50 protein-coding genes and 3 tRNA genes (1 of these 53 running past the window's edge) are annotated in these 57,671 nt (G+C 32.3%); 23 read left to right on the forward strand and 30 right to left on the reverse strand.

Features of this window, described 5'->3' with window-relative positions:
• Position 1 precedes the first annotated feature (1 nt).
• Together tssD and GMC_RS0111560 are read right to left on the reverse strand one after the other, a co-directional pair.
• Entirely contained in the window at positions 2–253 is a 252-nt protein-coding gene (gene tssD, locus GMC_RS0111550; RefSeq protein WP_010522278.1) for a type VI secretion system tube protein TssD, read from the reverse strand.
• A gap of 861 nt (positions 254–1,114) precedes the next feature.
• A complete protein-coding gene (locus GMC_RS0111560; protein ID WP_010522279.1) occupies positions 1,115–2,233 on the reverse strand; it encodes a Fic family protein in 1,119 nt (372 codons plus the stop codon).
• Between the two features lie 151 nt (positions 2,234–2,384).
• Between GMC_RS0111560 and GMC_RS0111565 the strand changes: the two genes are divergently transcribed.
• A complete protein-coding gene (locus GMC_RS0111565; RefSeq protein WP_010522280.1) occupies positions 2,385–2,564 on the forward strand; it encodes a hypothetical protein in 180 nt (59 codons plus the stop codon).
• Between the two features lie 388 nt (positions 2,565–2,952).
• On the opposite strand, the gene GMC_RS0111575 is transcribed toward GMC_RS0111565, so the two are convergent.
• From GMC_RS0111575 to GMC_RS0111595, 5 genes are all read right to left on the reverse strand, one after another.
• Complete coding sequence (locus GMC_RS0111575) at positions 2,953–5,598, reverse strand: MGH1-like glycoside hydrolase domain-containing protein (RefSeq protein WP_010522282.1); 2,646 nt, start codon at positions 5,596–5,598, stop codon at positions 2,953–2,955.
• A gap of 9 nt (positions 5,599–5,607) precedes the next feature.
• Complete coding sequence (locus GMC_RS0111580) at positions 5,608–6,429, reverse strand: glucose 1-dehydrogenase (RefSeq protein WP_010522283.1); 822 nt, start codon at positions 6,427–6,429, stop codon at positions 5,608–5,610.
• A gap of 341 nt (positions 6,430–6,770) precedes the next feature.
• Positions 6,771–6,853, reverse strand: a tRNA-Leu gene (locus GMC_RS0111585).
• 79 nt (positions 6,854–6,932) lie between these two features.
• Positions 6,933–7,005: transfer RNA gene (locus tag GMC_RS0111590), tRNA-Lys, on the reverse strand.
• A 52-nt stretch (positions 7,006–7,057) separates the two neighbouring features.
• Positions 7,058–7,130: transfer RNA gene (locus GMC_RS0111595), tRNA-Lys, on the reverse strand.
• Between the two features lie 123 nt (positions 7,131–7,253).
• On the opposite strand from GMC_RS0111595, the gene GMC_RS0111600 reads away from it, so the two are divergent.
• Complete coding sequence (locus tag GMC_RS0111600) at positions 7,254–7,781, forward strand: shikimate kinase (RefSeq protein ID WP_010522284.1); 528 nt, start codon at positions 7,254–7,256, stop codon at positions 7,779–7,781.
• Here GMC_RS0111600 and GMC_RS0111605 read toward each other — a convergent pair.
• The 5 genes from GMC_RS0111605 to GMC_RS0111625 all read right to left on the reverse strand — a co-directional run bounded on the left by GMC_RS0111605 (position 7,778) and on the right by GMC_RS0111625 (position 14,420).
• Entirely contained in the window at positions 7,778–9,601 is a 1,824-nt protein-coding gene (locus GMC_RS0111605; protein ID WP_010522285.1) for an ABC transporter ATP-binding protein, read from the reverse strand. The two genes, GMC_RS0111600 and GMC_RS0111605, sit on opposite strands and share 4 nt — an antisense overlap.
• Before the next feature lie 161 nt (positions 9,602–9,762).
• Entirely contained in the window at positions 9,763–11,493 is a 1,731-nt protein-coding gene (locus GMC_RS0111610) for a phospho-sugar mutase (protein ID WP_010522286.1), read from the reverse strand.
• 112 nt (positions 11,494–11,605) lie between these two features.
• Positions 11,606–12,553 carry a glycosyltransferase family 2 protein gene (locus GMC_RS0111615; RefSeq protein WP_010522287.1) on the reverse strand — a complete coding sequence of 316 codons (948 nt, stop codon included), beginning with the start codon at positions 12,551–12,553 and terminating at the stop codon, positions 11,606–11,608.
• Positions 12,554–12,564: 11 nt separating this feature from the next.
• On the reverse strand, positions 12,565–13,068 hold the full coding sequence (locus GMC_RS0111620) for a DUF4199 domain-containing protein (RefSeq protein ID WP_010522288.1): 504 nt from the start codon (positions 13,066–13,068) through the stop codon (positions 12,565–12,567).
• Between the two features lie 332 nt (positions 13,069–13,400).
• Positions 13,401–14,420 (reverse strand): NAD-dependent epimerase, encoded by a 1,020-nt coding sequence (locus tag GMC_RS0111625; RefSeq protein ID WP_010522289.1) that lies wholly within the window; start codon positions 14,418–14,420, stop codon positions 13,401–13,403.
• A gap of 618 nt (positions 14,421–15,038) precedes the next feature.
• Between GMC_RS0111625 and GMC_RS0111630 the strand changes: the two genes are divergently transcribed.
• Both GMC_RS0111630 and GMC_RS21305 read left to right on the forward strand, forming a co-directional pair.
• The gene (locus GMC_RS0111630; RefSeq protein ID WP_010522290.1) at positions 15,039–16,391 is read left to right on the forward strand and encodes an FAD-dependent oxidoreductase; all 1,353 of its coding nucleotides are present in this window, start codon (positions 15,039–15,041) and stop codon (positions 16,389–16,391) included.
• A 75-nt stretch (positions 16,392–16,466) separates the two neighbouring features.
• Positions 16,467–16,838 carry a GNAT family N-acetyltransferase gene (locus tag GMC_RS21305; RefSeq protein WP_094766286.1) on the forward strand — a complete coding sequence of 124 codons (372 nt, stop codon included), beginning with the start codon at positions 16,467–16,469 and terminating at the stop codon, positions 16,836–16,838.
• A 209-nt stretch (positions 16,839–17,047) separates the two neighbouring features.
• Here GMC_RS21305 and GMC_RS0111640 read toward each other — a convergent pair whose 3' ends face one another.
• From GMC_RS0111640 to rho, 3 genes are all read right to left on the reverse strand, one after another.
• Entirely contained in the window at positions 17,048–17,287 is a 240-nt protein-coding gene (locus GMC_RS0111640) for a gamma-glutamylcyclotransferase (protein ID WP_010522292.1), read from the reverse strand.
• Positions 17,277–17,924 (reverse strand): peptide-methionine (S)-S-oxide reductase MsrA, encoded by a 648-nt coding sequence (msrA, locus tag GMC_RS0111645; protein ID WP_010522293.1) that lies wholly within the window; start codon positions 17,922–17,924, stop codon positions 17,277–17,279. Before msrA ends, GMC_RS0111640 begins: the two co-directional genes overlap by 11 nt.
• Positions 17,925–18,038: 114 nt before the next feature.
• On the reverse strand, positions 18,039–19,676 hold the full coding sequence (gene rho / locus GMC_RS0111650) for a transcription termination factor Rho (RefSeq protein WP_010522294.1): 1,638 nt from the start codon (positions 19,674–19,676) through the stop codon (positions 18,039–18,041).
• Positions 19,677–19,967: 291 nt separating this feature from the next.
• Between rho and GMC_RS0111655 the strand changes: the two genes are divergently transcribed.
• The 3 genes from GMC_RS0111655 to GMC_RS0111665 all read left to right on the forward strand — a co-directional run bounded on the left by GMC_RS0111655 (position 19,968) and on the right by GMC_RS0111665 (position 21,606).
• On the forward strand, positions 19,968–20,366 hold the full coding sequence (locus GMC_RS0111655; protein ID WP_010522295.1) for a DUF4293 domain-containing protein: 399 nt from the start codon (positions 19,968–19,970) through the stop codon (positions 20,364–20,366).
• 481 nt (positions 20,367–20,847) lie between these two features.
• Entirely contained in the window at positions 20,848–21,051 is a 204-nt protein-coding gene (locus tag GMC_RS21310; RefSeq protein WP_029489741.1) for a putative quorum-sensing-regulated virulence factor, read from the forward strand.
• Positions 21,052–21,126: 75 nt separating this feature from the next.
• Positions 21,127–21,606, forward strand: a complete 480-nt coding sequence (locus GMC_RS0111665) for a hypothetical protein (RefSeq protein ID WP_010522297.1) — start codon at positions 21,127–21,129, stop codon at positions 21,604–21,606.
• 783 nt (positions 21,607–22,389) lie between these two features.
• Here the strand turns inward: GMC_RS0111665 and GMC_RS0111670 are convergent.
• Complete coding sequence (locus tag GMC_RS0111670; RefSeq protein WP_010522298.1) at positions 22,390–22,617, reverse strand: CDGSH iron-sulfur domain-containing protein; 228 nt, start codon at positions 22,615–22,617, stop codon at positions 22,390–22,392.
• 231 nt (positions 22,618–22,848) lie between these two features.
• Between GMC_RS0111670 and gyrA the strand changes: the two genes are divergently transcribed.
• Both gyrA and GMC_RS0111680 read left to right on the forward strand, forming a co-directional pair.
• On the forward strand, positions 22,849–25,404 hold the full coding sequence (gene gyrA / locus GMC_RS0111675) for a DNA gyrase subunit A (RefSeq protein ID WP_010522299.1): 2,556 nt from the start codon (positions 22,849–22,851) through the stop codon (positions 25,402–25,404).
• Between the two features lie 384 nt (positions 25,405–25,788).
• A complete protein-coding gene (locus GMC_RS0111680) occupies positions 25,789–26,961 on the forward strand; it encodes a BamA/TamA family outer membrane protein (protein WP_010522300.1) in 1,173 nt (390 codons plus the stop codon).
• Positions 26,962–27,139: 178 nt separating this feature from the next.
• Here GMC_RS0111680 and GMC_RS0111685 read toward each other — a convergent pair whose 3' ends face one another.
• Positions 27,140–28,033, reverse strand: a complete 894-nt coding sequence (locus GMC_RS0111685; protein WP_029489742.1) for a hypothetical protein — start codon at positions 28,031–28,033, stop codon at positions 27,140–27,142.
• A 209-nt stretch (positions 28,034–28,242) separates the two neighbouring features.
• On the opposite strand from GMC_RS0111685, the gene GMC_RS0111690 reads away from it, so the two are divergent.
• From GMC_RS0111690 to GMC_RS0111715, 5 genes are all read left to right on the forward strand, one after another.
• On the forward strand, positions 28,243–29,418 hold the full coding sequence (locus GMC_RS0111690; protein ID WP_010522302.1) for a GlmU family protein: 1,176 nt from the start codon (positions 28,243–28,245) through the stop codon (positions 29,416–29,418).
• 320 nt (positions 29,419–29,738) lie between these two features.
• Entirely contained in the window at positions 29,739–30,317 is a 579-nt protein-coding gene (locus tag GMC_RS0111695; RefSeq protein ID WP_010522303.1) for an RNA polymerase sigma factor, read from the forward strand.
• 61 nt (positions 30,318–30,378) lie between these two features.
• The gene (locus GMC_RS0111700; protein WP_010522304.1) at positions 30,379–31,161 is read left to right on the forward strand and encodes a hypothetical protein; all 783 of its coding nucleotides are present in this window, start codon (positions 30,379–30,381) and stop codon (positions 31,159–31,161) included.
• Between the two features lie 135 nt (positions 31,162–31,296).
• On the forward strand, positions 31,297–32,361 hold the full coding sequence (locus tag GMC_RS0111705) for a hypothetical protein (protein ID WP_010522305.1): 1,065 nt from the start codon (positions 31,297–31,299) through the stop codon (positions 32,359–32,361).
• Positions 32,362–33,225: 864 nt separating this feature from the next.
• On the forward strand, positions 33,226–36,291 hold the full coding sequence (locus GMC_RS0111715) for a gliding motility-associated C-terminal domain-containing protein (protein ID WP_010522306.1): 3,066 nt from the start codon (positions 33,226–33,228) through the stop codon (positions 36,289–36,291).
• A 343-nt stretch (positions 36,292–36,634) separates the two neighbouring features.
• Here the strand turns inward: GMC_RS0111715 and GMC_RS0111720 are convergent, their stop codons facing one another.
• The 5 genes from GMC_RS0111720 to GMC_RS0111740 are packed head-to-tail and all read right to left on the reverse strand — an operon-like array spanning position 36,635 to position 42,323.
• The gene (locus GMC_RS0111720) at positions 36,635–37,912 is read right to left on the reverse strand and encodes an O-antigen translocase (RefSeq protein WP_010522307.1); all 1,278 of its coding nucleotides are present in this window, start codon (positions 37,910–37,912) and stop codon (positions 36,635–36,637) included.
• The gene (locus GMC_RS0111725; RefSeq protein ID WP_010522308.1) at positions 37,906–39,018 is read right to left on the reverse strand and encodes a DegT/DnrJ/EryC1/StrS family aminotransferase; all 1,113 of its coding nucleotides are present in this window, start codon (positions 39,016–39,018) and stop codon (positions 37,906–37,908) included. The genes GMC_RS0111720 and GMC_RS0111725 overlap by 7 nt, the downstream gene beginning before the upstream one ends.
• Before the next feature lies 1 nt (position 39,019).
• Positions 39,020–39,949 (reverse strand): GNAT family N-acetyltransferase, encoded by a 930-nt coding sequence (locus tag GMC_RS0111730; RefSeq protein WP_010522309.1) that lies wholly within the window; start codon positions 39,947–39,949, stop codon positions 39,020–39,022.
• 14 nt (positions 39,950–39,963) lie between these two features.
• Positions 39,964–40,911: a glycosyltransferase family 2 protein gene (locus GMC_RS0111735; RefSeq protein ID WP_010522310.1), complete on the reverse strand. Its 948-nt coding sequence runs from the start codon at positions 40,909–40,911 to the stop codon at positions 39,964–39,966.
• A 17-nt stretch (positions 40,912–40,928) separates the two neighbouring features.
• A complete protein-coding gene (locus tag GMC_RS0111740) occupies positions 40,929–42,323 on the reverse strand; it encodes a hypothetical protein (protein WP_010522311.1) in 1,395 nt (464 codons plus the stop codon).
• A 695-nt stretch (positions 42,324–43,018) separates the two neighbouring features.
• On the opposite strand from GMC_RS0111740, the gene GMC_RS21315 reads away from it, so the two are divergent.
• Positions 43,019–43,198, forward strand: coding sequence for a class I SAM-dependent methyltransferase (locus tag GMC_RS21315; protein WP_094766288.1), 180 nt, complete (start codon positions 43,019–43,021; stop codon positions 43,196–43,198).
• A 201-nt stretch (positions 43,199–43,399) separates the two neighbouring features.
• Positions 43,400–44,137, forward strand: a complete 738-nt coding sequence (locus GMC_RS0111750; protein WP_010522313.1) for a class I SAM-dependent methyltransferase — start codon at positions 43,400–43,402, stop codon at positions 44,135–44,137.
• 113 nt (positions 44,138–44,250) lie between these two features.
• On the opposite strand, the gene GMC_RS0111755 is transcribed toward GMC_RS0111750, so the two are convergent.
• Positions 44,251–44,841, reverse strand: coding sequence for a hypothetical protein (locus GMC_RS0111755; protein ID WP_010522314.1), 591 nt, complete (start codon positions 44,839–44,841; stop codon positions 44,251–44,253).
• Between the two features lie 95 nt (positions 44,842–44,936).
• Positions 44,937–46,739, reverse strand: coding sequence for a translational GTPase TypA (typA, locus tag GMC_RS0111760; protein ID WP_010522315.1), 1,803 nt, complete (start codon positions 46,737–46,739; stop codon positions 44,937–44,939).
• A gap of 283 nt (positions 46,740–47,022) precedes the next feature.
• Between typA and kdsA the strand changes: the two genes are divergently transcribed.
• Positions 47,023–47,841: a 3-deoxy-8-phosphooctulonate synthase gene (gene kdsA, locus GMC_RS0111765; protein WP_010522316.1), complete on the forward strand. Its 819-nt coding sequence runs from the start codon at positions 47,023–47,025 to the stop codon at positions 47,839–47,841.
• A 30-nt stretch (positions 47,842–47,871) separates the two neighbouring features.
• Here the strand turns inward: kdsA and GMC_RS0111770 are convergent, their stop codons facing one another.
• A complete protein-coding gene (locus GMC_RS0111770) occupies positions 47,872–49,017 on the reverse strand; it encodes a glycosyltransferase family protein (protein ID WP_010522317.1) in 1,146 nt (381 codons plus the stop codon).
• Complete coding sequence (locus GMC_RS0111775; protein ID WP_010522318.1) at positions 49,017–49,859, reverse strand: phytanoyl-CoA dioxygenase family protein; 843 nt, start codon at positions 49,857–49,859, stop codon at positions 49,017–49,019. Before GMC_RS0111775 ends, GMC_RS0111770 begins: the two co-directional genes overlap by 1 nt.
• A 92-nt stretch (positions 49,860–49,951) precedes the next feature.
• On the opposite strand from GMC_RS0111775, the gene GMC_RS0111780 reads away from it, so the two are divergent.
• On the forward strand, positions 49,952–51,058 hold the full coding sequence (locus tag GMC_RS0111780; RefSeq protein WP_010522319.1) for a glycosyltransferase: 1,107 nt from the start codon (positions 49,952–49,954) through the stop codon (positions 51,056–51,058).
• Positions 51,055–51,468, forward strand: a complete 414-nt coding sequence (locus GMC_RS0111785) for a sugar 3,4-ketoisomerase (protein ID WP_010522320.1) — start codon at positions 51,055–51,057, stop codon at positions 51,466–51,468. The genes GMC_RS0111780 and GMC_RS0111785 overlap by 4 nt, the downstream gene beginning before the upstream one ends.
• Positions 51,469–51,483: 15 nt before the next feature.
• On the opposite strand, the gene GMC_RS0111790 is transcribed toward GMC_RS0111785, so the two are convergent.
• From GMC_RS0111790 to GMC_RS23010, 3 genes are read right to left on the reverse strand one after another with little or no spacing between them, the layout of a single operon-like run.
• Positions 51,484–52,437, reverse strand: coding sequence for a glycosyltransferase family 2 protein (locus tag GMC_RS0111790; protein WP_010522321.1), 954 nt, complete (start codon positions 52,435–52,437; stop codon positions 51,484–51,486).
• Positions 52,434–53,225, reverse strand: coding sequence for a glycosyltransferase (locus GMC_RS0111795; protein WP_010522322.1), 792 nt, complete (start codon positions 53,223–53,225; stop codon positions 52,434–52,436). The genes GMC_RS0111790 and GMC_RS0111795 overlap by 4 nt, the downstream gene beginning before the upstream one ends.
• Positions 53,164–53,334 (reverse strand): glycosyltransferase, encoded by a 171-nt coding sequence (locus GMC_RS23010; RefSeq protein WP_138940617.1) that lies wholly within the window; start codon positions 53,332–53,334, stop codon positions 53,164–53,166. Before GMC_RS23010 ends, GMC_RS0111795 begins: the two co-directional genes overlap by 62 nt.
• A gap of 48 nt (positions 53,335–53,382) precedes the next feature.
• Here GMC_RS23010 and GMC_RS0111800 point away from each other — a divergent pair, with 48 nt between their 5' ends.
• From GMC_RS0111800 to GMC_RS0111810, 3 genes are read left to right on the forward strand one after another with little or no spacing between them, the layout of a single operon-like run.
• Entirely contained in the window at positions 53,383–54,198 is an 816-nt protein-coding gene (locus GMC_RS0111800) for a 2OG-Fe(II) oxygenase (RefSeq protein ID WP_010522323.1), read from the forward strand.
• Positions 54,195–54,620: a hypothetical protein gene (locus GMC_RS0111805; protein ID WP_010522324.1), complete on the forward strand. Its 426-nt coding sequence runs from the start codon at positions 54,195–54,197 to the stop codon at positions 54,618–54,620. The genes GMC_RS0111800 and GMC_RS0111805 overlap by 4 nt, the downstream gene beginning before the upstream one ends.
• 6 nt (positions 54,621–54,626) lie before the next feature.
• A complete protein-coding gene (locus GMC_RS0111810) occupies positions 54,627–55,526 on the forward strand; it encodes a hypothetical protein (RefSeq protein WP_010522325.1) in 900 nt (299 codons plus the stop codon).
• Here the strand turns inward: GMC_RS0111810 and GMC_RS0111815 are convergent, their stop codons facing one another.
• Complete coding sequence (locus GMC_RS0111815; RefSeq protein WP_010522326.1) at positions 55,527–56,210, reverse strand: cell division ATP-binding protein FtsE; 684 nt, start codon at positions 56,208–56,210, stop codon at positions 55,527–55,529.
• A 282-nt stretch (positions 56,211–56,492) separates the two neighbouring features.
• Here GMC_RS0111815 and GMC_RS0111820 point away from each other — a divergent pair, with 282 nt between their 5' ends.
• On the forward strand, positions 56,493–57,671 hold the 5' end (the start) of the coding sequence (locus GMC_RS0111820; RefSeq protein WP_010522327.1) for a tetratricopeptide repeat protein. It continues 1,830 nt past the right edge of the window; only the first 1,179 of its 3,009 coding nucleotides appear in the window; its start codon is at positions 56,493–56,495; its stop codon lies off the right edge, out of view.

The raw sequence follows: 57,671 nt of genomic DNA on the forward strand, positions 1-57,671 counted from the left end.
GTTAATAACGTGTTTTTTGTTGTCCTAATATGGCAGGGCGAAGTTCAATAGTAGCTTTATCAAACTTCATTTGGTTAGAAATAGCATATTGCCACCAAGCGTTATCTCTAGTGGCTTCTACCGATAGGATAAGCCCTAATAATCGTCCTTTGCCATAAGGTAAGCCATCATTATCCGCTGCTTTTTTTATATCGTACTCAAAGTGTAATAAATTTATAGCCCTATCATCTATATGTAAAATTGCTATTACCATTTGTGTTGTTTTGTAGTGTGATATAAATATAATTGTTAACTATTTAATTGAGAGGTAATTGTTGGTGTTTTAAGTTTGTTGAGTAATGTTTTGTAACGATTCTTGTATGGTGCGTTTGCTTCCTGAAGAGAGCACATGCATTACACAAATTGTGTGCGTACCTTGAATGGTAAATATAGTTCATTTAATGAATGTCCCAAAGGGTGTGAGTCCCAGATACGAGGAAGTAACGCTCCTAAGTAAAGCAAGTGGCAAGGTTGATAGGGGTGACCCAATGACTGAAGTAAGCCAGACTGCGTGGTTGGTGCTGAGGAATACTTTTTTATGAGGTTTTATGAAATAAAACCAAATGTCTAGTAGACATTTTGAATAAATAAAGCGGTGATGTGACTGGCAGATATGATATGAGGCTGTAAGGTTGGATAAGTAGGCACATAACAGCAACGTCCCAAACGTTTTTTTTTAAGCGATAACCGAAGCAGTAGATTCAGCAGCTATTGACCAAAGGGTATTTACCTTACCAAGAGGGCAGAGCGTTAAAAAATGATTTTATAAATCATTTTAGTGAATGAGCCAGCTGGCGTCAGGCTAAATCGATCCACGAGTTTGGATGTAAAGAGAAGTCAGCAGAAGCCATAGTACTTATGGGAAACGAGCATTGTGAAACGTGGAAAACAATGAGGACTCACAACTAAGGAAGGGCTGAACGTTAATGGGTCTTTGATGAACATAGGAATAGCGGTACGTTAAGGATAATTTTCTAGTACTATTATAGCCTATGATTAAAGGAGACCACTTAAGAGATTAGGCATCATTAACGAACCGCCAAGTACACGGCGAAATTCCCCTTTGCCTACTCGACTAAATAATGTTTTTTAGATTATTCCTTTCAGCCCATTCATAATTTGTACTTCTTCCTCCAGATTCTTCTTGTTTTAAAATACCTTTTGAAATTAAGTCTTTTATATCTCTTAGTGCAGTATCAGTAGAGCACTTTGTGATTTTAGCCCATTTTGAAGTTTTTAATTTTCCGTCAAAACCGTCTAATAGTTGATTTAGCATTTTTCTTTGTCTACTATTCAAATCTGTTTCATTGTGATATTCCCAAAAATTAGCTTTATGTAAAACTTTTTGAAGTGTTGATTCTGTTGATTGAAGTGAACGATGTAAACAATTTAAAAACCATTCCAACCATTCAGTAATATCTCCTGAACTATGCTGTACTTTTTGCAAAATTGTATAATAGGTTTTCTTTTCAGTTAAAATTTGATTAGATAGACTATAAAATCTAAAAGCGCTTCCTTCTGATTTTGCTAATAGTAAATCAGTTAAAGCTCTAGCTATTCGTCCATTTCCATCGTCAAATGGGTGAATAATTATAAACCAAAAATGTACAATTGCAGACTTGATGACAAGGTCTATTTCATTCTCATTATTTATCCATTCAAGTAATACATCCATCTCATTTTGTATTTCAGAATGATTTGGAGCTTCAAAACGAACTTTTTCTTTACCCATAAGACCTGAAACAACTTGCATTTTGTCTTTTCGATAACGACCTATATCAATTTTGCTCATTCCACTATAACCAGTAGGGAATAATGAGGCATGCCAACCAAATAACCTTTCATTGGTTAAATTTTTATCATAATTTCTTGTTGCATCTAACATCATTTCAACTACACCTTCTACATCTCTACCAACGTGCACTAATCCTGAAGATTCGATCCCTAATTTTTGAGCTATTGAAGAACGAACTTGGTTAAAATTTAAAAATTCACCTTCAATTTCTGATGATTTTAAGACGTCTAAAGTCAAAGTTGATAAATAAGTTTCTTCTTTTAGATTAAATCCAAGATTACTCATTTGCCCAAATATCTTTCCCTGGAAGTATCTTACTTTTCCTAAAATATTTCCAATTCGTTTTTCATCCCAAGTAAAGTCAGGCCATTGGTTGTATTTGTATATATATTTGGGCATTTGCGGTTATTAATTGATTTAATTACCGCAAATATAAGGAGAATATTGGGGTTTATTTGTCGAAAATTTGTTTTTATGCTCCACGCGTAGTAACTATTTTCATGGTATTATTTTACTAAATATTTGAATTTAAAATATATACCGCTAAAAAATGCAAATACTGTCCTGTAAAACCAAGTGTGCCAAAGTTAAATATGGAAAAGGCATACAACGAAGTGGGTACGAATATCTCATTGAGGAAAATAAACAGCGAATTGAAAACAATAAAGAGCTATACCGAAAAGGACGACAAATTGTAGGATACCCTTATAGCACTATAAAGCGACAATAGGTATTTTCATATATCTCAACAAAAATGTATTGATAGAGCTAGTGCAGAAGTTGGATTTATATTTACCTGATTATAATTTGAAAAGAATCTTTAATATTGTGGGCAAAAACTTGCTAAAATCTTACATCAAAAGTATGATTCATCATTCTGGACACTTCAAAATAAAACACCACTATAGCCAAGATTACGCTTATGTTTTCTCTGTTATCTAAAAAAAAATAATTTTTATTTAAGTAATTTAAAATTAGAATTGGTGCAAAATAAAGAAAGAGGCAGCCAAAATTGAATTTGAGTTGCCTTTTCCTTATTTAAAGGTGCAAAATTGAATTTGCACATCAAATGTTGTTGATTTACACCATTTAAAATTGTTTGCTTTTCATAAAATAGTTTACCAGCAGGATTGATCAATAAGTGTGGCAATACAGCCAGTCCAACCTGTTTGATGACTGGCACCTACGCCTCTACCATTGTCACCATGGAAGTATTCGTAAAACAATATTAAATCTTTAAAATGAGCATCTTTATATATTTCAGAATGTAATTGATGTACAGGCCTGTTTCCTTCCGCATCTTTTTTGAAAATATGTAATAGGTTGTTGTTAATTTTAGTGCTCAGTTCTTTTAAGGTATAGCGCTTGTCGGTTCCGTTGGGACAGTTAATTAAAAAATTGTCACCATAGTATTTGTAATATTCTAACAACGACTGTACAAATAAAAAGTTCATAGGCATCCAAATAGGACCTCGCCAGTTGGAGTTACCACCAAATAGGTAAGTTGATGATTCTGCAGGATCGTACTTTACAACAAACTCGGCACCATTAATACTTAATTTATACGGATTGCTATGAATTTTTGATAACGCTCGAATACCATAAGCACTCATAAATTCATCTTCATTAATTAAAGCTTCCAGCAGACGTTTCATTCGTTTTGATGGTACCATGGAAAGTAATAAGTCTTCACCATTATTATATTCTTCTATTACAAGGTATTGGTTGGTTTTTATTTTGTAATTCCGGAACCACTCCAGTCTGCGAACAAAATCTTTAAGCTTGTTTAGTTTTTCTTTTTCTAAAACCAATACGGCATTAAGTGTCATTAGTCCAACTAATGATCGTATTTTAATAGGAATAAAGTCATTGTTTGGCATGATTAACACATCGTAAAAAAAGCCTTGTTCTTCATCCCAACTTCCTTTAAAGTTTTCGCCTATTGTATTTAACGAAGCTGCAATATGTACAAAATGCTCAAAAAATTTGGTACACATGTCTTCAAACGAAGGATCGTGCAATGCAATTTCAACACTAATTTGCAGCATATTTAACGAAAACATTGCCATCCAGGCAGTTCCATCTGCTTGTTCCAAGTGGCCCCCGCCAGGTATTTCGTTACTACGGTCAAATATTCCAATATTATCTAACCCTAAAAATCCGCCTTCAAAAACATTATTTTGGTTAAAATCCTTTCGGTTGACCCACCAGGTAAAGTTAAGTGATAGTTTGGAAAATATTTTTTTTAAGAAATCAATATCTCCCTTACCCGTTTTTTTCTTATCAATTTCATATACCTGAAATGCAGCCCAGGCGTGCACGGGTGGATTTACATCTGAAAATGCCCACTCGTAAGCAGGAATTTGTCCGTTAGGAGCCATATACCACTCACGCAATACTAAAATGAGCTGGTTTTTTGCAAATTCAGCATCCAACATCGCTAAAGGGACACAATGAAAGGCCAAATCCCACACAGCGTACCAAGGATATTCCCATTTGTCAGGCATGGAAATAATATCTTCATTATTTAATGTTTGCCAATTGTTATTCCTGCCATTTAACCTTTCAGCGGGTGGGGGAGGTTGATTTTCATCGCCACGCAACCAAGTGTATACATCAATATTGTAATATTGCTTGGTCCAAAGCATTCCTGCAAAGGCTTGGCGTTGTATATTAGTAATGTCCTCGGCATCTCCTTTTTTAAATTGCGCATAAAATGCATCAGTTTCATTAATTCTATCGGCAAAAATGAAGTCAAACTCTTTGCTTAATGAGTTGGTATTCTGTTTCTTTTTTGAAAATCGAAGCTTAATGGTTATGGCTTCTCCAGCAGGGACAGAGCGTTGATATAAAGGTGCAAATTTAGTTCCTTTTGCAACGGCATCAGTAAGCTCAAAATTATTATTGATCACTGCATCGTGAAATAAATCTTTTACGTATGGTGACTTATTTTTAGTACCAAACAGTCGTTCATTATTGGTTTCATTTTCGGTGAATAGCCATTTGTCAGGTGTGTCAAAATGTAAATGATATTCGCCTAATTTAGGATGTTTTACAATAACAGCGCTTTGGGATTTCGTGTCTTTGTATTTTTTTATGGAATGCTCGCCACGCATTTTTCCAAAACTCCATAAATTACGCATTACCGTGGTAGGCATTATGGAAATATCAGCAGCATCGGCACCTCGGTTGTAAATGGTGATGCGTGTTAAAATATCCTCATCGTCAGCTTTGGCGTATTCGGTAAATACATCAAAATACTTGTTATCGTTAAAGACTCCGGTATCCAAAAGTTCATATTCCAGATCATTTTTGTTACGATACGCATTGGTTTCCACTAAATCTTTATAAGGAAATGCAGCTTGCGGATATTTGTACAAATGTTTCATGTACGAATGTGTTGGGGAAGCATCCAAATAGTAATAGAGTTCTTTGACATCTTCGGCATGATTACCTTCGGGTCCGGTAAGTCCAAAAAGGCGTTCCTTTAAAATAGGATCATTGCCGTTCCACAGTGCTACTGAAAAATTAATAGCACAATGTCTGTCGGAAAATCCGGCAATACCATCTTCGCCCCAACGATATACGCGGCTGCGTGCATGATCATGCGGAAAATAATCCCATGCCGTTCCATTAGGACTATAATCCTCCCTGACAGTTCCCCACTGACGTTCGCTAGGGTAGGGGCCCCATTCCAGCCATTTTTTCTTTTTTGAATAATTAGCGTCTAGGCGTGATTGTTCAATACAATTTTTATTTTTCATAGCTTGAAATTAACCATTTTCAGTAAAACCAGGGTAACATGTCATTCCACCATCAACAAAAATAGTGGTTCCATTGATGTATTCCGATTCGTCGGAAGCCAGCCAAGCAGCTACAGATCCAATGTCCGAAGGTACACCAATGCGTTTGTAAGGAATCAATTCATGCAGTTTGTCAAGCGCCTCTTGTGAACTCCATGCCAATTTGTTAATTTCAGTTTTTATAGCACCTGGCGCTATGCTGTTGGCTCTAATTTTATTTTGACCGTACCCTTGTGCTATGGATTCCATAAGCATTCGAATAGCTCCTTTGGAAGCAGCATAATTGGCATGCCCCGCCCAAGGAATAATTTCATGAACGGAACTCATGTGTATAATTTTTCCTAATGATTTAGAAACATCAAGGCGCATTCCTCTTTTCAAAAATTCCTGAATGGAAGCCTTGCAGCATAAAAACTGGCCAGTAAGGTTGACATCAATGACTTTTTGCCATTCGTTTAATGGCATTTCATGTAACTTATAATCACGTTGAATACCTGCGTTAGGAACGCAAATGTCTACCGTACCGAATTTTTCAATAGTTTGTTTGAACATAGCTTCCACCTGATCTTCTTTTGAAACGTCGGCCTTGATCGCAATGGCTTCACCACAAATATCATTAGTGCATAATTGATGTGCTAGTTCCTCGGCAGCCTCGGGATTTGAAATGTAATTGATTACTACATTAGCGCCGTCGCTCCCTAGGCCAATGGCTACAGCTTCGCCAATACCCGAGTTGGCACCTGTAACAATTGCGGTTTGATTAGCTAATCTTTTATTGGGTTTTTGTGCCATATGAAAATTTGATTTTAAGTTTAGTTACCAATACATCAAGTTAAAAAATATAATTGCTACAATAGCAAAGTCTTTTTATGAATTTTTATTTGTACAGCATGATTTTTCAATACCGTTTTTAATAATGGTATTGAATCAAAATTTATAACATAATATTAGAAATTATTGTGAGGAATCAGAACGGTAAAAGAGTAATGAGCAACATTTTTTAGTGTAAGAGGTCGCTTTTATAATTTTTGAAGAAAATTAGGAGCTAGTTTAAACGGAGTAAGAAATGTCAAATTCTTCCTCCAAAGATTAACTAATTGTACGCATAAATAGCTAAACCCTAAAATAAAAAGTGCCCAGAATGGGAGTCGAACCCACACGTCCTGCGGACACACGGCCCTCAACCGTGCCTGTCTACCAATTCCAGCATCTGGGCAATAATTTGCATTAATATAGCTTAGTTGCTGCTGCTATAAAAATAAAAAGCACTGAAATTAATTAATTTCAATGCTTTGTGACCGGGCTGGGGCTCGAACCCAGGACCCTCTCCTTAAAAGGGAGATGCTCTACCAACTGAGCTACCAGGTCATTAGAGTGCTTGTAATATAAGCAATAAATAACACTCAATTTTATTGCTTTGTGACCGGGCTGGGGCTCGAACCCAGGACCCTCTCCTTAAAAGGGAGATGCTCTACCAACTGAGCTACCAGGTCTAAACATTCAGTATCTGAATGCGGGTGCAAATATACTACCTTAATTCGATTTAGCAAGTGTAAAAACTAATATTTTTATTTTTTTTCAGAATAAAAAATGAACTTTGCATTAAAATAAATATCATGCATAAAAATATCATTTTACTAGGATATATGGGCTGTGGAAAATCGTCTGTAGGGAAACAATTGGCTATTATGAATCAAATGAATTATATGGATTTGGATGATTATATAGAGCAAAAGGAGGGAATGACTATTAATGAGATTTTTTCAACCAAGGGAGAAGTGTATTTCAGGAAAATTGAAGGCAACTATTTAAATGAATCTTTAGTAAATTTGAATAATGCCGTGCTGTCGCTCGGCGGAGGTACGCCGTGTTTTGGAACAAATATGGACACCATTATAGCTGCAGATCAGAATCCATCCGTATATTTACAAACTTCTATTGGAGAATTGTCAAAACGATTATTTACAGAAAAGGATAAACGACCGTTGATAGCACACACTAAAACTGTGGATGAACTTACTGAGTTTATAGCAAAGCACGTTTTTGAACGTTCACAGTATTACTTGAAATCAACCCATAAAGTAGTAACAGACTCTAAAACTATTGATGAAATTGTAAAAGAAATACTGGAATTGGTAAATTAAGCTAACGCCTGCATGTCAACCAATAACTTATAATTGCCATTTTTGGCAATGAGTTCATTGTGGGTTCCTTGTTCCACTATTTTACCTTCTTTCATCACAACAATTAAATCGGAGTTTTGAATGGTGGATAAACGGTGTGCAATGACTACACTTGTGCTATTTTTCATTAATTTTTCCAGGGCATCTTGTACTAATCGTTCGCTTTCAGTATCTAACGCCGAAGTTGCTTCATCCAAAATCATAATCGGAGCATTTTTTAATACTGCACGGGCAATGGATAAGCGTTGTTTTTGACCGCCAGACAACTTTCCTCCACCGTCACCAACATTGGTGTAAATACCATTTGGTAATTTTTCAACAAATTCCCATGCGTTGGCCACCTTTAGGGCTTCTACAACTTCATTGTCCGTTGCATCTTCTTTAGCAATGCATAAATTAGCTTTAATAGTATCGTTAAATAAAATAGAATCCTGAGTAACAAGACCCGTTAAATCACGTAATGATTTTTTAGTAAAATCTTTAATGTTTACCTCATCAATGCTTATGCTTCCTTTATTAACATCATAAAAACGAGTCAAAAGATTGGCCACAGTTGATTTACCACTACCTGATTGTCCAACTAGCGCTACTGACTTTCCTTTAGGAATGCTTAAACTAAAATCTTTTAATACGAAATGATCTTCGTATTTAAATGAAATATTATTAATATGTATTGCTGAGTCAAATGTAGTTTTATCCTGCGCCTTATCTGCGTCTTTTAATGGCGATTCAAGTTCCAGAATTTCCAGCACACGATCTGCGGCAGCATTACCACGTTTCACCCCGTAACTAGCTTTTGAAATGGCTTTGGCTGGAGTTAAAATTTGATAGGCTAACGCTATATAGGCAATAAAATCAGAGGCACCTAATGTTTGCTCAATAAGTACCATACGTCCACCATAAATAAGTAATACGGCAATAACTGTAATTCCTAAAAATTCACTAATTGGCGATGCTAAATTTTGGCGGTTACTTAACGTGTTAGTGTAATTATAGTAACGTTCCGTGGATGCTTTAAATCGATTTCCAAAAAAAACTTCAGCCGTATATCCTTTAATAATTCGGAGTCCGTGGAGTGTTTCATCAAGCACGGATAAAAAAACCCCCTGTTCCTTTTGTACTTTAGCTGAATGCTTTTTTAACCGTTTTCCTATTTTAGAAATTATAAACCCTGAAACTGGAATAAATATAAAGACAAAAAATGTAAGCTTTACGCTTATTGAAAGCATGGCAATTATTGCAAACAGAATAGTCATAGGCTCCCTAACCACCAGTTCTAAAACTGAAAGCAAAGAGTTTTGAATTTCATTTACATCCGAAGATATACGCGCAATGGTATCACCTTTTCTTTTTTCGCTAAAATATTGCACTGGTAGGTAAAGCGTTTTGTCGTAAAGTTCATTCCGCATGTCCTTTAAAACACCATTTCGGAGAAAAGTGACTGAATACATTGCCAGGTAACGAAACAAATTTTTTAATAAAAATAAACTGACAATAACTCCAACTATTAAGTACAGCGCATTCATTTGATCAGTATCCGCTTCTTTAGTAAGGTAAAAATTGAAGCTGTTCAACATAAAATCTTTAGCTTCGCCAATAGTTGTCCATTTTGGTTTAACACGTAAGGGTTCTTTAATTTTAAATAGCACATCCAACATAGGAAGTATGGAAAGCATTCCCAAGGTGCCAAACAAAGCGTAAAGAATATTGAAAATGATATTCAATATGGCATAGCCTTTATACGGAACAATGAATCTAAAAATTTTTTTAATGTATTCCATGGACTTGATAAAGTGCTTTATAGTAGCACATATTAATTCAAATTAAAGTTCGAAATAAAAAATAAAACAATTTAAGTAATTTAAACTGTTTTTATTTCGAACTTACGGATCAAAAAGGGTTCAATTAAGCTTAAAAAATAAGTTATTGCTGTGGTAATGGTTTATTTTAAACCTAATTCTTCAAGTGTTTGCTGAATTTTTGCATCCAAATTAGTTTCAATTTCTGATAATGAGTCATTATCGTTTACCGCGCTTTGAACACTTATGTAAAACTTAATTTTGGGTTCAGTACCACTTGGTCTTGCTGCTATTTTACTACCATCTTCAGTATAATAAATTAACACGTTAGCTTTTGGTAAATCAATTTTTAATGTGGAGTTGTCCTGTAGATTTATAGCTTCTCCGCTAAGGTAATCCTCAATAAATACTACTTGTGACCCGTTGATCTCTTTTAAAGGATTTTGACGTAAATCAATCATTTTTTGTTTAATTTCCTCTGCGCCACTAATGCCTTTTTTAACTAAAGAAACCAAATGCTCCTTGAAAAAGCCGTGTTTTTTATAAAGATCCTCCAATAAATTAAGAAATGAATTTCCGTTGGCTTTTGCGTAAGCAGCAATTTCACAAGCTAAAAGTGTGCTAGTCACCGCATCCTTATCGCGAACAAAATCGCCAACCATAAAGCCATAACTTTCCTCGCCGCCTCCAATAAAATTAAGTTCAGGGAAATCCTTAACTAGTTTAGCAATCCATTTAAAACCAGTAAGTACTTCTTTATACTCAACATTATATGCGTTGGCAATAGTGCGAAGCATCGGAGTGGATACAATGGTGGATGCTATAAATTCATTGCCTTTAAGTCCTTTTTCATTTTTATATTGATCTAGTAAAAATCCAATCATGACTACCATGGTTTGATTTCCATTCAATAATTTCATTTTATTATTGGAGTCTCGGACAGCAATGCCTAAACGGTCGCAATCAGGGTCAGTACCAATTAAAATGTCAGCACCAACTTTATTTGCAAGCTGAGTTGCCATTTCAAGAGCTTCTGTTTCTTCAGGATTAGGAGATTTTACAGTAGGAAAGTTTCCATTAGGTTCCGCTTGTTCTTCAACAATATGAACATTTTTAAAGCCGGCTTGTGCTAATGTTTGGGGTATCGATTTAATTGATGTGCCGTGCAATGAGGTAAAAACTATGGTTAAATCATCCTTAGCCGCTTGTGAGGCAATTATACTACCATTAGCAACACAGGCATCAATAAAAGGTTGATCTACTTCCTCATCAATAATTTCTATAAGGTTTTTATCGGCGTCAAATTTAATGTCATTATAACTTAAGGAATTAATAGTACTTACAATTTCAGCATCTTCGGGAGGTACTATTTGACCACCATCTTGCCAATATACTTTGTACCCATTATATTCTGGTGGGTTGTGGCTTGCTGTAAGCACAATTCCACAATGGCAGTTTAGGTATTTAACTGCAAAAGATAATTCAGGAGTAGTTCTTAAGCTGGAAAATAAATGTACTTTAATGCCATTTGCAGCAAAAACCTCTGCAACAGTTCTGGCAAGGGTGTCGCTATTGTTACGGCAATCGTAAGCAATAACGGTTTTAATTTCCTGACCAGCGAATTGTTTTTTTAAGTAATTACTTAAACCTTGGGTGCTTTTGCCAAGGGTGTATTTATTAATACGATTAGTACCAGCTCCCATAACTCCACGCATACCTCCTGTACCAAACTCCAAATCTTTGTAAAAACTATCTTCAATTTCGGCAGGATTCGTTTTTAAAAGTTCATTAATTTCATTTTGAGTGGCGGTATCAAACGTAGGGCTTAACCATTCGTTTACGCGTTCTTGAATAGTAGATGTAAGTGTATTCATTTATATAAATTATTTTGCAAAAATAGTAATTCCTTAATCAATAACTTTTTTGCATCCTTTTTATTAGTATATACTCTTTGTGCGATTAACGATTAGTTGAATGAATTAGTTGTTATATAGTTTCGGAAATTTTATACTGTTTGCTTTTTTTTGATTTATTTTTTAGAATGATTTCACCCAGGAAACCAGCTAAAAAAAACTGAGTTCCCAATATCATACACACTAAAGCTAAATAAAATTGAGGACGATCAGTAATTAATCTGCCAGTAGTATTAATGTATAATTTATCAATACCCAAATAAGCAGTTAAACACAATCCTATGATAAAGACAACTGTACCCACTAAACCAAAAAAATGCATAGGGCGTTTTCCAAATTTAGAAATAAACCAAATGGTAATCAGATCTAAAAACCCATTTGTAAAGCGTTCCATTCCAAATTTAGTTTCCCCATATTTACGGGCTTGATGTTGTACAATTTTTTCGCCGATTTTATTAAAGCCTTCGTTTTTTGCCAATACGGGGATGTAGCGGTGCATATCGCCAGTAACATTAATATTTTTTACCACTAATGCATTGTATGCTTTTAAGCCACAATTAAAGTCATTCAGCTTTACGCCAGAAGTTACTCTAGCTGCAGCATTGAATAGTTTTGAAGGCAAGTTTTTTGCAAAAACAGCATCATAACGTTTCTTTTTCCAGCCAGAAACCAAATCATACCCTTGCTGTGTAATCATTTGATATAATTCAGGAATTTCTTCGGGATTATCTTGTAAATCAGCATCCATGGTAATAACCACCTGACCAATACATGCACTAAAACCGGCATGTAATGCTTGCGACTTTCCATAATTTTTTAAAAAACGAATACCTTTAATATTAGAATCTTTTTCTTGAAGCTTTGTAATCGTTTTCCAAGAGTGATCCGTACTGCCATCATCAATAAAAATAAGCTCATAGCTGTAGCTATGTTGGTCCATAACCTTTTTAATCCACTCGTGGAGTTCGGTTAATGATTCTTGCTCATTTAATAATGGAATAACTATGGATATCTCTTTCATAAAGCAAAAACTTACTCCGTTTTTAAAATAGCAGCACTTACAATACCTCCTAATGCGCCTATGAATGCGTATTTTAAAATCCAAAAAGCTAATCCCGTAAATGAACTAGGTGCTTCTTTAGTCAAACTAGTAGTATCTGCTTGCGGGTTATTTTTTGACATTACACTAACTGCCTCATCTACTATTTTTTGTTGGTAATCAGGATCAATAAAATTTGCGTGAATTAAAAAAATATACACCGAAAATAAAGTCCCCATGATAAGAACGAGCCCCACGCCAATTTTTACACCTTCCGAAAATAATAGCTGGTTATTGTTTTGAAATGTTTTGTAATTTCTTATAGCTACAAACACCACGCTCAATTCAATAAATAAAGCAACAAAACTCCCGTAACTCTCTCCTTGATATCCCAATTCAAGCTGCTTAATTAATGTATCCATAAGTAAACGAATGACTAATAATCCAAGCGCATAAGGCAATAAGAAATGTAAGGTTGATTTTTTTGTGTGTTCCATTTGTATTTTATGTAAGATGCAAATATAATGATAACAGTTGAAGTGAGTTTTTGGTGCGGATTTTATTTTAAGAATAAATACAGCAGTCAATAAGTAAGAAACATCTTTTTGTAAGTCTATAACTGGTTTTTAACATTTGATACTTTTTTGCCTCTAAAAATTTGTAGATGATACGAGTTCTGAACTTAAATTACTGAAAAAAATCTGAAGTTTTGTATAGCAGGGAAAAGTAAAACACAGGTGTTTAACCAACTACAGTGTTGTTAATATTGAATTATCATGTAAAAAAGAACCCTATTTAATGAGTATTTAATGGTTAAAACGTTCTGGCATTAACTTTTATGATATCCTTTAAACCACTCAATAAATTTACCTACACCCTCTTTAAGTGTTGTGCTAGGTTTATAATTGATAAGATCACTCAAACTAGAAACATTGGCATAGGTTTGTTTTACATCGCCAGGTTGCATTGGCATAAAATTCTTTTTCGCAGTAGTATTCAATTCCTTTTCAATACAGCTTATAAAATCCATTAATCTAACAGGGGCGCTATTTCCAATATTATGTAAAGCGTAAGTAACGCCATTTTCGTTAGCTATTGGTGGTTTAGCGCTAAGTCTGGAAATGCCTTCAACAATGTCATCAACATACGTAAAATCACGCTCCATGTCTCCATTGTTGAATACATTGATAGGCTTATCATTTAATATAGCATCGGCAAATAATGAAGGAGCCATATCTGGTCTTCCCCATGGACCATAAACTGTAAAAAAACGCAGCCCAGTAACTGGAATTTTGTACAAATGGCTGTATGTGTGTGCCATTAATTCGTTACTTTTTTTAGTGGCAGCGTACAAGCTAACAGGGTGATCTACATTGTCATCAACAGAAAATGGAGTTTTTTTATTACTTCCGTAAACTGATGAACTAGATGCATATATAAGATGCTTTACAGGGTTGTGTCTACAGGCTTCTAATAAATTTAAAAATCCGTTTATATTACTTTGTATATATGCATCAGGATTAATCAAACTATACCTAACACCGGCTTGAGCAGCCAGATTAATTACTACATCAAATTTTTCATTTTTAAAAAGTTGATTTAAAGCTTTTTTATCTGTTAAATCTAATTTAATAAACTTGTACGATTGGTGTTTCTCAGAAGTTAAAAAGTTATTGTAGGATAGCCTTTCTGTAGCTATGCCTATTTCTTTTAATCGGTCAAGTTTTAAAGATACATCATAATAATCGTTTAAATTATCAAAACCTACAACTTGATGGTCTTCTTTTATAAGTTTTATAACCGTATGAAACCCAATAAAACCAGCAGCTCCTGAAACTAAAATTTTCATAAAAATAAAATATAATGCTTATTTTTTTTCTTAGTACGAAGGTACTAATTCTTTTCTTGCTTTAAATTAATTACACCAATCACCTTTTTTTAAAAAACGAGTCAAGAGAGGTGTTTAAGAAGTGGTTTGATATTTAAATTTAATTTTTTAGTACAACTTTTGTTTGAAATAGAAACAGAAGTTGTTCTTTTATAATTAATATTAGGTTCAAAATATGGTTTGTTTGTCTCCAAAACACAAATGAAATATACTGACTTTAGTATTCAAATAAGTGTTACAAATTTTTGTATGGAAATAATGCTAACAAATACATATACATAATCCAGTTATGGAATTTTTTTATTTTTAAGTTTAAGCAAAAAAGAACTAATTTGAACGGAGGATCTAAATTCAAAATAGAGTTTAACCTAATGCTATTTAATAACGCGATATTTTCAAAACTAGCAAAGTAAATTATTTTAAAATTACCTAATCATCTTTTGTAGTATTAATTTAAAGTCATATCAATAGTTATATGTTACGATAGTGTTAATGAAACTAATTTTTTATCATTAAATTGCGTACTTAATTGGCTTTCGCCAGAAGTAATAAAAATTTCTTTTCCAAGAATAAAAATACATGAAACAACAAAAAATTGCCATTGTAGGAAGCGGGTTAGTAGGTTCGTTATTAGCTATCTATTTGCGGAAGAGAAATTACGAAATCACTGTTTTTGATCGTCGGCCTGATATTCGAAAAATAAAATTTAGTGGGCGCTCAATTAATTTGGCAATGTCTGTAAGAGGTTGGAATGCGCTGGAAGCGGTAGGAATAAAAAAAGATGTAGAGTCATTAGGTACGCCAATGTATCATAGGCATATTCATGTAAATAATAAGGATGATTATACGCAAAAATATGGTAAGGATGGCGAGGCAATATATTCTATTTCTAGAGGGGTTTTAAATCGTAAAATGATTGACTTGGCTGAGGCAAAAGGTGTAGTTTTTAAATTTGAAGAAAAAGTTTGGGATGTAAACCTACCTGAGGCAAAATTGTATACAGGTGAAACTGAAAAGGGAGCTTGGGAAACGCATCAATTTGATTTAATTTTTGGTTGCGACGGAGCCTTTTCCAGAATTCGACATAAAATGCAACGACGTAGTCGATTCAATTATTCCCAAGATTTTTTAAATACAGGTTATAAAGAATTAACCATACCAGCAGCAGCTAATGGAAAGCATATAATTGATAAAAATGCATTACACATTTGGCCCAGAGGGAAGTTTATGCTTATTGCACTTCCTAATTTAGATGGTAGTTTTACCTGCACTTTGTTTATGCCACATGAAGGAGTAAATTCTTTCGAAAGCTTAAAAACGGAACAAGAAGTACAGTCCTTTTGGGAAGAATATTTTCCTGATACTTTATCTATAATGCCCACACTACTGGAGGATTATAAAAGGAATCCAACAAGTGCGCTAGTTACCATGAAGTGTTATCCTTGGACGTACTGGAATAAAGTTGCTTTGGTAGGGGATTCAGCTCATGCTGTTGTACCATTTTACGGACAGGGAATGAATGCAGGATTTGAAGATGTTTTTGAGCTAGATCAAATTATTGAACAATTGGGTGATGACAATTGGCAAGCTGTTTTTGAAAAATATCAGCAGCAACGCAAGCCTAATGCAGATGCTATTGCGGAATTGTCCTATCGTAATTTTATTGAAATGAGCGATAAAACAGCTGATCCAGATTTTATATTAAGAAAAAAAATTGAAAAAAAGTTTTCAAGTCAATATCCAGAGTTGTGGGAACCGTTGTATTCACGAGTAACATTTTCTAATAAGCCCTATGCTGAGGCGCTAAGTTATGGTGAAGTTCAAGCAAAAATAATGGATCAAGTAATGCAAATTAAAGATATTGATCAAAAATGGGATGCCCCAGCAGTTATGGATTTTATAAAGGAGAAATCTTTGGCTTCAGTTTCATAAAATGGTTATTATGAATTGCATCTATGTAAAAATTGATTCTGATTTTTATCAGCAAGCGTTTTTAATACGAAAGGAATTTTTTTTAAAGATTTAAAAAATGCCGATGCGTTACTAAATGATGATTTTGAAAAAGATAGTTACCATTTAATTATCGAAAGTAAAGGGAAAGTTCTTGGTACGGGAAGACTCACAATATCAAATAGTAATGTTGGAATCATTTCGCAAATGGCTGTTGCCTCAGAATTTCAAAGAAATGGTGTTGGAAAACTTATTGTAAAAACGCTATTAAAGAAGTGTCACGAGTTTGCAGTGGAAAAAGTCGAATTAAGTGCAAGTATAACAGCACTTAAATTTTACAAAAAATTAAATTTTGTTCCCTTTGGAGAGGTATTTGCATCTAAAAAAACTGGAGCTTTGCATCAAAAAATGTGTTTAGAATTAAAATAAGTTACAATCTTATTTTGATTATATTAAGTGAATCTGGACTACTTAAAATTGTCAATTTAAAAGTGCAAGCGCTAATTAATAATTACTTATGTCTTTCGCATATTCATAAACAAAAGCATTATAAATCCCTTTGTTTGTGTGGACTTCGCAAATTTTCCTAACAAAGAGACTGTTTGTTATATCCTTTGGCTTAAAACCTTCGTAGGAGTCTAGTTTATTGAATATTTGATTTGTATTAGTGTTATTTCAAGCAATTCTCCGTATGTTTTAAATCTTTTTTCAGGATCAATTTTAATTCTTGGAAAATTACCTAAATCGTATTTTTTAGCATAAATAAAGCCGTCAGTTAATTTAATGGCGTTCTTTATAAGTAAATCAGCATAAACATTGTCATTATGTTGTAATAATGTACCGTATACAAATAAGTAAACACCCTCATTATTCCCCATTTTTAACCAATTCAGGAAATTTAGCTTTAAATCGGTTCAATCTTGGTTTTGAAACTCTAACAATATAAGGGTAGTTGGGGTTCAATTTTTCATAATTTTGATGATACGCTTCAGCTTCATAAAATTTTTCAAAAGGTAGAATTTCAGTTCTCACTTTATCGGATAAACTTTCTTGAATTTTTTTTCTGTAATCAACAGCAATTTGCATTTCGGCATCATTTTGAAAAAAAATGATAGACCGATAAGCCGAACCAAAATCAGGTGCTTGTCCGTATGTGGTAGGATTCTGCGAGCCGTAATATACTTTTACCAGGGTTTCAAAATCAATAATAGCGGGGTCGTATTGTACTTCAACAGTTTCTGCATGTCCTGTGTTACCTGAGCCTACTTGTTTGTATGTTGGATTATCGGTAATTCCACCTGAATAACCAGAAACTACCTCTTTAACACCTTTGACGCTTTCAAAAATGGCTTCAACACACCAAAAACAGCCGCTAGCAAAATACGCATTTTTCAAGCCGTCGGTACGGGAAGTTTGAATGGGTTCGTTATTAATTTTGGCAATGGGACTTTTTGGATTATTAATGCACGCATTAATGCCCAACACAAAAAGTGTCAATACAATTAAAGATTTCATGGTTGTAGGTTTTAAATTATTAGTCTACATTGGGGCGCAGACCTTTCGGTTAAAAGTACAAAAAAGCCCTCTACTATAAAAATAATGAGGGCATTAGGTTGTCGAACAGTAGATTTATCCATTCATGGAAATCAAAAATTCTTCGTTATTTTTTGTTTGTTTTACACGCTGATTTATAGATTCCATAGCTTCTACAGGGTTCATGTCTGCTAAAAATTTACGAAGCACCCACATGCGTTGCATGGTGGTGTCATCAAGTAAAATATCATCTCTACGAGTGCTACTTGAAACTAAATCAATGGCAGGGAAAATACGTCGGTTGGAAATTTTACGATCCAATTGTAATTCCATATTGCCGGTACCTTTAAATTCTTCAAAGATTACTTCGTCCATTTTTGAACCAGTTTCGGTTAATGCTGTAGCAATAATGGTAAGTGATCCTCCGCCTTCAATATTACGTGCTGCTCCAAAAAAGCGCTTAGGTTTGTGTAATGCATTGGCATCCACACCACCACTCAAAATTTTTCCACTTGCTGGTTGCACCGTATTGTATGCACGTGCTAAACGAGTAATTGAGTCTAACAAAATCACTACGTCATGACCACATTCCACTAATCGTTTTGCTTTTTCTAAAACAATGTTAGCTACTTTTACGTGTTCATGAGCTTCCTTGTCAAAAGTAGAAGCAATAACTTCACCCTGTACATTACGTTGCATGTCAGTGACCTCTTCAGGGCGTTCATCAATTAATAAAATCATTTGATAAACCTCAGGATGGTTGGCAGCAATAGCATTAGCAACATCTTTCAGTAGCATGGTTTTACCTGTTTTAGGTTGGGCTACTATCATACCACGTTGTCCTTTTCCAATAGGCGAAAACAAATCCATAATTCGAGTGGAAATGGTACTTTGTCTTTCTGCAATATTAAACTTTTCTTGCGGGAAAAGTGGTGTCAAATGTTCAAAAGAAACGCGATCGCGCACCACTTGAGGGCTTAATCCATTAATTTTGTTTACTTTGATTAAAGGGAAATATTTTTCACCTTCTTTGGGTGGGCGTACTTGTCCAAGAACAGTATCTCCAGTTTTTAATCCGAATAACCTTATTTGTGATTGCGACACGTAAATATCATCAGGTGATGATAAGTAATTGTAATCGCTAGAACGTAAAAAACCATAGCCATCCTGCATGATGTCTAACACACCTTCACTTTCGATAATGGCATCAAATTCAAAATCAGGTTCTTTGTAGCGGTTTCTTTGGTCTCGGTTTCCCTTATTGTCCCTGGAATTCCCGTTTTTGTGATTTTTATTTTTGTGATTTCCGTTATTAGAATTGTTGTTACGGTCATTTTTTTCAAAGCGAGGTTTATTAGGCTCTCTCTTTTCAATTTTTGTAACTTCTTTCGCGGTAGGGGCTGCTTTTTCCTGAGTTTTGGCATCTGGTGTTGATTTTTCAACAACAGGAGTGGTATTCTTTTTAGTAGTTACTCGTTGTTTGCGTTCTCTCTTTGGCTTACTTGCAGGGGGAGCTGTAGTGGCATCTGTTTTGGTCTGAGCTTCCGGTTTTTCTTCCGTAGGTTCATCTTTAAGTACTGATGCTACTTTAGTTGGGTCGTCGGCTTGATGATCTAAAATTTGGTAAACTAAATCTAATTTTTTTAGTGAACGAAATTTAGGGACTTTTAAGGCTTTAGCAATTTCCTGTAATTCAGGTAATTTTTTTGATTTTAAATCAGAAATTTCTAACATGTAGTTTGTTAATTATCTTTTGTTTTATAGAAATAAATACTAGAAAGTATGTATTGAGTCTGAAGATTGATAAACGGTTTTGTTTCCGTTTGTTAATGCAAGTATACAACAATATTTTTTATTAAAAAAAAACTCTACAATAATTTAAGTTATTGTTTTGTGTTTAAGCTTGTAGTAATAATTCTGACTGTATTCATAATTAGCAATTTGTAAAAAACTGAATTCTTTTTTTGTTTATTTGTTGAATTTTCAAAAGAAACTTTTACTTTTGCTTTAAGAAGAAGAAAAAATATGATTCAACGTATTCAAAGCGTTTATTTGTTTTTAGCCGCATTAGTATCTGGAATTTTATCTTATTTTTTTCCTACCGGTTTCGATAAAGTTGGTACCATAGATGCTCCTTATTATTATGAGTCTTTTTTAGTTTCCGCTTTGCTATCGTTCATTATTATTTTCGTTTATAAAAATAGAAGGCTTCAGTTTGTATTGGGGCGATTAAATATACTATTGAATGTTATTTTACTAGGCGTTTTTGTGTATTTGACACTAAATGTATCTGGAGAGGCTTTTGCCTCAGAGAAGGGTATTGGGAGGTTTATACCTGTATTATCTATCGTTTTAATTGTGTTAGCTAATAAGGCTATCAAAAAGGATGAACAACTTGTAAAATCTGTGGACAGATTACGATAAACACTTAACTAGTATTTTGTGCGAAAAAAGCCAGCATCTGCCAATGCTGGCTTTTTTATTTGTGCCGTGTATGCATTTACTGATAGGGTTGGAAGTCGTAAGCGAGCCTAATTGACAGGAATCGTTAGCCGATCGCAAGAGTGACAATCGTGAGGTTGAATCTAAAAGAGTACAAAGCAAATTATTAATATGACGAAAAACAAGAAGCATTTAAAAAGTTTGAACTATAAATTATTTCATTATTAAAATCAACTTCCGATTCCTTATGTAAGAGCAAGCGTTTCGTTCGTGACCCTATTATTTTCTAATAATTAATATTCGGATTTTTCCTTTTTCGTGTTTTAATATGTGTGTATTACGATCTTTTTACTAGTTATTTATGAATAAACTGAAGCGCTTTCGAATTACGGTTTCGTACAACTTTTTATACCTGCATAGGCACTTATTGCAAATCAATACTATTGAGATTTGCGCTGAATAAATAAAACAATTTCCTTTAGACTTAGACAAGTCGAAAATGTCCTTTGGGAAATATAAAGATCATTTTTTAATTGATTTGCCTGAATATTGTGTAGTATGGTGTAAAATAAAGGTTTTCCTAAAAGGAAAATCAGGCTTGCTAATGGAAAGTGCTTACGAGTTAAAATTAAATAGATTGGAGTATATTATTCGTAAGCTGAGATAGTTTTTTATTTTTTAAATTTAATATAGGGTATTTAATCAATTAGGTGTCTTATAATAAATCATAAAAAAATATAAGATGAAAAAGCTAATAGTAAAATTAATGGTGTTTAGTACACTTTTTTGTGGAATTTCTTGTGATTCGGATGATAACACAGAGTTTAAACCTTTTACAGTAAGCTCATTAAAATCAACACGCCCGAAAATAACAGTAAAAAATGGAAAGTTTACTGCAAATGATAAAGAAGTAGACCCCTTTTTAGCTATTATAGAAATAGATTCTAATGATGAATTTGTACCTACACTTCCAATATTAAGAGTAGGTGATAAGTTTACCACGTTCCTTTTTTTACTTTTTGAAGGTGAGGCTGATTTTAAGTGGTTTATAGCAGATGATAGTGATGGAACAAATGCAAAACTTATTGAAGGAGCTGACAAGGAAACATACATTAGCTCAGCCACACTTTTAGGAAAGTATTTAGGGGTAGAATTTAAAGCAGAGGGTGTAGATAGAGTAATAAAGAGTCCATTTATTGGGCCTTTTTCCGAAAAGGAATAAAATAGAGTTAATAAAATGATCAGTAAAAGATTCTACGTATAGATTTATAGATCTATTTGTTCCGAAAAAAACCAATTTTGAGATTAGTATAATGCCTCCATGTCACTTTGTATTTAATAAAAGTGTATATGGAGGTATACAATTAAAATCATGTAAAACTGTTTAGGTATATTCAGCATACCTAAAACTATTGTAAATACTAGTTTTTTTGTGAATTAAGGTTAATAAAAACCCCGAAAACAGCTATCAGAAGCTAAAAACGAGGTTTTATTTATCGTTTATTATGAAATTATAAGAATTAGTGACTTTCAATATGAATTTTCGCTTTTATCTGCATAAAAAAATTTACCTTCCTTTTTTACCCGTTTTTTAGAAAGTGATCTGGGAAATATCTATATGTCTGTTTCTTGGAATTCTCTGTTTGAAAGTTTATAAATAAAAGAAAAACCTTCAAGGTTAAAAATGTTATTTAGTCCAAGGGAAAAATAGCTTTAATATTTTTAATGCATTATGTAGTACGATATTCTCTCAGCTTTGCAATCAATTCGTGATTCGTAGAAACTAGGCTAAATCTTCCGAAGGATTAAAAAATAGAATCCTTTTAAAATAACAGCGATGTTTTTGATTCAGTATATCAATTTAAATTTCAGATAAATACCAATACAATAATATCAAAGAGAATATTATCTAAATGCCCCCAACGGGTATTGTTCTTTAATTGACTAGTAAACTTAGTATTAAGGCTTATTAGTCTATAGGTAAAGAATGTAATATTAAGAATATTTATTTTCGATGCGAACCATCGCAGTAAGGAGGGTTGTTTGTGAGTTTACAAGTACATAATGATGCTTCTTTTGTTTCTTCAACTTCAAATGCAAGTGATGGTGTAGCATTATGTTTGCGGTGTGATCCGTCGCAAAAGGGTTGATTTTCACTATGGCTGCAGGTGCACCATGCATATTTTGTTTCAGCTTCCAGGGTTACTTTAATAGGGGTTTTGTTATTGCTCATAGTTCTATTTTTTATTTTAAATTAAATATACTTTAATATGAGTTAAGATTGAATTTAAATTACAGCAGCTTTAAGTGTGATTTAAAGGGATTTCTTTTTATTAACTATATGCTGGTTGTCTTTTGTTGATAAATTGTAAATAATAAGCTAAAAATTAATCAAAAAACTTGATAGAATTCGCTATTTTGCTTGTTAGTATTAGAATTAAATAAAGTATAAAATTTTGTATATATGGCTGACGGAGAAAAGCTGATTCCTATTAATATAGAAGAGGAAATGAAATCAGCATACATTGATTATTCAATGTCTGTAATTGTTTCCAGAGCACTACCTGATGTGCGCGATGGTTTAAAACCAGTGCATCGTAGGGTGTTGTTTGGAATGCATGAGCTTGGTGTTAGGGCTTCCAGTGCGCATAAGAAATCGGCAAGAATTGTTGGAGAGGTATTAGGTAAGTATCATCCACACGGTGATACTTCAGTATATGATGCCATGGTACGTATGGCTCAGGAATGGAGTATGCGCTATATGTTGGTTGATGGGCAGGGAAACTTTGGTTCCGTTGATGGTGATAGTCCTGCAGCAATGCGATATACTGAGGCAAGGATGCGGAAAATATCTGAGGATATGTTGGCTGATATTGATAAAGAAACTGTTGATCATACATTAAATTTTGATGATACTTTAAAGGAGCCTACCGTATTACCAACTCGAGTGCCTGGTTTGTTAATCAACGGAGCATCGGGTATTGCTGTTGGTATGGCTACAAATATGCCTCCGCATAATTTAGGTGAAGTAATTGATGGCACAGTTGCGTATATTGACAATAACGATATAGAAGTGGAGGAGCTGATGCAATTCATTAAAGCCCCTGACTTTCCAACTGGCGGAATTATTTATGGATACGATGGCGTGCGACAGGCATTTAAAACTGGTCGAGGCCGGATTGTAATGCGTGCAAAAGCTACTATTGAAGAAGTTAAAGGACGAGAATGTATTATCGTTAGTGAGATTCCTTATCAAGTGAATAAAGCCGAAATGATTAAAAAAACGGCCGAGCTCATTAATGATAAAAAAATAGACGGAATTTCATCAATCCGAGATGAATCGGACAGAAAGGGAATGCGTATTGTTTACGTATTAAAGCGTGATGCCATCCCAAATATTGTACTGAATATGCTTTACAAGCATACATTATTACAAACTTCATTTAGCGTTAACAATATTGCTTTAGTTAACGGTCGTCCACAGTTACTTAACGTTAAGGATATGATTCATTACTTTGTGGAACACCGCCACGAGGTAGTAGTGCGCAGAACTACGTATGAATTAAGAAAGGCAGAAGAACGTGCTCATATATTAGAAGGACTGATTATTGCGTCAGATAATATTGATGAGGTTATCGCTTTAATTAGAGCTTCTAATAATGCAGAAGAAGCAAGGGCTAAGCTGATTGAACGCTTTAAATTGACCGAAATACAGGCCAAGGCTATTGTTGAAATGCGATTGCGCCAGCTTACAGGACTGGAGCAAGATAAGCTACGTGCCGAGTATGAGGATATCATGAAGACGATTGAGGACTTGAAAGATATTTTGGCAAGGAAGGAACGCCGAATGAATATTATTAAGGACGAGTTGCTTGTTATTAAGGATAAGTATGATGATGGACGTCGTTCGCAAATAGAATATGCAGGAGGTGATTTTAGTATAGAAGATATGATTCCTAATGAAAAGGTAGTCATTACTATTTCCCATGCAGGATACATTAAGCGTACATCCTTAACTGAATATAAAACCCAGAACAGAGGAGGCGTTGGACAAAAAGGGAGCACTACGCGTAACGAGGACTTTTTAGAGCATCTATTTGTTGGAACCAACCACCAGTATATGTTGTTTTTTACTCAAAAAGGAAAATGTTTCTGGATGCGTGTATTTGAAATCCCCGAGGGTGCTAAAACATCAAAGGGTAGGGCTATACAGAATTTGATTAATATTGAGCAGGATGATAAGGTTAAAGCTTTTATATGTACGCAAGACTTAAAAGATGAAGAATATATTAATAACCATTATGTAATCATGGCCACAAAAAAGGGCCAGGTGAAAAAGACATCTTTAGAGCAATACTCGCGTCCACGTGTTAATGGGATTAATGCCATTACTATAAAAGATGGGGATGAGCTTTTAGAGGCTAAACTAACTAATGGCGAAAATCAAATCATGTTGGCATTAAAGTCAGGAAAGTCAATTCGTTTTGAAGAAGCTAAAACACGACCTATGGGAAGAGGAGCTTCTGGAGTTAGAGGAATTACTCTGGGACATGATAAAGATGAAGTGATAGGAATGGTAGCTGTTAATGATCCTGAAAGTAATATTTTAGTAGTGTCTGAAAACGGATATGGAAAACGCTCAAGTCTTGAAGATTATCGTATTACTAATCGTGGTGGAAAAGGAGTGAAAACGATATCGGTTACTGATAAAACAGGGGAACTGGTTGCTATAAAAAATGTTACTGATGCCGATGATTTAATGATTATTAACAAATCAGGTATCGCTATTCGTTTGTCTGTTGAAGAATTGAGAGTTATGGGGCGTGCTACTCAAGGGGTACGTTTAATAAACTTAAAAGGAAAAGATTCCATTGCTGCCGTTGCAAAAGTAATGCATGACGAAGAAGATTTAGAAAATGAAGAAACTGCGGAAGATGTTGATGCGAAAGCAACAGCAAAAGAAGATCAAACAAATGAAAATGATGTTGATACAACTCCAGCTTCGCCTGAAGAGGAATAGTAATTCATTTATTTAGTAAAATACGAAAGCTTTATTTGCATAACATTGCACTTAAGGCTTTTTGTTTTTAGTAATCTTGAGAATTAACTATTATAAGTCTTTTTTTAAGGAAAACTTGATGGTGATAAGAGCCAAATAGTGTTAAAATTAATTTATATGGGAAGAATTTAATGAAGTCGTAATCACTCATTCTGTCAAAAGATGAATTATATTGATTTTTGTCACGTTAATTTTTCGTATTCAGTTGTAATCATTATAAATTATTATTAATTTAAAATTGTTGACTTTAATCGAATTATAATGGATTTTAACGCTATTTAATGTGCGTGGTTACGTATGATCATCATATATTTGGCAATTATTAGATATTATTAGATAAGTCATATGATAAAATTGAAAACGCGACTACATATTAAAAAAGGTTTTTTTTTATTATTTTTTTTAGTTCAAACTTCTACTCAGGTTTTTAGTCAGGATTTTGAACGTATAAAAGAGTTCTTCACTTTTTATCCAAATAAAAAAAAGGCAGAACAAGATTCAACATTGTATAAATCAAAGTTTATTGTTGCGCCTATTGTAAGTTTTTCTCCTGAAACTAGTTTAGCCTTTGGCGCAGGAGCAAAATATTTATTTAAATTCCAGGGGAGTGGAAAAGAAACTAGGACTTCTAACATGCCAGTTTCGCTTAGATACACACTTAATAATCAATTTATTCTTTTCTCGGGATTTGAAATGTTTACCAATCAAGAAAAGTGGGTGATTGAAGGAAATGCGTTGGTAAAAAACTTTCCGCAACTGTTTTACGGAATTGGTAGAGATACGCCTGAATCAAATGAAGAACAATTTGATTTTGTACAAGCCTTAATTGAGCCAATTTTTTTAAAGCAAACAGTAAAATATTTATTTGTTGGTGCGGGGTTTAGGTATAATCATATTTTTGATGCTGGTTTTGAACGAGGTAAACTTTTAGATAGCACCCGACCTTCGGGATACAATGGGTCTACATCAGCAGGAGCTGAAGTTGCAGTTTTGTATGATAGCCGAAATAATATTCTAAATGCAGATAATGGTTGGTATTTAGAATTTACACATGGTTTTTATGGAAAGGCACTAGGCGGAACTCATGAGTTTGAATTGACTAGATTCGACATCCGACATTTTTTGTCGGTTTCGAAAAAAACACGTGATGTTTTAGCTTTTCAGGTATTGGGTCACTTTTCATCGGGTGATGTACCACTTTTGGAACTTGCGCAATTTGGTAGTGGCGAAATTTTAAGGGGGTATAGAGAAGGTAGGTATTTAGATCGCCATTTATTGGCAGGGCAAGTAGAATACAGGAAATCTTTCAAAAATTCGAGATGGGGTGCTGTTGCTTTTTTAGGAACAGGCGATGTCACCAACAGTATTGAGGGGTTTAAAATTGGCAATTTGAGACCAAACTTTGGTGTAGGACTACGTTTTTTACTGGATCGAGAGGAGAATTTAAATGTAAGGTTTGACTGGGGATTTGGTAAAGACACCAATAATGTTTATTTAAATTTATCTGAAGCCTTCTAGTGGCAACTTATTTTCACTTCATTAAATCATTTAATGAAGTGAAATTGGTTGTAAGTAAGAATTGTATTAATCTAAACAGAGACAATTGCATATAATTTTAAAAAAAGCTCAATAAAATCGATTGATTTTATTGAGCTTTTTTTAAGCTATATTCTTTATAAAATAGAAGCGATAAAGATTATCTAGTTACTTTACCTGATGGTAAATCAGTAATGCTTAATTCCATTGTGTTTACAGTTGGTGCAGTTTCAGTACCAGCAGTACCAACAAGCGGTTTTATAAAAAATGGGTTTTCAGAATCATAATCTACAAACGGTTCGATTGAAATTACCACTTTTTTGCCTCTAACATCAGCATCAGCAGGGAAGTTCAATCCTTTGGAATTACCTGTTAAAAAATCCTCTCCAGGAAAGTTTGGTGGAGCTACAACATCCTTGCTAAAAGGGGAGTCTTCATCTCTAGTGTCAACTTTGGTAAACACACCTGTAGTCACAGGCGCATCTTCAGCAAGTACAACCCATCCTTCATATTTCCAACCTTTACTTAAAGTAGGTAATTTTAATCCAGCTACTGGATTCCCTCCATTGGGATTTAAAAACCAAATGCCTTTTTCTTCGTTGTCTGGATCTTCATCAGTGGGAGTAGCAATAATAAATTCTCCGGAAGAATCACTAAAATCAGCAATAATTCCAGTATCAACATCAGCAACATCTCCATTAAATTTTCCTTGTAGTATTTTAGTATCTGATGGTATTGCATCATTATCACCAGGAGCTTCAATTGTAAGTATAAATTCAGTAGCTTTCTCTAAATCTTCTTCAACTACTGAAAATTCCTTTTGACCACCAACATCTAATTTATCAAATTTACCAGTAGAAATAGGTTCACCATCTACCATAATCCAACCTTCATACATAGCATTGTTTGTGAGCTCACCAAGGTCGAAAATTTTAAGCGTTAAATCAGCTCTTGGAGCTGCTGGTTGAGAGTCACCATCATCACTAGAACATGCTACAGCACCTAAAAGACTGAATGCTATGGCACAGGTTGGAAAAAATCTTTTCGTCATCATTATTAAGTTTTTTTAATTATAAACTAAGTAACTAATTAAATTAATTACACTCAAATTTATAAAATCATTTTTTTATAAACATAAATATAGCAGTAAAATTGTATACTGCCGCTGTAGTTAGTCGATTAGTAATTATTTCTTATTTGAATTAGTCTTTAGTTGTTTGTAGGTATATACATTAGTATTTTCGTAATTATAAAACAATCCACATGAATTATATTTTATTTGATGGTCCGCGCCGTAAAGCATTATTACCCTTTACTTTTACCCGACCTGTCGCAGATATTAGGGTAGGAATTATGACTATTCGTGAAAAATGGGAGCATTATTTGGGGAATACTACCTCTACAATAACTGAAGATTATATGACTGAAAAATGGCCTATGGTGGAAATGGAATCAAATACATTTGTTTGTGGGAGTATTTTACCCGATCAGGATTTGGTAACTCAAATTAAAGCATTAAAAGCACATCAGGTTTTACATTCCAAAACTGGTGAGTTGATTGCTTTTTGTGTGCCTGAATGGGAAGATCCTGATTTAAATGCATACCAAAAAGTAGCTTATAATATCGTTTATGCAGAAGTAAAGCATACTTGGGATATTTTTAGTTTAAACGAACAAGCTATTGAAGCTGATTTTGAAATGCTAACCGAAGGAAAAACAAGTCAGCCTTTATCAGAAACAAATACGGTTGTTGGTAACGGAAAATTATTTGTTGAATCAGGAGCATCGGTTGAATGTGCTATTTTTAATACAAGCAAGGGTTCGGTATATATAGGTAAACAGGCAACGGTAATGGAAGGTGCAATTGTACGAGGGCCTTTTGCACTTTGTGATCATGCTACGGTAAAAATGGGAGCTAAAATTTATGAAGGTACTACTATAGGACCGCATAGTAAAGTAGGCGGCGAAGTAGGAAATTCAGTACTCTTTGGGTATTCTAATAAAGGGCATGATGGTTATTTAGGGAATTCGGTGTTAGGAGAGTGGTGTAATTTAGGAGCGGATACCAACACTTCTAACCTAAAAAATAATTATGCTGAGGTGCGATTATGGAGTTATGAAACCAATGGTTTTGCCAAAACTGGATTGCAATTTTGTGGTTTAATGATGGGGGATCATTCAAAGAGCGGGATCAATACCATGTTTAATACAGGAACAGTGATAGGCGTTAGTGCTAATATTTTTGGGGGCGGTTTTCCTCGTAATTTTATTCCAAGTTTTAGCTGGGGCGGAAGCGCAGGTTTTGTAACTTATAAAACAAATAAGGCACTTGAAGTGGCCGAAAAGGTAATGCAACGTCGTAATATTGATTTTACAGATCAAGATCAATCTATTTTGGAACATGTTTATGAAGAAACCAAAACGTATCGAAAGGACTGATGTTACCAGCAGTTATTAAAAAGTTTCAAATAAGAACAGCAACAAATATCAAATTGAAATACTTTATTGGAGCGCAAATAATGCTAAAATCATATTATTAGAACAGTTGTCTTCATAAATAAATTGAAAATCACCTTGATTTAATTGACAAAGTCTATTGGCTATATTCCCTGAATTAAACGGTTTTTATTCTAAAAATTTGGAAACTAATTAGATATCTTTAAAGCTTTTACTATTACGGTAGAAGCTTTTTTTGTTTTTTTTAATATACCAGACAACCATTATTAAAAAATATGCGTCTTTATAAATAGAAAGGTAAAATGAAACCGTTTTTGAAAGTAATTCGACTCTATAAAAATGAAGCTACACTCATAAAAGGGGTGTTAAAAAATAATCGAGATGCACAACATCGATTATTTGAAATACATGCACCTAAAATGCTGAGTGTTTGCAGATACTATATTAAAGATTTACAACAGTCGGAAGAGGTAATGCTTACGGGGTTCTTAAAAGTTTTTAAAAAAATGGACACTTTTGAAGGCGCAGGTAGTTTGGAGGGGTGGATTCGTAAAATTATGGTTAGAGAAGCTATTTCATATTTGAGAAGCAAAAAGACCTTCGAATTTGCCGCTGAAGAGCTAGTATTGGAAAAAGAGTCCGAAAATAATATACAATCTAATATTGAGGTAGCTCAAATTCAAAGCCTAATTGATGCGCTTCCTGATGGGTATAAATTGGTATTTGTAATGTATGCAATTGAAGGGTATAAGCATGCCGAAATTGCTCAAACGCTAAATATCAATGAGGGGACATCAAAATCTCAATTGTATAAAGCACGAAAATTGCTTCAAAAAATGGTCAGTAAATTGAATGTAAATACACATTTAGGTTATTTATAATACATTAAGGTGTAAAATTAGCATTATATCAAATGATTAATGTTTCAAAATTTTAAAAAATATGCAACAAGATAATTTTGAAAAGGGGATACAAAAAAATTTGGAGGAACGTGAATTGCAACCATCTTCATCCGCATGGAAAACGTTAGCTGATCGTTTAGATAATGAGCAAAAAAATAAATATTCCTACAAATTTATTTGGGGTAGTATTGCAGCAAGTATAGTTGGTATTTTAATTATTTTTAATTATTTAAGTTCTTCAAATCATAGCAATACACTTATTTCTGAACCAGTGACAGTTGTAGCAAATGAAAAAAATCATGAAATAAAGGGTAAAGATTCATTATTTACAAACAATTATCCAAAAACAAAAGATTCAATAAATACCAGTAAATCATCAGTACACAAAAGAGGTGTTTTAGTAGCAACAGATTATCAGGAAGTAAAAAATGTGGTGATAAAAAAGGTTTCCAAGGATGAAGTGCCTAATACAATAACAACAGTGGTAACTGTTAGTCAAGTTGATGAAAAAAAGGAAGTTAAAAGAGAAGTAGAGAAAATAATACCCACCATTCAAAAACTTGATGATGTTATTGATGAGGTTATTGCCGATGCTCAAATAAGTAACTCAGATGTTGAAGTTGATAACTTATTAATGGAAGCGCAATTGGAATTAGCCTTAGAAAAGGCTTATGCGGCAAATGGATCACCAATTAATGCGGATCAATTATTAAATAGTGTTGAAAAAGACTTAGATATTTCTTTTAGGAATAAAGTTTTGGATGCGTTACGAAGCAATTTTGAAAAGCTAAAAACAGCTATGGTGATGCGGAAAAATGAATAGTGTACAATTTATTTTTATTACCTAAAATCTCACACTAGTATAGTATAAAAAGAAACCAATTAAACTCACTTAATTTATTTGAGCAGGTAAGTTATTGCCTAAAATGAAAAGTTTAAAATATAAAAATATAGTATTATGAAATTAACAATAAGACTTGTACAATTAGTGGTATGCTTTGGCTTTATGTCGCAATTAATGAATGCTCAGGACAGTATTCCTAAAACTAAAACGGAAATTAAATTAAAAAAACTGAACGCTTTAAAGGATGAAGTAAAAAAAATAGAACGTGAATTACTAAAAAAGGAAGTGAAGGCTATTGATAGCTCATTCAATAATAAACTAATTACCAAGGAGCAAGCCATTCAATTAAAAAAAGAAGCTGCAAAAAAACGAGCTTCAAACATTAATAACCGTATTGCAATTATAGATAATAAATTGTTACTGCTGCAAAGAAATGAGAATGAAGAAGATTTTGAAACAGCGTATTTAGAAGAGTCGATTGAAAAATTTTTAACACATATAGATGAAAATGATCAAAACGAAAATAGTAGTAAAAAAGACAAGCGTATCAGAAGCGGATTATTATTTGCTGTAGGGTTTAATAATGCATTAGTTGAAGGTGCTAGTTTTGAAGATTCGCCTTATAAATTTGGGGGATCTCGTTTTTTTGAAATTGGCTGGGAATGGAAATCCAGGGTGTTCAAGAATACTAATTTTATGCGTTTCAATCACGGAATAGCATTGCAAATGAATGGGCTTAAACCTGATAATAATCGGTTTTTTGTGAATAGAAATAATCAAATTGTATTAGAAGATTTCGAAAATGATTTGGATAAATCAAAACTAACGATTACCAATTTAGTGATACCCGTACATTTTGAATTTGGACCTTCTAATAAAGTTGTAGCAGATAATAAAATAAGTTATGACACCAAAAAGCAGTTTAAATTGGGGTTAGGTGGTTATCTGGGGGCTAATATTGGGGCGCGACAAAAATTGAAATATATAAAAGAGGGTCAAAAAGTAAAAGAAAAGCAAAAAAAAGATTTCAGTACATCTAATATTATTTATGGGCTAAGTGGTTATGTTGCTATAGGGGCTACAGCACTTTACGTTAAATATGATTTATCCCCAATATTTGAAAACCAAAATACTACTCAAAATAATGTATCCTTAGGAGTGCGTTTTAATGTAATGTAACATGATTGATGTTATTAGATTTTGCTTTTAAATGTGGATAATTTAAACTTCGAATTATAATATTACCATAGCTAGGACTGTTTTTTATGCTTTTCTTCTTGTTCAAACAAAAAAAATCTAATTTTTATTTGAGTAACTCTAAATTCAGAACCAGTATAGCTATTGAGTTACTATTTATTCTTTTAAATAATTTAAGGATATCAATTCATAATATTTTCCTTAAAGGTTGAATAGACATTAAGTTATGCAAAGGGTTTCCCATATAGGGAGCTCTTTTTTAGTTTTTATTGGATTATATTCATTAAAATAAGATTAAGTGTACGTTAAATAATCTTGTTTGATGCGAATTTCCTATTCAAAAAGAATAAAATTTGTAAAGATTTTATTTTTATGAATTTCATAATTTATTAAGTGAAATATTAAGAAATAGTATACTGGGGTATTTTTTTTAACAATTGAACCCTCATAAAGCGTATAATTTACTAGATAAAATCACTATTTATATCGATTAAAAGTTTTAATTTAGCGTTAAAATGCATACAAATTTAATTAATTTACTTAAAATGAGTAAATTGCATTAATGTTTATTATTTATTCTTTGAAAAATCAATTTTCAAAATGAACTTTAAATATTTAAATGAAAAGTATCAAGTGTATTTTTAAAACGTTTTTGCGCAAATAATTGAGCCCCAATATTATGATACAAAACTATTTTTCGTTTTTTTAAGTAAGAAAAAAGCTTCATGTTTTTTATTTTTTACGTTTCTTACATGTGTTCAGGTTTGTGCTCAATTTGATACTACTTATCACTTGCCTCCACTATGGGCTACTACTAACCCACATACAAATACACCGACTAAGTTAATGCTTAGCACGACGTATCCTGAGAGTGAGGTTACAATAACCACGGCTGATCCATCAGTTTATTATAAAACTATACAAGTTACTAAAGAGGAGCCTATACTTATTGACCTGTCAATTTCTTTAGGTAATACCACCTTATTTAATGTCATTGAAAAAAGTAAGGGATTATTGATTACTGCTACAAATCCTATTCAGGCTGTTCACATAAATGATTCTCCACATAATAAGACATATACTGTTTTGAAAGGATCAAGTGCCCTTGGAAAAAATTTTTACGCAGCTTCGCAAACTAAAGTGCTAAACGAACAGTATAAAAATGGTGAAACTCATTTTATTTCAGTCATGGCAACTGAAAATGAGACTGATATTACTATTGAAATGCCAGCAAATAAAGTGCTAGACGGCATCGGTAATTCAATAACAATTCGATTAAATGCTTATGAAACTTATTTGGTAAAAAATATTGACGGTACTAATAGTATTAATAATATCACAGGGACTCATATAACATCAAATAAAGATATTGCTGTAATTTCGGGAGCGCAGCATGTACGTCAAAATAAAGGTATTGGTGGGGCGGCTGAAGGTGGAGTTGATCAGTTAGTGCCAACAAAAATTTTAGGGACTGAATATATACTATCCAGAGGAGGAACCGCGTTGGATTACGCTATTGTTATTGCTTCAGAACCAAACACTAAAATTTATTTGGATGATTCAAGCGAAGTAAAATCCCTATCAAATGCAGGTGATTTTATTGAAGTAGACTATTCCAAAAATACTAGAAGAAAAGGACTTGATGCTTTGGGAACACCTCATTACATTCACTCCGATAAACCAATTTATGTGTTTCATGTGTCAGGTTTAATGTCGGATGAGGTTGGTATGGCGCTAATTCCAACGGTAGGCTGTACAGGAAGTAAAACAATTAACTTTTTAAAATTTAAATCTGGAATCAATATAGCCACTGTAATAATTGAGGATGAAGGAATTTCAAATTTCAACTTTAATGGAAAAAGTATTGATGATTTAGGGCTAGTCATAAAAAAAATACCAGGTAAAGATGGTTGGTCAGTGGTATCTATTCCTGATACTGAAATTAATGACTCCAATATAGCAGTAGCAGATTCTTTTTTTCATTTGGGTTTGTTAGTAGCATCTCCAGGTTCTGGTACATATGGAATGTTATCAGGGTTTGAAAAAAATATTAGAGCACTGGATCCTATAGAAAAATTACCAACCACTGAATTTATAATTGAAGCTTCATGTAATTTAAGAAACGAAAAAATAAGTATTCCTTTGGAGTTAGAAGTTTCCTGCGGCGAAGGATTTATTACAGCTGTTACTACCGATAAAGAAGGTAGTGCTGTTGAGCTTGTGCCATTAGGCGTAAACAAATTTCAATTAGATTATACGGCTGGTATATTATCTGATTTCAATACAGATACAATAACCGTTAGTTTCGAATCCAGAAATAATGATGTTTTTCAAGCTTCTGGTAGTGTAAATATAGCTATTGTTATCCCTTCTAACGCTAATAAAGATAGTGATAACTTGCCTGATTGCATTGATCCTGATGATGATAATGATGGGATTTTGGATGTTGATGAGTATCCCATTATTGATGCAAATCCCTTTGGTGATGAGGATGGTGATGCTATTCAAAATTTTCAGGATGTTACTGATAATGGAAATTCAGGAGATGATTCAATAACTGATTATTCAGATATCAATGCAGACGGAGTTCCTGACATTTATGATTTTGATAATGATGGCCAACCCAATCATATTGATTTGGATTCAGATAATGATGGAATTCCTGACAATGTAGAAGCGCAGCTAAGTGCTATCTATATGTTACCTAGTAATTCTGATGTTGATGATAATGGGATTGATGATAGCTATGGCGAAGGACTTTCTGTTGCAAATACTGTAGCTAGTACATTTCCTGATTTTGTCAATATAGACTCTGATAATGACGGATTTAATGATGTTTTTGAGGCTTTTTATATCAATGAAAATCAACAAAATTCAATATTCATTGGAGATACTGATAAAGATGGTTTGGATGATTTTTTTGATGCTGAAGTTGGAAGTTTTAAATTTCCCAACGGCGCTCAGGTTTTAATAAATCCAATTGATGATTTAAAAAATACCGATGCTTCTGATGAACCTGATTACAGAGATTTAGATGATGATAATGATGCAATAGCTACAATGTTGGAGCTAGAATATCAAACAGATCCTTATATTTTTGATACCGACCAAGATGGTTTAAGTGATGGAGAGGAAATTACAGGTGTTGATAACTTAGAAACGATGTTTGTAGCAAATGTAAAAAGTGATCCAAACAATATTTGTGATCCTTTAAAACAAGCACCTAGTTGCGATCAAGACGGCGACGGAAATAGTAACGGTTTGGATCCTAATCCAACTAAGCCGGTTGCTGAAGATGATTTTATTTTAATAAAAGAAGGACAAACGATTGATGGTTTTTTTATTTTAGAGAACGACGACTTTTTAATAGGTCCGAATACGCATATTGCGAATACTGGAAATGGAACTGCACAAGGAGAAATTTCATTAATTTCATCAGTGGGGAAGTTTAATTATGTACCAAAAGCAGATGAATTAGGTGTTGTTACTGTAATTTACGAAGTATGCCATAGTGTTGAAGATTTAAAAGTATGTACTACGGCTACTATTGAAATTACTATTGAAGAAGAGAAAGATTTAAAGATTTACAACGCTATTTCACCCAATAATGATGGTAAAAATGATTATTTCATTATTGAAGGAATCACCAGTTTAGAAGATTTTCCTTACAGTGATGTAATGATTTTTAATAGTAATGGCGAAATTGTGTATAAAGAAACTGATTATAAGGGCGGCATCCCATTTGGTTTAACAACTGACATAAGTAAAAGCTTTTACGGTCAGGCAAAAGGTTCATTGGTTTTTCAGGATAATGAAGAGCTTCCGCGCGGTACTTATTTTTATGAAGTAAACTATACATTAGCTAGCGGTGCTCAAAAGGTAAAGACCGGATATTTGTATTTGAATCGATAGTTTTTTAGTTGTCGGTAGTGAGTTGTGAGTTGTGAGTTGTCAGCTGCGGATTCTCGGTTGTCGTTTGTTGGTTTTGGGTTTGAGGTAAAAGGTTGAATTAGGATTTCGGTTTTTGTTACAAATCTTACGTTTTAAATCAATCAAAACGTTCCAATTTAAACCATCTCTGAGTTTATAGAGTTGCTGAAATTACTGTTTAGTGAAGCTAACCGATAACTAATGATAATTTGCGTGAAGGATTGTAGTGGAAATCCCACAGCCCGACGTAGGAGGTGCGAGGAATTGAAACGTAAAGCCTGACCCTTGTGGGCACGCCCCGATTATTTTAGGAACAAGTCTAATTTTATTTAAACAGGTATTTACGAAACCAAATAATTAGTATTAAAAAATAAGTGCTGTAACATATAAAATAACCAATGGCAGCACCTTGATAACCGTATTTGTTGATAAAAAATACGCTTGATGAATACCAAATTATTGCGGATAAAATTTCGGTTAATACATAGCCTTTGGTCATTTTTTTAGCCATAAATTGGTAAGCGAGCACGGCTGATAGGATTCGAAAAAAATCACCACTTAGTTGCCAAATAAATAAACTTTCCATGGGCGAAAATTCTGATGACAACAATAATTTAATAAAAAAATGTCTAAAAAAATAAAGCCCCAGTAGGCCTGCAATTACCAACGGCATTAAGGTTTTGTAAAAGGCAAAAATTTCTTTGCGAAATTGTTTAGTTGTTTCAACGGCGGCAAGTTTTGGAAACAAATACAAGCTGAGAAGCGAGGTGACGAATACTAAATAGTAATTTGAAATTCGATTCATGGCTTCCCAATATCCCATTTCGGTCAGTCCTTGCACATCAATTATGTGATTTCTTATGGCAATTATAGTAGGTGGTATGATTACAGCTGTTAGTAATGCCATTAAGCTGTATTCAATTAATTTTTTAGTATATCCCCAATCAATATTTGACGCTTTTAAAAGTCCAACAAAACTTTTTTGTTTAAATATAATGGTTAATGTTATGAATAATGCTAAGGCTGGTGTGATTACAACGGCGTAAAGCATACCTTGTAACTGGTACTGCCACAGTAAAAAAAGTGTGACTAATAAACTGAAAATGGTAGTAGTTACATTTAAAATTGTGTATACTTTGTATCGCGAAAATCCATTGATGATAGCTAGACAAAAATAGTCCACAATCATGAGTGAAATTCCTGCGGCTAGTGTTTTTATAATATGAGTATACTCAGGTGAATTGAGGATGTAGTTACTCCAAAATGGGGCAAAAAAATACAAAATCATGGAGGTGCCAAGCATGGATATAAATCCAATGTAGTAGCTTGTTGCTAATACCTTGCTTAATTCGTTTTGATCATTTTTGTGTTCTGCAACGTATTTGACTACTCCGTTGTAAAACCCAAACGAAGCTATCGTTTGAATACTGGTCATAAAACTCCGGAGATTTCCAACAATTCCCAAACCTTGTGGACCGATAAAAATAGCCACTGCTTTTGATAAAATAAATCCAGTTACCAAACGTACAAAAACGGCTATTGAATTAATAGACATAACTTTTAAAAGCTGTTTGTTAGGATTAAATTTATTTATGCTTAGCATGTGTACTCGTTTAGTTTTTTTATTATGTAGTTAATTTCACTTTTAACTAATGTAGGGTTCAATGGTATGCTAACCACTTCTTGACTGATTTTTTCGGTAATTGGAAATATTTGATTTTTGAACTCATCGACCAACGCTTTTTGTTTGTGAGGGGGGATTGGATAATGAATTAGATAGCCTATGCTATTAGCTGTAAGGTAATCACAAAAATGGGATCTGTTTTTAACTCGCACCACATACACATAAAAAACATGATTGTTGCCACCATTCCACTGCGGAAGTTGTATGTGTTTATTGGTTATTTCATTAGAGTAACGGTTTGCAATTTCCCTTCGTTTAGTATTATCAATATCTAAAAATTTTAGTTTCTCAATCAAAAAAGCAGCTTGAATTTCATCTAATCGTGAATTGATTCCAATGAGTTCATTGACGTATTTTTTGGAGGTACCGTAATTCCTTAGTTTTTGGATGCAGGTGGCCAATAAGGTGTTTGAGGTTGTTACGGCTCCACCATCACCTAGTGCGCCAAGATTTTTTGAAGGGTAAAAACTAAAAGCAGCTGCATCAGCAATGCTGCCCGCTTTTTTATTATTTTCAGAAATTGCTCCGTGTGCTTGGGCTGCGTCAGCAATTAATAGTAAATTGTTTTGGTGGCACCAGTGTTTTAATTGATTAATTCCTGAAATTTGTCCGTACAAATAAGTGACTATTACTGCTTTTATTTTTGGAGTTATTTTTTGTTTTACTTCTACTTCGGAAATACAGAAAGAGCTTTCGTTAGGGTCAACCAAAACAGGAACTAATCCTGCTTGTTGAATTGAAATTATAGTGGCTATAAAGGTGTTGGCAGGAACTAAAACTTCATCGCCAGCGCTAAGTTTTCCGAGCTCAATATATCCTTTTAAAATTAAGGTAAGAGCATCTAGCCCGTTTCCTGTTCCTATACAATGTTTAGCACCACAATAATTAGCAAATGCATTTTCAAATTCAATAAGTTTGTTTCCTAGAATGTAATGTCCGTTGGTAAGAAAGGTTTTAAATTGAGATTTCAAGCTAGTTTCAAATCGTTTATTGAGTTTTTGTATGTTTAAAAAAACTACTTTCATATTAATGTAATTCTAAGCAATAATAATCTTGAAGGTACTGATTACAACCCAATTCTTCTTTCTGCTTTAATAAACTCATATTACCTACTACTGTGCCCATATCAAAGTAGCGATAACCTTCTTCTTTAAATTTTTCAATCAAATGAATAAACAAAAAATCTAAAGCTCTGTACTTTTCCCCATTTTTTGATGTTGCTCCATATTGGGATTTGACAACATTATTTGTTTTAAAGATAGTGATACCTGCTAAGATTTCGTCGTATAAATAAATATTATACTGGACTATGTTTTCAGGAAATTTTTTTTTCAATAATGTGATTTCATGGATGGAATGCACCGGTTTAGTTTTATGTTTTTCTGCCAAACGAGGTTCCAAAATTTGTCCCCAAAATAAATGGAAAGAAGTAGTTTCTTGAATTTTAAAACCTAAGTTTAAGTTTTTTTTGTAGTGTTTTAATTTGGTTTTATGAATTTTTACTGATGTGGAGTAATCTATTGCTAGATTTTGTTCTCTGCGCGTAAGTTGAGCACCTAGTTTGTGTAATAGTGGTTCTAATTCAAATGAGGGTATTTTGTGATAAAATAATGGTAGGGATTTTAATTCAAAAGCTTTAAATTTTTTGTTTTTTAAATAGTGTACTATAGCTAAAAAAATAGCTTCTATTTTGATAACACCCATACTTTTTAAAAGCAGCAGCCCTCCGTAGGTAAGACCTTGATGTGAATATAAAACCCGATTTTTTTCGTTAGCAGGTAAAACAGCTACTAAATTATTTTTAGAATACACCATTAGCGAGTGATCATAAAAACGGTCACTGTGATAATCCATAAAATCTCTATGAAATAAAAATGTGCTGTTTTTTGCCTTTGAAATGAATGAATTCCAGATGTTGTAATCTGTTGATTGGTATTTTTTTATGATATAATTCACCGGCCTTTTATGTTTTAGTTAATATTAGTTTCATCTATAATATATAAAGGCCTATTTTTTACGTCTCGGTTAATTCGAGCTAAGTATTCACAAATGATTCCTATTGAAAATAGCTGTATGCCTCCTAAGAACATTGAGCTGATTATTAATGAAGTCCATCCAGTAATGGTTTGCTTTAATATAAAATGAGAAAAAATTGCGAATAGAATAACAAAAAAAGACAATAAAGAGATTAAAAAACCTATTCGACTAACTAACCTTAATGGTTTGTCGGAAAAACCAGTGATGGCATCTACAGCTAAAATCATCATCTTAGAATAGGAATAACCTGATTTTCCATGTTCTCTTTTATTTCTTTCGTATAAAATTTCGCTACTTTTAAAGCCGAGCCAGGCTACTTGCCCCCTTATAAATTTGTTTTGCTCAGGCATTTTGTTTAGTGCATTTATAAGCTTTCTGTCAAGTATTCTAAAGTCGCCTGTATCTAAAGGAATTTGGAAAGGAACCATTTTGTCAAGAATTCTATAAAACCATTTAGCTGTAATTTTTTTTAAAAAAGTTTCGCCTTCTCTTTTAATTCTTTTTGCATATACAACATGAAAGCCTTTAGAATATTCGTTGTAAAGTTGTTCAATCACTTCGGGAGGATCTTGTAAATCTCCATCGATAATTACAGCGCAGTTGCCGTTGCAATATTCCAAACCAGCAGAAACAGCTATTTGATGTCCAAAATTTCTACTAAGATTAATGTAATATGTTTTAGAACAATCAAATGATTGTTCTTTTAAAATATTAAATGAATTATCAGTGCTGCCATCATTAACAAATATTATTTCGTAAACTTTATTAATTTTATTTAAAACACTTTTAAGTCTGCTGTGGAGCTGAAATAAATTGTTTTCTTCGTTCAATATGGGAACAATTATAGAGATGTCAATATGTTTTATATTTGTCTCGTGCATCAATTTCTTTACCAATATTATTTTAAGGATTTATAAATGTTAAAATAATCATTGTACCAAACAATTTTATATTCATTTTTTTTTATAAATTGATTAAATGCTTTGGTTCTTTGTAGGTTATAATACTTATTTACTTTTTCTTTATTATGAGATTCTTTTAAAAAATCAGGATCTGGAGTTCCAAATCGGAAAGTAGCATCAAATTTTTGTTGCACAATAATTGGTAATTTTTCAATTTCTTTACTTGCTTGGTTTAATTTTTGCGTAAAAGTATATCCGTCATATATTTGAACCCATGGATTGTACACATAAGGTTTGGTTTCAGTCAAGTAATGTAGCATAGCAAAATTATCAAAAATTAGCAGGTGGTCGTTAGGTTTAGTATATTTTTTGGTTTCTGCTACGATGTCGTTAATAATTTTAGCTCTTTTTTTTGTGGTGTAAATACCTTTAGTGAATTTACTATTAATAACATAAGTTTTGTGTAGCCTATTGCCTTCATCAAAATAAGCTTCTTTTGATAATTTGTACATTCTTACCATAAAATATGAACAAATAAATAGCAACAGCCAATTTTTTAAAGTAGCAATAGAAATATAGTTTGTTATGCGAGGCTTATAGATAAATATAAATTCAAAAAAGAAAGGAAAAGCTAGCCAAATAGATATATAACCACTGTTGTTAACTCCACCAGCACTGCCTAAAGGTAGAATAAATAATACTAAAAGAGCAGCAAAAGTTATTAGCTTCAATGCTGCTTTCAAATTTTTCGTAAAAAGAATACTCAATGTAGCTAAATAGCTTAAACCATATAAAATAAGTAAATTTTTACTAACGAAAATTAGGGATAAAAACAAAAAAGGAAAGACCCAAAGTATTTTTTTTACAATGGGTTTAAGATTGTAAAATCTTTTTCGGAATAAAAAACAAAATATTAAAAAGCAAGCTAGTCTAGCTGTAATTGAAATAATTTGATTTTGGTTAATTTTAAATACTCTTACAAGTCTACCTGCATTATGACTGCTGTCTTTTTCTATACCTACAGATACAAGAGATAGCAATGAATCTATCATAATGCTCAAATGATCATTCTTCCATAATAATAGCACTATTAAAATAAAACCTGATATTATTCCAATTGAAAAAAATAGAATGGGTTTAAAAGATTTTATAAGCTTTTGTTGCTCCAGGTAATATTTATAAGGAATTACTGCAACTAAAATAAATAAGGTAATATTGGGTATACGGGCAAATACATTAATGGCTAAAATACAACCTGAAATTAAATAGTAGATTAGTTTATTTTCAATTAATCCTTTATGTAAAAAATACACAGCTGTGACAACCAATAATGCAGTCAGTTGATTGTGATAAAATGTTAAAAAACCGAAATCATTTATAAATAGAATCATTGACAAACTAATTAGTAAAAAAGTTTGACTGAGGTAATTTTTTAAAATTTTGTAAGAAACAATAAAAGTTAACGTATTGACTATGATTGCAAGAAAGCGAAAACCAAGAACGCCCCAAGAGGAGAAGAAGCTATTCCATAAACCACCCACAAATCCACCCAAATAATAATTGAAATTATATTCAACACTTGCAGGATCATTAAAAATCTGCTGATAAAAAGTTAAAACAAAGCCATCATCACTAACATCAAAACCTTGAAAGGCTAATAATATTTGTCCTAAAATAATAACTAGAATAGTAACTAAAATTTTTTTTTGGACGCTTCTTTCTTACTTGCAATCATTAAATTTTGATATAAACAAAAGACTAAATTAACTAATATTAATTATAAAATTGAATTATTTTTAGCATTCAGAAAATTTGCAACAATAGTAAATTTAACAATACAAATAAAAGGATGCGTAAATTAAGTTTCGACTTAAGATCCATTTTGGGCTTTCCATTTTTATAATAATTATCAACGTTTAGTTGAAAGCTATAGCGCTAGGGAATTATTTGCAAATAATTATTTAAATGAAAAAAAAGGAACTAAAATACTTGATATAGGTTGTGGTTTAGGCTATATCTTAGATTTTTTCCTTGAAGTTGATTATTTTGGGTACGAAATGAGTCAGGGACATATTAATAAGGCAAGATAAAATATAAAAACAGGAGTACTTTTATTTGTTCTGAAGTTGATGAGTTTTCTTTGAATAAATTAGGTACTTATGATTTAGTAATTGCATCGGGTGTGCTGCATCATCTTAATGATGATGAACTGAAAAATTTGTTGCGAACAGCAGTAAAAGCATTAAAAGTTGATGGTAGTTTGTAACTCTTGACGGCTGCTATGTTGAAAACCAAAATAAAATTGATAAGTTTTTTTATATAAAGATCGTGGGGGAATATTTTTGTTATTAATTTGAATACGAAAAACTAGTTAAGGAGTATTTTAATAAGGTGGAATCAACTATTGAATATTCCTTATACGTTATTGATCATGAGCTGTACTAGGTAATTTTAGTGAATAATTTTTATGGATAAAATTTTTGAAAAAAAGTATCATGAATATGAAAAAAAACACTTTTGGTTTATTGCCAGGAGAAAATTTATTCTACAGCTTTTAAATTCTTTGCCCATAGATAGTACTATTTTAGATATAGGTTGTTCTTCTGGAATTTTTATTAAGGATCTAATAAAGGCTGGGTTCGATAAAAACAGAATTTACGGTATTGATATTAGTGAAGAGGCAATTCATAAAGCTCAAGCTGACGGTTTGCAAAACGTTTTTATAATGGATGCACAACATATAGCTTTAGAAAAAAAATTCGATATTATCATTTCTTCGGATTGTTTGGAACATTTAGCCGATGAAGAAAAGGCTTTAAAGTGCTGGAGAGGCTTGTTGAAAGATCACGGAATACTTTATGTTTTTGTTCCTGCATTTCAGTTTTTATGGAGTCATCATGATGAATTGAATATGCATTATCGGAGGTATACCAAGAATGAGTTGTCGGGAAAACTTGCTGCTAACGGTTTTGATATTGTTAAGTCAGGATACTGGAATTTTATTTTATTTTTCCCAATAGCAGTAGTAAGATTATTTAGTAAATTTTCTAATAAAGAAAATTCAATTGTATCTTTAAATAATAAGCTTTCGATTTTCAATAAGCTCTTTTATTTTATTCTTTTTACTGAAAATAAATTACTGAAAGTAATCTCTTACCCAATTGGTATTAGTTGTTTTTGTATCGTAAAAAAATCAACTAAATAAATTTTTTATTCATCAAGCTTTACCCAATGTCAAAATCTTTATGATCTAAATATGTTATGACTAAATATATTTATTAATTTCTGTCTTAACATTGGGTAAATACTAGTGTATAGTTACTTTCTTTCCAAAGTAACAACAATCTGCCCTTTTGGATTAGTTGCTGTAAAACCGTTCAGATCAAATCCTTCTTCAATAATAGTAACAAAATCAGTTTGATCTATATCCAATTCGTATTGAACTTCATCGGCAGTAAATTTGATAATTTTTGCTTGAGAACCGGCAATAACTGTATTTCCATCATTTATTGACCAATTGTTTATTTCCGAAGTTTCACCTAATATTTTTTCAGACTCAAAAGTGTCTTCTCTTTGTGTTTGGATGGAATCAGGAAGTGGAATTCCAGCAGGTGCTGTAAAATTTGTTGTTGCTTTAAAAGTTCCCTCAAAGTTTACTGTGTTTGGATTTGTTGCAAATAAGGCAGTAGTATCAAATTCAGATCCCTCTACTGTAAAATTAACGGTGAATCCCGCTATTTCAGCGGTTCCATTAGTTACCTCAAAATCGACTAAATTCCAATCACCTACCAAATTTTCATCGACTAGGTCAATTTCAGGTGTAATTGGGGTTCCTGCATCATCGCTTGAACAAGATGAGATTGTTAATAGTAGTAAAAATGATAATAGAGTTGAAAATAATTTATTCATAATATAGTTTAGGTTTGTTTAGTTCGCACAAAAAAAAGGTGCTATACTTTGTATGTATAACACCTTTTTTTAATTTTTAGTATTGGCAATAAAATTTATGCGATTTTATTACGCTTACGTTCATTTTCTGTCAAATATATTTTTCTTAATCTTAAAAAATTAGGAGTTACTTCAACATATTCGTCTTTTTGTATAAATTCCAAAGCTTCTTCCAATGAAAACTTAATTGCAGGTACAATTTTAGCTTTGTCATCGGCTCCAGAAGAACGTACGTTTGATAATTTCTTAGTTTTAGTAATATTGACTGTCATGTCATCGCCACGTGAGTTTTCACCAATGACTTGACCTTCATAAATATCCTCACCTGGATCTACAAAGAAACGCCCTCTATCTTGTAATTTGTCGATAGAATAAGGGATCGCTTTACCAAGTTCCATAGATACTAAAGAACCATTCTGACGTTCTGGAATTCCTCCTCGCATTGGTTGGTATTCAGTAAATCGGTGTGACATAATTGCTTCCCCAGCAGTAGCAGTTAATAATTGATTACGTAAACCGATAATTCCTCGTGATGGGATTACAAATTCGCAAATCATACGATCGCCTTTGGTTTCCATACTCAGTAATTCCCCTTTTCTTAATGTTACCATTTCCACAGCCTTACCCGAAACGTTTTCAGGTAAATCAATAGTCAACTCTTCAACAGGTTCACATTTTACGCCATCAATTTCTTTAATGATTACCTGAGGTTGCCCAATTTGTAATTCATAACCTTCTCTACGCATGGTTTCGATAAGTACCGAAAGGTGCAATACACCACGACCAAAAACTAAAAATTTATCGGCACTATCAGTTTCGTTTACTCTAAGTGCTAAGTTTTTTTCTAATTCTTTTGTTAAACGGTCTTTAATGTGTCGAGACGTTACAAATTTACCATCCTTTCCAAAAAACGGAGAATCGTTAATGGTAAACAACATACTCATTGTAGGTTCATCAATGGCAATCGTTTGTAGTGCCTCAGGGTTTTCAACATCAGCAACAGTATCGCCAATATCAAATCCTTCAAGACCTACTAATGCACAAATGTCACCTACTTGCACTTCAGAAACTTTTTTACGACCTAAGCCTTCGAAGCTATGTAATTCTTTTATTTTTGATTTAATAATAGATCCATCCCGTTTTACAAGTGATACTTGTTGTCCTTCTTTTAGGTTACCTCTTTGTAAACGACCGATAGCAATTCTTCCCGTAAAGGATGAAAAGTCTAATGAAGTTATCAGTAATTGTGTAGTCCCTTCATCAAATTTAGGAGCAGGAATATGTTCTAAAACCATATCTAACAATGGTTCAATGTTTTCAGTTTGATTTTTCCAGTCGGTACTCATCCAATTGTTTTTGGCTGAACCATAAACAGTAGGAAAATCAAGTTGCCATTCTTCGGCACCAAGTTCAAACATTAAGTCGAAAACTTTTTCATGTACCTCATCAGGCGTACAGTTTTCTTTATCTACTTTATTAACTACAACGCAGGGTTTCAATCCAAGATCAATGGCTTTTTGAAGTACAAATCGAGTTTGAGGCATAGGCCCCTCAAAAGCATCCACTAATAAAAGCACACCATCGGCCATATTAAGTACACGTTCAACCTCTCCACCAAAATCGGCGTGACCAGGAGTATCAATAATATTAATTTTAGTTCCTTTATAAGTTACAGAAACATTTTTTGAAGTAATTGTAATACCTCGCTCACGTTCTAAGTCATTATTATCAAGAATTAAATCTCCTGTATTTTCATTTTCACGAAATAATTGACAGTGATACATAATTTTATCAACCAAAGTAGTCTTACCGTGGTCAACGTGTGCAATAATGGCTATGTTTTTAATCGTATTACTCATAAAAGCTAATTTATTGATGCTAAAATTTGGCGCAAAGGTACGTTTATTTGATTAATTACTGGAAAGTGAAGCGTTTTTGTTATTAGCTTGTAAGTGAATATTAATAAATTTTATAAAATGACTTGATAGTAGTTGTAAAAATAAGAGTGTTTAGAGATGTGTAATAATGTTAAATTTTATTTTTTAGGGGCATAAACAGCGGGTTGTTGTCTCTATTTTAAATAAATTAATAAATGGGTATTTATAATTTTTATTCAATTACTTTTGTGAAAATCTTATAATAATGCAGCTGAACAATATTCCTAAAATTAAAAATTTAACTAGTAATAATTTTTTCTTATTAGCAGGACCATGCGCTATAGAAGGAGAGGAAATGGCATTGAGAATTGCTGAAAAAGTAGTTAAAATTACTTCTGATTTGAAAATTCCTTACGTTTTTAAGGGATCTTTTAAAAAAGCCAATAGGAGTAGGGTGGATAGTTTTACGGGTATCGGAGATAAAAAAGCACTTAAAATTTTACGAAAAGTTAGTGAAACTTTTAATGTACCAACGGTGACTGATATCCATACTAATGAAGATGCCGCTAAAGCGGCAGAATATGTGGATGTTTTACAAATTCCAGCGTTTTTAGTGCGTCAAACAGATTTAGTAGTCGCAGCAGCCAAAACTGGAAAAACAGTAAACTTAAAAAAAGGACAGTTTATGAGTCCCGAAGCTATGCAGCACGCCGTGAAAAAAGTATATGATAGTGGCAATGAAAATGCTATGATTACTGATCGGGGTACTATGTTTGGCTATCAAGATATGGTAGTTGATTTTAGGGGCATTCCAACCATGAAACAATTTGGAACTACGGTACTTGATGTAACACATTCTTTACAGCAGCCTAATCAAACGAGCGGAGTTACAGGTGGCAGACCCGATATGATTGAAACCATTGCCAGAGCTGGGATTGCTACAGGTGTAGATGGATTATTTATTGAAACTCATTTTGATCCTTCAAATGCTAAAAGTGACGGCGCTAATATGCTGCATTTAGATTACTTGAAAAGTTTATTGACGAACCTAGTGTCTATTAGACAAGTGATTAACAAGTTATAAAAAAACTTATACAAAAAGGTTTTACCAGAATTATAAGCCCCATGCTTTTAAATATTGTTTGGCAACAGCTGTGCATTCATGATGTTTTTCAATAAATTTTCGAGCTCTGTAGGAAATTTGAAGCATTAATTCAGGATTTTCAATAAGTTCGGATAGTTTGTGAACCAAATAATCAACATCAGGTTTTGCTTCAACCAAAGGCATAGTTGCTTCAGTAAGTTTGTAATAACTTTTAAAATCATCGTTGGCGCCACTAAAAACAACTTTGCCTCGGCCCATAGCTTCGCGTCCGTTATATCCTTGGTCGTAGCTCAAACATTGATCCAATAGAATGTGAGATTCATTGTAAACTTTCATGTAAGCATCATAAGGAAGGTTTCTCGTTATTTTAACGACGACCTTATCAGGGTATTTTTGCTGTATAGTTTTTAGTGCTTTTAAAAAATAAGAAATACCTTTAGCATGCTGGTTGTTGGTATTGATGCCACAAAAAATATTAATTTTATTTTTGATGTTTAAAGGGCTAAATTGAAGTTTAGACAAGTCAATAGGCGTAGGAATCATGTTTAAAGCTTTTGAAGTATTGCGATAAACAATTTCATAGTCGATATCGCTGGGTATAATTCCTTTTATATTTTTTGAAAAAAATTGGTAATATTTTATAAAGTCGGGCTTTGTATACTTTAAAGCGTATTGAAATTCTTTTTTTAGGTTTTTATTTTTTAGATAAGGAGTAAAACTTGAAAAACCTTTATGTTGATGCAGCATGTAATCTACCCAAGGTACCTCCATACTACCACCGTGCAAATAACAGTTTTTGTTATGTTTAGTAATATTTTTAAATATAAATTTTTCAGTTTTTGGAGTTGCTAAAAACGGGATGCTATTGATGAATTGAACTGCGTCGTATTGCTCAATTAATTTTATTTTTTTTTTGAATTTCATCCTAAGTTCAAACATTGAAATATCTAAACCTGTAAATCTAAAAATTACATTCTTTATAAAATTAAGAGGTCTATTATTTTTAAATTTTTGAATATCTAAAGCTATGTCTACCGGGTATTTTTTGAAGCCATCGCCATGTGCAAAAATGGTTACATCATGTCCAAGATTCATTAATCCTTTTTTCAATGAATTATGAAACCCACTATATTCCCCCACTAAAAGTATGTTCATCAAGCTTCTTTTTTGTCAAATCTTAGTTCCAGAGCCACTCTGGTAATATTTTTATTTTTATTAACGGCAGCGCCGTGAATTAAAAAAGGAGAAAAAATTAATGCTTCTTTCTCTTTAGGATTGGGTCTAATCATTTTGAAATCACCATCAGTAGTTTTTATAATACATGGAACGTAATATTGATTTCCATTAATATAAGCACCTTTGGAATTAGTTCTAATGATTTTATTTTCAGGAATTAAATGACTTTCAGGTATAAGTGGTAAAGAAGAATTCTTATTACAACCAGCAATGGGTATCCATACATTTAAAATATTTTTCCAATAACTTAAGTAACCGTCTCGGTGAGGAGGGTTAATATCCAGACTATTCGGTCTGCTGATTCTAATTTGGATATGTGAACTTTTAAGTTCTTTTATGTATGATGTTAATTTTGTGTTGGTGTGTTCGCTGAATTTGAGTGCTAAATTTTCAAAATCTACCTTAAAATCTTTGTTTGTTAAACTACGCGTATGATGAATTACTTTTAAATGCTGATCATCATTAGTTATATATTTATGATAATCTTCAATTTTAAACTGCTTTTTAGAAACTTCAGCACCAGCTAATTGTAAGCCTTTAAAAATGTTTTCTTTTACAGAAGTTATAAGGGAGGTCATTTCGTTATCATCAAAAATAGAAACTATCTTATAACCTTCTTTTTCCCAGTCAGTTTTTTCAAGAATATTTCCTTTTGATTTATAAAGAGTTTCGGATTCTCCAATAAAAAAAGCTCCCACAACATCAAATGAAAAGAGTTCATTATCAATTAAAAGTGAACAAGTATGAGTTTCAGTATTCAAATTCAAAGTTTAAAAGCAAATTAGCATAAGAGTAAATGAAATATTTAATCTAATATTTCGATATATTAGTGCAAAATAATAATAATAAATTGATGGTTGAAATAAAACCGACTAAACTAAAAATAGCAGTAATAGTAATTTCTCTTTCTAGAGGAGGTGCAGAAAGATCAACAGGAACAATTTCAAAAATTTGTGAAGATTTAGGACACGAGGTAACTTTAATTTCTGTAATTGATGAGCCGGAGTTTGATTATGGAGGGAAATATCATGCATTAGCAAAAGGAAAAGATTTTAAGACTGTTTTAGGTAGGAAATCGGCAAAGTTTTTTGATGCCTATCAATTGTTCAAAAAAGAAAATTTTGATGTTATTTTGGATGGAAGGACACGTCCCACTTTTTTAAAAGAATTGATCTTCAATTTGTTAATTTTTAAAAAAAAGCCTTTGATTAGAATGATTCATAATTCTAATTTGGAAAAAAGTTTCCCTTCTTCTAAATGGAAATCAAACTATTTGTACAAAAATGATAATTTAATAACAGTTTCTAAAAAAGCGGAGGTAATTGTTAGAGAGACTTTTAATTTTAATAAAATTAGAACAATTTATTATCCAGTCTCTAAAGCCAGAATAACAGAGTTAAGTAATAAGGCATTAGAAGTACATGAGAGTATATACATTTTATTTTATGGTAGGTTTGAAAATAAGAGTAAAAATTTGCTTTTTTTGTTGAAAGCATTTTCAAAGTCAAGTTTACCTAAATTAAATATCAATTTAATGCTTGTAGGGCAAGGGCCAGATGAAAATGAGTTAAAAGAAAAAGCCATTGAACTCAATATTGCAGACAAAGTTATTTTTAAAGGTTTTATTCCCAATCCAATGCCATATGTAAAGCATTCACTGTTTACGGTTATGACAAGTAATTATGAAGGTTTTCCTATGACATTGATAGAGTCGTTAACATTAGGAGTTCCTGTAGTTACTTTAGATTATGTGTCTGGTCCATCAGAAATTATTGAAACTGGGAAAAACGGAATTTTGGTCACAAAAAAGAAAACTGATGACTTTAGTAAAGCGTTAAACAAAATGATTACAGACAAAGATTTTTATAATAAATGCGTTGAAGGTACAAAAGACAGCGTAAGGTTTTTTGATACAAAGTATATTGCTCAAAAATGGAACGAATTGTTAAAAGAACTATGAGAGATACTAAAGTTACTGATTGCTATATTATAGAGTTAAAAAAAATAGAAGGCCAAGATGCACGCGGTAGTTTGTCTGTAATTGAAAAAAATGTAATTCCTTTTGAATCAAAAAGAGTGTATTACCTTTACGATGTACCAAGTGATGCCAAAAGAGGAGGGCACGCGCACAAAGAGTTGTACCAATTTTTAATTCCATTATGTGGTAGTTTTGATGTTGTTTTAAATGATGGATATTCCAAAAAAACTTTCACCCTAAATAAGCCTAATAAAGGCTTGTTAATTTGTCCTGGAATTTGGCGAGAGTTGGAAAATTTTTCATCCGGAGCAGTTTGTTTAGTGTTAGCTTCCGAAGTGTATGATGAGTCAGATTATATTAGGGATTTCATGGCTTTTAAGAAGTGTAAATAACAGCAAGCTTCCTGTTTATTTAAAAATTGACAAATAAATATTCATTCTCATTAGTATAGATTTTGCTTTTAAAACATACTTTAACAGACTTGTAGGTAATTGTAAAGCTATTGTTTGTTTCCAATTTAGGTTATTTGATAAGATTTGATTTTTAAGTATAGTTAGTTTTTTTGAATTGCCATTTAGCTTATACTGTAGTGCAATTGCAAATCTGTTTTGATCCATGTATTTTTTTAAGAAAAAGTGTTTGCTTTCTTCAATTAAATACTTTTGAGTCACTTTGAACCTGGAGTCTGAATGATTAGTTTTGGAAAGACTATTCAGGATATATTTATTGTGAATTGCAGTAACAGTTTTATTAAAAACAAAATTATAACGCAGCGCAAGTCTAATCCATAAATCGGTATCATGACCAGAGATTATTTCGGAGTCAAAATAATAGCCTGAGAGCAAAGTTGATTTTTTTACACAAACAGCGGAAGTCCAAGCAATATCATTGTATAAACTATTTTTAAAATAATCTTCAATGAATACTATTTGATTCTTATTTTCATTAAAATTACTAAAGGATGTTTTCTTATTTTTTTTGGCAGAAAAGTTAATTTCATAATTATTGCAAAAAATACTTTCGTTTTCATACAAATCGATTGAATTTTTAAATTCTTGTAAGTGATTTTGATGCCAAAAGTCATCAGCGTCTAAAAAAGCAATATATTTTCCTGCTGCCTTAGTAATACCATTATTTCTTGCAATTGGAGCTCCTTGATTTTTTTGGTCAATAATAAGCATATTATCAACATTGTATTCTTTACATAATTTTAAGCTATCATCTGTTGAACCATCATTTACAATAATTATTTCGTAATCTTGTACGGTTTGCTTAAAAACAGAATCTAATGTTTTTTTTATATAAAGCTCTTTGTTAAATAGCGGAATAATTATTGAAAAAAAAGGGGTGTTTGGATTCACTTATCACCATATTTAATTTTACAAAAATAACCTAATCTGTAAAAGTCCAGAAATAGTAAACTAGGTCGGTTGCCTAGTATGTTTTGTTTCAAGAGTTTTTTTGATTTTGAAAAAATTATCACAATAATTTTTTCAAGTTTAAATCTTCTAATTGTTTCATATGCTTTGAGCAAACCATTGTCTCCTGAGTTAATCAGATTTTTGCTGTAAAGCATATAAATTGTTTCTGCAGACTGTTCTTTTTTTCGTAAATAAACAGCATTTGTTTCTAAACCTAAATGAAAAACGAGATTATCAATATGTAAAATTTTATATTTTTTTTCTTTAACCTTTAAAGAGAAAACATTGTCATATCCGTAATGATTTCCAACTAAGTTTTTATTAACGTTTTTGAAAATTGCCTTTCTTATAAGTAAATTGGCAGAAACAATTGTTCGGTATGGTTTTTTATTTCTTGATTTTGATGACTTAGTTTCTTTATACCTTCCGTATTTCCATCTCAAAATTTTAGAAAATTCAGGAGCTTTGTCTTTATAGGCTATACCTCCCAGATAAATGTCAAAATTATCATTGAGTATAAAATTCATGTAGTTTTCTAGAAAATTCGTTTCTGTTGGAATGACATCAGCATCTAAAAATAAAATCCAGTCATATTTGGCATAATTTGCAAGTAGTTGTCTAGTTTCAGTTCTACCTTTGTTCGTACTATTTGTGTAGTATTTGCAATTATTTTCTACACATAGTTTTTTTATTATGGCGCTCAATTTTTTGGTTAGTTGAACAATCATCAAGAATAATTATTTCGTATTTTTTATTTGAGAGCTTCATTTCTGAAGTTAAAAAAAATAACAAGTCCTTAAGCGAATAGTTGAAAACAGGAATAAGAATGGATACCATCAAAAAAAAATGTAAATTGTCTTATTAAAAACTTTTACTTTCTATCAAATGTACGACAGAAAAGAAATAGAGCAAATTTTATTAAATAAATTAGATGAACATTCAAATTTTTTAAAATTACAATATAAGGCTAATGTAAATAGAATTCCTTTTTTTTACGTAGATGATCTTTTTCCTTTGGATTTAGCAACAAACATTTTTGATGTTTTCCCAAAAGAAACCCAGACAACTTTAAAAAAAAGTTTAAAGGAGCATAAGTATGTTGCAGCACAAATGGATCGTTATGACAACTTATTGGAAGAGGTTATTTACGCTTTTCAGCAACCCCAAATAGTAACTAAAATTGAAAAAATTTGCGGTCTTAGTAATTTGCAGCCCGATGAAAATTTATACGCAGGAGGTATATCAATGATGAGAGAAGGTAATTTTTTAAATCCACATCTGGATAACTCACATGACAAAGATCGAAATTTTTGGAGGGTACTTAATTTGTTGTATTACGTTACTCCTGATTGGAAGGAATCTTATGGCGGTAATTTGGAGTTATGGCCTGAAGGGGTAAAAAATAAACCTACTAAAATTCATGCCAAATTTAATAGATTAGTTGTTATGGCAACTCATGCTAATTCTTGGCATTCAGTTGAAAAAGTTACTCGTCCTGGTGTTCGTTGTTGTGTTTCCAATTATTATTTTTCTGCAACACCAATTACTAAAAATGCTAAATTTCATGTAACTACCTTTAGGGGGCGGCCAGAACAAAAATTTAGGGACAAATTACTAATGGTAGATTCTTTTGCCAGAATGCAAATTAGAAAAATTTTTAAAAAAGGGATTGTAGAGAATCCGCACGTATATAAAAAATGAAAAACTTTTTTTATATAAATTTTATTTTTATAGTTTGTTTATTGTACTATACTTTGGCTGCATTAGGAAAATTATATGCTCCAAAAGGAGAGTTTTTTCCTTTTTTTCATTGGGGGCTTTACGTTACAGTTCCTCAAAAAATTGAAAGAGATTTTATTGATATTTATAAAAAAGAGGATACCACTTTTTCGAAACCTATTTCTTTTTATGATTTAACCAAAGATGAAATTTATATCAGCGAATCACGATTTTTGCTTAAAAAGTTAAAAAATTGTATGAATAAACCTTGTTTTGATCCCACTTTTAAATACATATTAAAGTATATTCCTGAAAACCGAGTCAGCATATTTTATTTAATAGATGAAAATTCTAAAAAAGACACGTTAGGCTACATAAAAAATAGAATTTTTATTAGTAAATAATTATTTATGAAAGAAGAGTTATTAAAAGAACATTGGTTCTGGAAGTATGCATTTGTAAAAGATGGTTTGTTTAAAGGAGACGTTCAAAAAATTAATAACAATATAAATTTAAGTGTAAAGGTTTTTTATTGTTTACTCTTATCGTTAAATGTTGAATTTATTTTTTATTTAAATAATTATTTAGATAAAAACATTTCAGATGCGCTTTGGCCTGTATTTTTTGTAGATTATTTACCTAAAGTACCGTGGATATCGGTTTTAATTATTGTAAGTTTCTTAATCAATTTATTAGCTGTTTTTAATTTTAAATCAAGATTAGTAAGAATATTACTTTTTTTAAGTTGTTTCATGTTGTTTGCGCTTTTCAATTCGGCAGGAAAAATTAATCATTCTTTACATACAATTTTAATACCATTGTTTTTCTTTAGTTTTCTAAATTTTAAAGAGGAATCCAAGATATATGTTAATAAGATCATCTTTGCTTCATCGGTTTTTGCGCTGTTAACAACTTACAGTTTTGCAGGCTTTTGGAAAATATTAAGAGGGTTTTTACATATAATTCAAGGGGAGAATGGAATTTTTTCAACCAATGCTATGACAAGGCTTTTGCAATATCAATACAGATATGATACTCCTACTTTTTTTGGTAATTTTCTTATTGAAAATGAATTTTTAGGGTGCTTACTTTTGTGGTTAGGTATTTTAATTGAATTTACCTCTGTAATTATTTTCTTTAAAGCAAAACTTCATGTGGTTTGGGGAGTATTGTTATTATCACTACATATTTCTATAGCATTAATTATGGATGTTTTTTTTAGTAATGCTTTAATTAGTTTATTGCCACTTTTAATTTTATCTCCTTTTTTAATTCGAAAAAAAAGATTTTTTGTATGCTTAATTGGATAATTAACTCTTCCGTTGCACTACTTCAAAAATTTTATGGTTTTCGCATTTTAAAGTTTTAGACGGGTATTTTAGTAATAAAGCATAATCGTGAGTGGCCATTAAAATAGTATTTCCATTTGCATTAATTTCTTTTAATAACGCCATCACTTCCAGTGAAGTTTGTGGATCCAAATTTCCTGTGGGTTCATCGGCTAAAATAAGTTCAGGATCATTTAGTAAGGCACGGGCAATAGCCACGCGCTGCTGTTCTCCTCCTGAAAGTTGATAAGGATAAATAGTACCTTTCGATTCCATACCTACTTTGGTAAGCACTTCTTTAATCCGATTTTCAATTTTATCCTTTTCTTTCCAGCCAGTGGCTTTTAAAACAAATGTTAAATTATTATTTACAGTACGATCGTTAAGTAATTTAAAATCTTGAAATACTACACCAAGTTTTCTTCTTAAAAAAGGTATTTCCTTTTCCTGTAAACCATTAAGCTTAAAATTCACTATTTCTCCTTCGCCTTGTACTAAAGCTAAATCCCCGTAAAGCGTTTTAAGAAAACTACTTTTTCCTGAACCTGTTTTTCCGATAAGATACACAAAATCACCTTTTAATATTTCCAAGGAAACATCAGAAAGGACTGCTGTTTCTCGCTGAAAAATTGTAACATTTTTTAATTTTAGCACGGATTCACTCATAAAATAGTATTTATAGCTGTAAAATTATAAAACTAAATCAGTTTGCAAAATAAAGAGACAGTTTTAGTGTTTTAATTAGGGTGTCAACAGCCCCAAACATGATATAAAGGGTTGTGTGAAAAAAAAGATTAATTTTTGACTGATCTTTTAATATTAAAATTTTTATTACAGTTAAATGTGTTAAAATATTAAGTTTATTTTAGCGTAAGAATAACTGTACATTATTTCCTTCATAATGGGAGTATATTAATATATTTGAAACAAGGTTTATTTTTTTATTTTATGAAGAAAAGTTTAATTATTACCTGGTTTTTTGTGTTGGTTTCTACATTAATTACGGCGCAACAAACTGAAATTTTTAGAACCACCAATAATAGCGTCTATCAAAAAGCTTTAGATTTATATAACAATAAGGAGTATGCTGCAGCACAAAGTTTTTTCAGAAAAGTACAGTCTACTACGGAAGATCAAAATATAAGGGCGAATGCCGCTTACTACATTGCTCAGTCTGCTGTTCGTATGCAACAAAAAGGAGCTGATGTTTTAATGACAAATTTTGTAACTGATTATCCAACGCATCCTAAAAGAAATAGTGCTTTTTTAGGTGTTGGTAATTATTATTTTAGTGTAGGTAAATATGCTCGTGCTCGTAAATGGTATCAGGATGTTGATAAAAATCGTTTAAACACCTCGGCTTTAGAAACGTTTTACTTCAATAAAGGGTATTCTTTATATCATTCAAAAAGATATGATGATGCACAAAAATCATTACAAAAAGTTACTAGTTCTGAAAAATACGGTGAGCAAGCCAAATATTATTTAGGATATATAGCCTATAATGCAAATAATTACGAACAGGCGGATACTTATTTTGATGAAGTTAGTGACTCCAAGGATTACAATAAAACACTTTCCTACTATAAAGCAGACCGAAATTTTAAGAAAGGAGATTTCCAGAAGGCTATTGATAGTGCCGAGCCTCGTTTAGCCACCGCAAAACCTAACGATAAATCGCAACTAAATAAAATTATTGGTGAGAGTTATTTTAATCTAAAATTATATCAAAAAGCGATACCATACCTGGAAGCTTACAAAGGAAACAAAGGGAAATGGAGCAATACTGATTATTATTTGTTAGGGTATTCATACTATAAAAATGGAGATTATAGCAAAGCAGTATCTCAATTTAATAAAATAATAGATGGTAAAAATGCGGTATCACAAAATGCTTACTACCATCTTGCGGATGCGTATTTAAAATCAGCACAAAAACAGCAAGCATTAAATGCATTTAAAAATGCTTCAGAAATGAATTTTGAAGCCATTATAAAAGAAGATGCTACCTACAATTATGCAAAACTGAGTTACGAAATCGGGAATTCATTTGAAAGTGTACCTTCGGTATTAAAATCATTTTTGTTAAAATATCCAGATTCTCCACAAAAACAGGAAATTGCCCGT

Source organism: Aquimarina agarivorans (genome assembly GCF_000218485.1).
Classification (GTDB): Bacteria; Bacteroidota; Bacteroidia; order Flavobacteriales; family Flavobacteriaceae; genus Aquimarina; species Aquimarina agarivorans.

Bases quoted from the DNA above. Each gene is read 5' to 3' on its own strand.
- typA (WP_010522315.1), bottom strand. From the start codon at position 46,739: ATGAGTAATACGATTAAAAACATAGCCATTATTGCACACGTTGACCAC.
- GMC_RS0111615 (WP_010522287.1), bottom strand. From the start codon at position 12,553: ATGAAAGAGATATCCATAGTTATTCCATTATTAAATGAGCAAGAATCA.
- GMC_RS0111715 (WP_010522306.1), top strand. From the start codon at position 33,226: ATGCTTAGCACGACGTATCCTGAGAGTGAGGTTACAATAACCACGGCT.
- GMC_RS0111810 (WP_010522325.1), top strand. From the start codon at position 54,627: ATGAAAGAAGAGTTATTAAAAGAACATTGGTTCTGGAAGTATGCATTT.
- msrA (WP_010522293.1), bottom strand. From the start codon at position 17,924: ATGAAATCTTTAATTGTATTGACACTTTTTGTGTTGGGCATTAATGCG.
- GMC_RS0111600 (WP_010522284.1), top strand. From the start codon at position 7,254: ATGCATAAAAATATCATTTTACTAGGATATATGGGCTGTGGAAAATCG.
- GMC_RS0111795 (WP_010522322.1), bottom strand. From the start codon at position 53,225: ATGATTGTTCAACTAACCAAAAAATTGAGCGCCATAATAAAAAAACTA.
- tssD (WP_010522278.1), bottom strand. From the start codon at position 253: ATGGTAATAGCAATTTTACATATAGATGATAGGGCTATAAATTTATTA.
- GMC_RS0111690 (WP_010522302.1), top strand. From the start codon at position 28,243: ATGAATTATATTTTATTTGATGGTCCGCGCCGTAAAGCATTATTACCC.
- GMC_RS0111750 (WP_010522313.1), top strand. From the start codon at position 43,400: ATGGATAAAATTTTTGAAAAAAAGTATCATGAATATGAAAAAAAACAC.
- GMC_RS0111565 (WP_010522280.1), top strand. From the start codon at position 2,385: ATGCAAATACTGTCCTGTAAAACCAAGTGTGCCAAAGTTAAATATGGA.
- GMC_RS0111705 (WP_010522305.1), top strand. From the start codon at position 31,297: ATGAAATTAACAATAAGACTTGTACAATTAGTGGTATGCTTTGGCTTT.
- GMC_RS0111630 (WP_010522290.1), top strand. From the start codon at position 15,039: ATGAAACAACAAAAAATTGCCATTGTAGGAAGCGGGTTAGTAGGTTCG.
- GMC_RS0111625 (WP_010522289.1), bottom strand. From the start codon at position 14,420: ATGAAAATTTTAGTTTCAGGAGCTGCTGGTTTTATTGGGTTTCATACG.
- GMC_RS0111685 (WP_029489742.1), bottom strand. From the start codon at position 28,033: ATGATGACGAAAAGATTTTTTCCAACCTGTGCCATAGCATTCAGTCTT.
- GMC_RS0111670 (WP_010522298.1), bottom strand. From the start codon at position 22,617: ATGAGCAATAACAAAACCCCTATTAAAGTAACCCTGGAAGCTGAAACA.
- GMC_RS0111665 (WP_010522297.1), top strand. From the start codon at position 21,127: ATGAAAAAGCTAATAGTAAAATTAATGGTGTTTAGTACACTTTTTTGT.
- GMC_RS0111610 (WP_010522286.1), bottom strand. From the start codon at position 11,493: ATGAATACACTTACATCTACTATTCAAGAACGCGTAAACGAATGGTTA.
- GMC_RS0111755 (WP_010522314.1), bottom strand. From the start codon at position 44,841: ATGAATAAATTATTTTCAACTCTATTATCATTTTTACTACTATTAACA.
- GMC_RS0111815 (WP_010522326.1), bottom strand. From the start codon at position 56,210: ATGAGTGAATCCGTGCTAAAATTAAAAAATGTTACAATTTTTCAGCGA.
- GMC_RS0111800 (WP_010522323.1), top strand. From the start codon at position 53,383: ATGTACGACAGAAAAGAAATAGAGCAAATTTTATTAAATAAATTAGAT.
- GMC_RS0111620 (WP_010522288.1), bottom strand. From the start codon at position 13,068: ATGGAACACACAAAAAAATCAACCTTACATTTCTTATTGCCTTATGCG.
- GMC_RS0111575 (WP_010522282.1), bottom strand. From the start codon at position 5,598: ATGAAAAATAAAAATTGTATTGAACAATCACGCCTAGACGCTAATTAT.
- GMC_RS0111805 (WP_010522324.1), top strand. From the start codon at position 54,195: ATGAAAAACTTTTTTTATATAAATTTTATTTTTATAGTTTGTTTATTG.
- GMC_RS0111605 (WP_010522285.1), bottom strand. From the start codon at position 9,601: ATGGAATACATTAAAAAAATTTTTAGATTCATTGTTCCGTATAAAGGC.
- GMC_RS0111655 (WP_010522295.1), top strand. From the start codon at position 19,968: ATGATTCAACGTATTCAAAGCGTTTATTTGTTTTTAGCCGCATTAGTA.
- GMC_RS0111780 (WP_010522319.1), top strand. From the start codon at position 49,952: ATGGTTGAAATAAAACCGACTAAACTAAAAATAGCAGTAATAGTAATT.
- GMC_RS0111695 (WP_010522303.1), top strand. From the start codon at position 29,739: ATGAAACCGTTTTTGAAAGTAATTCGACTCTATAAAAATGAAGCTACA.
- GMC_RS0111560 (WP_010522279.1), bottom strand. From the start codon at position 2,233: ATGCCCAAATATATATACAAATACAACCAATGGCCTGACTTTACTTGG.
- GMC_RS0111735 (WP_010522310.1), bottom strand. From the start codon at position 40,911: ATGCACGAGACAAATATAAAACATATTGACATCTCTATAATTGTTCCC.
- kdsA (WP_010522316.1), top strand. From the start codon at position 47,023: ATGCAGCTGAACAATATTCCTAAAATTAAAAATTTAACTAGTAATAAT.
- GMC_RS0111770 (WP_010522317.1), bottom strand. From the start codon at position 49,017: ATGAACATACTTTTAGTGGGGGAATATAGTGGGTTTCATAATTCATTG.
- GMC_RS0111640 (WP_010522292.1), bottom strand. From the start codon at position 17,287: ATGGGGAATAATGAGGGTGTTTACTTATTTGTATACGGTACATTATTA.
- GMC_RS0111720 (WP_010522307.1), bottom strand. From the start codon at position 37,912: ATGCTAAGCATAAATAAATTTAATCCTAACAAACAGCTTTTAAAAGTT.
- GMC_RS0111725 (WP_010522308.1), bottom strand. From the start codon at position 39,018: ATGAAAGTAGTTTTTTTAAACATACAAAAACTCAATAAACGATTTGAA.
- GMC_RS0111785 (WP_010522320.1), top strand. From the start codon at position 51,055: ATGAGAGATACTAAAGTTACTGATTGCTATATTATAGAGTTAAAAAAA.
- gyrA (WP_010522299.1), top strand. From the start codon at position 22,849: ATGGCTGACGGAGAAAAGCTGATTCCTATTAATATAGAAGAGGAAATG.
- rho (WP_010522294.1), bottom strand. From the start codon at position 19,676: ATGTTAGAAATTTCTGATTTAAAATCAAAAAAATTACCTGAATTACAG.
- GMC_RS0111580 (WP_010522283.1), bottom strand. From the start codon at position 6,429: ATGGCACAAAAACCCAATAAAAGATTAGCTAATCAAACCGCAATTGTT.
- GMC_RS0111740 (WP_010522311.1), bottom strand. From the start codon at position 42,323: ATGATTCTATTTATAAATGATTTCGGTTTTTTAACATTTTATCACAAT.
- GMC_RS0111700 (WP_010522304.1), top strand. From the start codon at position 30,379: ATGCAACAAGATAATTTTGAAAAGGGGATACAAAAAAATTTGGAGGAA.
- GMC_RS23010 (WP_138940617.1), bottom strand. From the start codon at position 53,334: ATGGTATCCATTCTTATTCCTGTTTTCAACTATTCGCTTAAGGACTTG.
- GMC_RS0111680 (WP_010522300.1), top strand. From the start codon at position 25,789: ATGATAAAATTGAAAACGCGACTACATATTAAAAAAGGTTTTTTTTTA.